The organism is Streptomyces prasinopilosus, from assembly GCF_001419695.1.
Classification (GTDB): Bacteria; Actinomycetota; Actinomycetes; order Streptomycetales; family Streptomycetaceae; genus Streptomyces; species Streptomyces prasinopilosus.
In genome coordinates, this window is sequence record NZ_LIRG01000043.1 from 1 (window position 1) to 45,640 (window position 45,640).

General features: G+C 72.4%; 40 protein-coding genes and 3 pseudogenes. 17 read left to right on the forward strand and 26 right to left on the reverse strand.

What is annotated here, in order from left to right; translation table 11 throughout:
• Positions 1-933, forward strand: a pseudogene (locus AOK18_RS02690) (hypothetical protein); the annotation flags it as partial.
• Between the two features lie 96 nt (positions 934-1,029).
• Here the strand turns inward: AOK18_RS02690 and AOK18_RS02695 are convergent.
• On the reverse strand, positions 1,030-1,647 hold the full coding sequence (locus AOK18_RS02695) for a TetR/AcrR family transcriptional regulator (protein WP_240503027.1): 618 nt from the start codon (positions 1,645-1,647) through the stop codon (positions 1,030-1,032).
• Between the two features lie 266 nt (positions 1,648-1,913).
• Here AOK18_RS02695 and AOK18_RS02700 point away from each other — a divergent pair, with 266 nt between their 5' ends.
• On the forward strand, positions 1,914-2,618 hold the full coding sequence (locus AOK18_RS02700; RefSeq protein ID WP_055693200.1) for a haloacid dehalogenase type II: 705 nt from the start codon (positions 1,914-1,916) through the stop codon (positions 2,616-2,618).
• Positions 2,619-3,032: 414 nt separating this feature from the next.
• On the opposite strand, the pseudogene AOK18_RS35285 reads toward AOK18_RS02700, so the two are convergent.
• Positions 3,033-3,245: pseudogene (locus AOK18_RS35285) on the reverse strand (rhomboid family intramembrane serine protease); the annotation flags it as partial.
• Between the two features lie 380 nt (positions 3,246-3,625).
• Here AOK18_RS35285 and AOK18_RS02710 point away from each other — a divergent pair.
• Positions 3,626-5,920: an ATP-binding cassette domain-containing protein gene (locus AOK18_RS02710; RefSeq protein ID WP_055693202.1), complete on the forward strand. Its 2,295-nt coding sequence runs from the start codon at positions 3,626-3,628 to the stop codon at positions 5,918-5,920.
• Between the two features lie 267 nt (positions 5,921-6,187).
• On the opposite strand, the gene AOK18_RS02715 is transcribed toward AOK18_RS02710, so the two are convergent.
• Genes AOK18_RS02715 through AOK18_RS02735 form a run of 5 tightly spaced genes read right to left on the reverse strand, consistent with a single transcriptional unit; the run spans position 6,188 to position 11,309 of the window.
• Positions 6,188-7,483 carry an activator-dependent family glycosyltransferase gene (locus tag AOK18_RS02715; protein ID WP_055693203.1) on the reverse strand — a complete coding sequence of 432 codons (1,296 nt, stop codon included), beginning with the start codon at positions 7,481-7,483 and terminating at the stop codon, positions 6,188-6,190.
• Positions 7,484-7,501: 18 nt separating this feature from the next.
• Complete coding sequence (locus AOK18_RS02720) at positions 7,502-8,818, reverse strand: cytochrome P450 family protein (protein ID WP_055693204.1); 1,317 nt, start codon at positions 8,816-8,818, stop codon at positions 7,502-7,504.
• Positions 8,819-8,829: 11 nt separating this feature from the next.
• The gene (locus AOK18_RS02725; protein WP_055693205.1) at positions 8,830-9,726 is read right to left on the reverse strand and encodes an alpha/beta fold hydrolase; all 897 of its coding nucleotides are present in this window, start codon (positions 9,724-9,726) and stop codon (positions 8,830-8,832) included.
• Between the two features lie 30 nt (positions 9,727-9,756).
• Complete coding sequence (locus AOK18_RS02730) at positions 9,757-10,827, reverse strand: methyltransferase (protein ID WP_055693206.1); 1,071 nt, start codon at positions 10,825-10,827, stop codon at positions 9,757-9,759.
• Between the two features lie 44 nt (positions 10,828-10,871).
• The gene (locus tag AOK18_RS02735; RefSeq protein WP_095533957.1) at positions 10,872-11,309 is read right to left on the reverse strand and encodes an ester cyclase; all 438 of its coding nucleotides are present in this window, start codon (positions 11,307-11,309) and stop codon (positions 10,872-10,874) included.
• Positions 11,310-11,494: 185 nt separating this feature from the next.
• Here AOK18_RS02735 and AOK18_RS02740 point away from each other — a divergent pair, with 185 nt between their 5' ends.
• Complete coding sequence (locus tag AOK18_RS02740; protein WP_055693207.1) at positions 11,495-12,355, forward strand: class I SAM-dependent methyltransferase; 861 nt, start codon at positions 11,495-11,497, stop codon at positions 12,353-12,355.
• On the opposite strand, the gene AOK18_RS02745 is transcribed toward AOK18_RS02740, so the two are convergent.
• From AOK18_RS02745 to AOK18_RS33880, 5 genes are read right to left on the reverse strand one after another with little or no spacing between them, the layout of a single operon-like run.
• A complete protein-coding gene (locus AOK18_RS02745) occupies positions 12,333-13,349 on the reverse strand; it encodes an acyltransferase domain-containing protein (protein WP_055693208.1) in 1,017 nt (338 codons plus the stop codon). The genes AOK18_RS02740 and AOK18_RS02745 overlap by 23 nt on opposite strands.
• Positions 13,350-13,359: 10 nt before the next feature.
• Positions 13,360-14,421 (reverse strand): ketoacyl-ACP synthase III family protein, encoded by a 1,062-nt coding sequence (locus tag AOK18_RS02750; RefSeq protein WP_240503028.1) that lies wholly within the window; start codon positions 14,419-14,421, stop codon positions 13,360-13,362.
• On the reverse strand, positions 14,418-15,686 hold the full coding sequence (locus AOK18_RS02755; protein ID WP_079104816.1) for a ketosynthase chain-length factor: 1,269 nt from the start codon (positions 15,684-15,686) through the stop codon (positions 14,418-14,420). The genes AOK18_RS02750 and AOK18_RS02755 overlap by 4 nt, the downstream gene beginning before the upstream one ends.
• A 5-nt stretch (positions 15,687-15,691) precedes the next feature.
• Positions 15,692-16,951, reverse strand: a complete 1,260-nt coding sequence (locus tag AOK18_RS02760; RefSeq protein ID WP_055693209.1) for a beta-ketoacyl-[acyl-carrier-protein] synthase family protein — start codon at positions 16,949-16,951, stop codon at positions 15,692-15,694.
• Entirely contained in the window at positions 16,948-17,337 is a 390-nt protein-coding gene (locus AOK18_RS33880) for an antibiotic biosynthesis monooxygenase family protein (protein ID WP_055693210.1), read from the reverse strand. The genes AOK18_RS02760 and AOK18_RS33880 overlap by 4 nt, the downstream gene beginning before the upstream one ends.
• 188 nt (positions 17,338-17,525) lie before the next feature.
• Between AOK18_RS33880 and AOK18_RS02770 the strand changes: the two genes are divergently transcribed.
• Positions 17,526-18,311, forward strand: coding sequence for an SDR family NAD(P)-dependent oxidoreductase (locus AOK18_RS02770; protein ID WP_055571854.1), 786 nt, complete (start codon positions 17,526-17,528; stop codon positions 18,309-18,311).
• Between the two features lie 29 nt (positions 18,312-18,340).
• Complete coding sequence (locus AOK18_RS02775) at positions 18,341-19,288, forward strand: aromatase/cyclase (protein ID WP_055693211.1); 948 nt, start codon at positions 18,341-18,343, stop codon at positions 19,286-19,288.
• 159 nt (positions 19,289-19,447) lie between these two features.
• Here AOK18_RS02775 and AOK18_RS02780 read toward each other — a convergent pair whose 3' ends face one another.
• Genes AOK18_RS02780 through AOK18_RS02795 form a run of 4 tightly spaced genes read right to left on the reverse strand, consistent with a single transcriptional unit; the run spans position 19,448 to position 23,575 of the window.
• Positions 19,448-20,203, reverse strand: coding sequence for an SDR family NAD(P)-dependent oxidoreductase (locus AOK18_RS02780; protein WP_206281492.1), 756 nt, complete (start codon positions 20,201-20,203; stop codon positions 19,448-19,450).
• A 9-nt stretch (positions 20,204-20,212) separates the two neighbouring features.
• Positions 20,213-21,544 (reverse strand): activator-dependent family glycosyltransferase, encoded by a 1,332-nt coding sequence (locus AOK18_RS02785; RefSeq protein WP_055693212.1) that lies wholly within the window; start codon positions 21,542-21,544, stop codon positions 20,213-20,215.
• Positions 21,545-21,551: 7 nt separating this feature from the next.
• Positions 21,552-23,117 (reverse strand): NDP-hexose 2,3-dehydratase family protein, encoded by a 1,566-nt coding sequence (locus AOK18_RS02790; protein ID WP_240503029.1) that lies wholly within the window; start codon positions 23,115-23,117, stop codon positions 21,552-21,554.
• A gap of 2 nt (positions 23,118-23,119) precedes the next feature.
• Positions 23,120-23,575, reverse strand: a complete 456-nt coding sequence (locus AOK18_RS02795; protein ID WP_055693229.1) for a nuclear transport factor 2 family protein — start codon at positions 23,573-23,575, stop codon at positions 23,120-23,122.
• 228 nt (positions 23,576-23,803) lie between these two features.
• On the opposite strand from AOK18_RS02795, the gene AOK18_RS02800 reads away from it, so the two are divergent.
• From AOK18_RS02800 to AOK18_RS02825, 6 genes are all read left to right on the forward strand, one after another.
• A complete protein-coding gene (locus tag AOK18_RS02800; RefSeq protein WP_055571850.1) occupies positions 23,804-24,058 on the forward strand; it encodes an acyl carrier protein in 255 nt (84 codons plus the stop codon).
• Positions 24,055-24,918, forward strand: coding sequence for an SDR family NAD(P)-dependent oxidoreductase (locus AOK18_RS02805; RefSeq protein WP_206281493.1), 864 nt, complete (start codon positions 24,055-24,057; stop codon positions 24,916-24,918). Before AOK18_RS02800 ends, AOK18_RS02805 begins: the two co-directional genes overlap by 4 nt.
• A gap of 73 nt (positions 24,919-24,991) precedes the next feature.
• Positions 24,992-25,819, forward strand: coding sequence for a VOC family protein (locus tag AOK18_RS02810; protein WP_055693213.1), 828 nt, complete (start codon positions 24,992-24,994; stop codon positions 25,817-25,819).
• Positions 25,820-25,872: 53 nt separating this feature from the next.
• Positions 25,873-27,084, forward strand: a complete 1,212-nt coding sequence (locus AOK18_RS02815) for a cytochrome P450 (RefSeq protein ID WP_157865005.1) — start codon at positions 25,873-25,875, stop codon at positions 27,082-27,084.
• A gap of 227 nt (positions 27,085-27,311) precedes the next feature.
• Entirely contained in the window at positions 27,312-28,130 is an 819-nt protein-coding gene (locus tag AOK18_RS02820; protein WP_055571847.1) for an AfsR/SARP family transcriptional regulator, read from the forward strand.
• Positions 28,131-28,152: 22 nt separating this feature from the next.
• Positions 28,153-29,265: a DegT/DnrJ/EryC1/StrS family aminotransferase gene (locus AOK18_RS02825; RefSeq protein ID WP_055693215.1), complete on the forward strand. Its 1,113-nt coding sequence runs from the start codon at positions 28,153-28,155 to the stop codon at positions 29,263-29,265.
• A 2-nt stretch (positions 29,266-29,267) separates the two neighbouring features.
• Here the strand turns inward: AOK18_RS02825 and AOK18_RS02830 are convergent, their stop codons facing one another.
• The 3 genes from AOK18_RS02830 to dnmZ all read right to left on the reverse strand — a co-directional run bounded on the left by AOK18_RS02830 (position 29,268) and on the right by dnmZ (position 32,107).
• Positions 29,268-30,191: an NAD-dependent epimerase/dehydratase family protein gene (locus AOK18_RS02830; protein ID WP_055693216.1), complete on the reverse strand. Its 924-nt coding sequence runs from the start codon at positions 30,189-30,191 to the stop codon at positions 29,268-29,270.
• A gap of 7 nt (positions 30,192-30,198) precedes the next feature.
• Entirely contained in the window at positions 30,199-30,825 is a 627-nt protein-coding gene (locus AOK18_RS02835) for a dTDP-4-dehydrorhamnose 3,5-epimerase family protein (RefSeq protein ID WP_055571844.1), read from the reverse strand.
• Positions 30,826-30,886: 61 nt separating this feature from the next.
• Positions 30,887-32,107: an amino sugar nitrososynthase DnmZ gene (gene dnmZ, locus AOK18_RS02840; RefSeq protein WP_055693217.1), complete on the reverse strand. Its 1,221-nt coding sequence runs from the start codon at positions 32,105-32,107 to the stop codon at positions 30,887-30,889.
• Positions 32,108-32,272: 165 nt separating this feature from the next.
• On the opposite strand from dnmZ, the gene AOK18_RS02845 reads away from it, so the two are divergent.
• Together AOK18_RS02845 and AOK18_RS02850 are read left to right on the forward strand one after the other, a co-directional pair.
• Positions 32,273-33,052: a cyclase family protein gene (locus AOK18_RS02845; protein WP_055571867.1), complete on the forward strand. Its 780-nt coding sequence runs from the start codon at positions 32,273-32,275 to the stop codon at positions 33,050-33,052.
• 62 nt (positions 33,053-33,114) lie between these two features.
• A complete protein-coding gene (locus tag AOK18_RS02850) occupies positions 33,115-34,344 on the forward strand; it encodes a class I SAM-dependent methyltransferase (protein WP_055693218.1) in 1,230 nt (409 codons plus the stop codon).
• On the opposite strand, the gene AOK18_RS02855 is transcribed toward AOK18_RS02850, so the two are convergent.
• From AOK18_RS02855 to drrA, 3 genes are all read right to left on the reverse strand, one after another.
• On the reverse strand, positions 34,289-35,908 hold the full coding sequence (locus tag AOK18_RS02855) for an FAD-binding oxidoreductase (protein WP_240503030.1): 1,620 nt from the start codon (positions 35,906-35,908) through the stop codon (positions 34,289-34,291). The genes AOK18_RS02850 and AOK18_RS02855 overlap by 56 nt on opposite strands.
• Positions 35,909-36,031: 123 nt before the next feature.
• Positions 36,032-36,883 carry a daunorubicin/doxorubicin ABC transporter permease DrrB gene (gene drrB, locus AOK18_RS02860; protein WP_055693219.1) on the reverse strand — a complete coding sequence of 284 codons (852 nt, stop codon included), beginning with the start codon at positions 36,881-36,883 and terminating at the stop codon, positions 36,032-36,034.
• Positions 36,880-37,872 carry a daunorubicin/doxorubicin transporter ATP-binding protein DrrA gene (gene drrA, locus AOK18_RS02865; protein WP_055571840.1) on the reverse strand — a complete coding sequence of 331 codons (993 nt, stop codon included), beginning with the start codon at positions 37,870-37,872 and terminating at the stop codon, positions 36,880-36,882. The genes drrB and drrA overlap by 4 nt, the downstream gene beginning before the upstream one ends.
• 231 nt (positions 37,873-38,103) lie before the next feature.
• On the opposite strand from drrA, the gene rdmE reads away from it, so the two are divergent.
• On the forward strand, positions 38,104-39,714 hold the full coding sequence (rdmE, locus tag AOK18_RS02870) for an aklavinone 12-hydroxylase RdmE (protein ID WP_240503031.1): 1,611 nt from the start codon (positions 38,104-38,106) through the stop codon (positions 39,712-39,714).
• Here the strand turns inward: rdmE and AOK18_RS02875 are convergent.
• A complete protein-coding gene (locus tag AOK18_RS02875; RefSeq protein WP_055571839.1) occupies positions 39,692-40,711 on the reverse strand; it encodes a helix-turn-helix transcriptional regulator in 1,020 nt (339 codons plus the stop codon). The genes rdmE and AOK18_RS02875 overlap by 23 nt on opposite strands.
• 322 nt (positions 40,712-41,033) lie before the next feature.
• Between AOK18_RS02875 and AOK18_RS02880 the strand changes: the two genes are divergently transcribed.
• Complete coding sequence (locus AOK18_RS02880) at positions 41,034-41,732, forward strand: response regulator transcription factor (protein ID WP_079104818.1); 699 nt, start codon at positions 41,034-41,036, stop codon at positions 41,730-41,732.
• Here AOK18_RS02880 and AOK18_RS32365 read toward each other — a convergent pair.
• Positions 41,648-42,361: pseudogene (locus tag AOK18_RS32365) on the reverse strand (NAD-dependent epimerase/dehydratase family protein); the annotation flags it as partial. The gene AOK18_RS02880 and the pseudogene AOK18_RS32365 sit on opposite strands and share 85 nt — an antisense overlap.
• Before the next feature lie 279 nt (positions 42,362-42,640).
• On the reverse strand, positions 42,641-43,465 hold the full coding sequence (locus AOK18_RS02895; RefSeq protein WP_055693222.1) for a rhomboid family intramembrane serine protease: 825 nt from the start codon (positions 43,463-43,465) through the stop codon (positions 42,641-42,643).
• A gap of 152 nt (positions 43,466-43,617) precedes the next feature.
• On the opposite strand from AOK18_RS02895, the gene AOK18_RS02900 reads away from it, so the two are divergent.
• On the forward strand, positions 43,618-44,028 hold the full coding sequence (locus AOK18_RS02900) for a hypothetical protein (protein ID WP_055693223.1): 411 nt from the start codon (positions 43,618-43,620) through the stop codon (positions 44,026-44,028).
• Positions 44,029-44,040: 12 nt separating this feature from the next.
• Here the strand turns inward: AOK18_RS02900 and AOK18_RS02905 are convergent, their stop codons facing one another.
• On the reverse strand, positions 44,041-45,486 hold the full coding sequence (locus AOK18_RS02905) for an FAD-dependent oxidoreductase (protein ID WP_055693224.1): 1,446 nt from the start codon (positions 45,484-45,486) through the stop codon (positions 44,041-44,043).
• Positions 45,487-45,640 lie beyond the last annotated feature (154 nt).

The window sequence follows — 45,640 nt, forward strand, 5'->3', positions numbered from 1 at the left end:
GCGCTCGCGGTGCAGTGGGCGCACCGAGCCGTCCAGGACGGCCACTTCCCCGACGGGCAGCTGTTCGTCAGCCTTCAGGGGCCCGAGCCGGACACCGCGGCCGCGCCCTTCGACGTGCTGGGGGATCTGCTGCGCGCCGTGGGCACGCCTCCCGAGCGCATTCCCGCGCAGCGGGATCAGCGGGCGGCCACCTTCCGGTCGTATCTGCACGGCCGGGAAATGCTCCTGGTGCTGGACAACGCCGCGGACGCCCGGCAGATCCGCCCCCTGCTGCCCGGATCTCCGGGATGCGCCGTCGTGGTGACCAGCCGGTCGCGATTACCGGGGCTGATGCCCTTGGTGGACGCCGTCTCGCTCCCCCTGCCCGAGCTGTGCCAGCCGGAAGCCGCCCAGCTGATCGGCGCGGTCATAGGCCAGGTGCGGGCCGACGCCGACCCGGGCGCGGTGGCCGTACTGGCGGAACGCTGCGGACGCCTTCCCCTGGCACTGGTCCTGGCCGCCGAGCGGATCGTGAGCCGTCAGCACCGCAGCGCCGAGGCCCTCGCCGCCGAACTCAAACCCCGTCAGGCCCGGCTGAACCTCGCCGAGGGGGACGTGGTGCTCCGCGACGCGTTCGAGACCTCCTACAAGGCGCTCGACGAGCAGAGTGCCCGTGTCTTCCGGGGGCTCGGCCTGCTCCCGGGGCACCTGATCGACGTGGCCAGCACGGCGTCGGTCACGGGTGTCCCCCCGGAGGAGGCCTCGCTGTCGCTGTGCAACCTGGCCGCCGCGCACCTGGTCCAGCGCCACGACGAGCGTCACTACCGCATGCACGACCTGTTGCGGGCGTACGCGGCCGATCTGGCGGGTCGGCCGAACGGCGACCCCGGGCGCGCGACGGCGAACGGCCGGGCGGCCGACCCGATGCCCGCGCTGAACTCCCTCGCCGCGTAGGACCCCGCCGGCTGCCGGGACCGGGAGGCCGGTCCCGGCAGCCGACGCGGACCCGGGCTCACCCCCCGCGCGGCACGGGACCGGGGGCCGGAGCGGTCACCCGGGGAGCGACCTCTCGATGAGGACCGCGGCCACCTGTTCGGCACGGTCGACGGCCCGGTCCATCGACCGCATGGAGTCGGCCACGCAGGCCCCCTCGTGCAGGATGAGCACCTGGGCGGCCAGTCCCGCGGGATCCTCGACACGCGCTTGCGCGGCCAGTCCTTCCAGGTAGGCGAGCAGCCATGCCTTCTGGTCGCGGGCGACCTCCCGGCCCGGGTGGTCCTCGGGGAGTTCCACGGACGCGTTGATGAAGGCGCAGCCCCGCAGGTTCCGCTCGCGCGTCCACTCGCGCAGGGCGCCGAACGTGGCCAGGATCTTCTCCGCCGGGGGGCCGTCGTGACCGTTGACGTACTTCACCAGCGTGGAACGCCACAAGCCGTCACGAGCGCGCAGATAGGCGACGATGAGGTCGTCCTTCGAACCGAAGCGGTCGTAGAGGGTCTTCTTGGTGACGCCCGCTTCCTCCGCGATCGCCTCCACGCCGACGGCGCGGATCCCCCGTTCGTAGAAGAGCCGCGAGGCTGTCTGGAGGACCTTCACGCCGGCCGGCGTGAGGTGCTGCATGCCGCGTCGTCTGCTGCTCCGGCCGACGCTCTCGCTGTTGACAGTCACAGCCCAACGCTACACCCAGCGGTATAGTTACAACAGCCGCCGCGCAGGGGGTGAACGCCCGGGGGCGACCCGCGGACGCCGGGGCGTTCCCCCCCACCGGAGAAGCGGACCGACCCGCGCGAGACCGCCGGCGCGCATGCCGGTCATCCGTTGCCGGTCATCCGTGGAGCCCGTGCGTGCGACATGCCGCTGACGGCGTAATGACGCGCCCGGTCGGCCGGCCCGGTCCACCGTGTTACGCCGGAACGCCGTGACGAGGAGGCCGGATGAGCGGGGCATGCGACATCGAGGTCGTCGTCTTCGACGTCCTCGGCACGATGGTCGACGAACCCGGTGGGCTGCGAGCGGCCGTGCGGGAGGCGGCCTCCGCATCGGGGGCGGAGTCCGGGGAGGCGTCCGTCGACCGGCTGCTCGACGTGTGGCGGGAGCACGTCGAGCGCGAGCAGCGCCGCATCGCGGAGAACGTGCGGCCCTACGCCAACTCGCAGGTCATCGCCCGGGAGGCGGCCGAGCGCGTGGCCGGCCGCATCGGCCTGACCGACGCCGCCGCCCTCGATCGACTGGCCACCGCGGCACAGCGCGTGAGGCCCTGGGACGACTCCCTCGCCGTCCTCGCGGGTCTGGCCGGGCGTTTCCCGGTGCTGGCCCTCAGCGACGCCAGCCGCACGTCACTGCTCCGGCTCAACGCTCACACGGGACTGCGCTGGCACCACACGCTGTCCGCCGAGGACGCCCGGGCGTACAAGCCCGCGCCGGAGGTCTACCGGCTCGCGCTCGACGCGGCGGGATCTCCACCGGAGCGCGTGCTCATGGTCGCCGCGCACGCCTGGGACCTCCGCGGGGCCCAGGCCGTGGGCATGCGCACCGCTTACGTGCGGCGGCCGGCCGGGGACCCGCCGCGCAGGGACGACTCGTTCACGTGGCGGTCGAGCGGCCTGGAGGAACTGGCCGCCGCACTGACGGGGGCGTAGTACCGGAACGCGACGGGCCCCGGCCGCCGGGACCCGCTCGTCGTGGGGGCGGGAGGCGGCAGCGGCCCGGCCCGGGACCGTTCGCCCGCGACGGCGGCCCCGGAACGCGCCGCCCCCCTCGACCGGCCGGCCGCCCTGCCGGTCGAGGGGGTCAGTAGCCATACAGGTGGGTATACTCCAAGGAGGGCGTTTCCGCGTCTTGTTCGGCAGTCGAGACTGCTTGGGGATCCCGCATGAGGATGTTGCTTCAGCACGTATGGAATCTCCTGCGGGACATCGCGTACGGGATCGACGCCGGACACGCCATCAGGCACGGAGCGCCGGTTCCCGCACGGAGACCTCCCCGCCCACCCGCCGGCCGGTAGGAGGGTCCCCCCGCTGCCCGGCCCCTGGCGGGTGGTCCTGCCAGGAGCGTCGGGTCTGCCGTCCGAAGAGGACGCCGCCCGGTTCGGGCGGTGGAGGAGGGCCGGGTTCGAGGGGCCGGGCGATCAGCGTGTCGGCCACGAAGCCGGCGGCGTGGGCCAGGTGGGCCACGGTCCCGGCGCCGGTGACGCCCGCGCCGGAGGAGTACACCGCCCGGAGCACGAACCACAGGCCCGGCACGATCCAGGCCGGTAGCCGCAGCGGCGATGGCCGGAGCCCCGGGCCAACGCCGGACGACAGCCCGTCCTCCGCGTCCTCCAGCAGGGTCGTCCCGTACTCCTGCGAGGCGTCCCCGGGCACAGGATCGTGCAACGATCCGGCGTCATGGGCCCGTTGGTGGCGCGGATGCTCCCCGGTGTCCCGTGAACCGGTGACCGGGACGCCGCTGCGGCCGGAGGTGGCGAGCGATGGCGTCACAGCGGTGGGCCGGCGGTGAAATCCCTGGTCCTGCCCGGCGGAAACACGCCGGCCGTCAGGCCGGGTCCGTCATCCGGCGACGGGCCTCGTCGATATTGCGGCCGGAACCTGTCCGCAATCGCCGGTAGCGTGAGAAGCCGCCCTCTTCCGTCGATGTGAGGATGCTCATGCAGCAGAAGGCTATCCAGATCACCGGTGCCCGTGAGAACAACCTCAAGAACATCTCCGTAGAGGTGCCGAAACACAAGGTCACCGTGTTCACAGGGGTATCGGGATCGGGAAAGTCGTCCCTGGTGTTCGACACGATCGCGGCGGAATCCCAACGGCAGCTCAATGAGACGTTCACCGCGTTCGTACGCAATCGCCTGCCCAAATACGGTCAGCCCGACGCCGATGACATCGCGAACCTCTCCGCCGCGGTGATCATCGATCAGAAGCGGATCGGGGGGAACGCGCGGTCCACCGTCGGGACGATCACCGACATCTACGCCTTGCTACGGCTGTTCTATTCCCGGGTGGGCAAGCCTTGGATCGGTTATTCGAACGCCTTCTCCTTCAACGACCCCTCGGGGATGTGCCCCGACTGCGAGGGTCTCGGCCACCGGGTGCAGCTCGACCTCGACAAGCTGCTCGACCGGTCCAAATCCCTCAATGAGGGCGCCATCCGGCATCCCGCCTTCAACGTCGGTGGCTGGTTCTGGAAGCTGTACGCCAATTCCGGCCTCTTCGACAACGACAAGAAGCTCCGCGACTACACCGAGAGCGAGTGGCAGGCGTTCCTGTACGGGACCCAGGGATCGATCGCTCTGGAGTGGCAGGGCGGAAAGATCAACTCCAAGTACGAAGGGCTGATGGACAAGTTCAACCGGCTCTACCTGCGCAAGGAGCCGGACGAGATGAGCGCCAAGAACCGGGTGGCGCTGGAACAGGTCGTCACCCGAGGTCCCTGCGACACCTGTGAGGGGCAACGGCTCAGCCAGCGGGCGCTCGGCTGCCGCATCAACGGCCGGAACATCGCCGAACTCGCCTCCCTGGAGATCGCCGACCTGATGGAGGCGGTCAAGAAGGTCGACGCGCCCTCCGTCTCCACCCTGACGGCCAGTCTGCTCGAGCGGCTCCAGCACCTCATCGAGCTGGGGCTGGGGTACCTCAGCCTCAACCGCGAGACCTCCACGCTCTCCGGCGGCGAGTCGCAGCGCATCAAGATGGTGCGTCACCTGAACAGTTCACTCGTCGACATGGTGTACATCTTCGACGAGCCCACGATCGGCCTGCACCCCAGCGACGTCCAGCGACTCAGCCGGCTCCTGATGGAACTGGCCGAGAAGGGCAACACCGTGCTGGTGGTCGAACACGACCGCGACATCATCGAGATGGCCGAGCACGTCATCGATCTCGGGCCCGGGGCCGGGCGGCACGGAGGCGAGATCGTCTACCAGGGCGACGTCCGGGGCCTCACCGAGGCGGACACGCCGACCGGGCGGTTCCTCCGCAGGATCATCCCGATCAAGGAGCGATTCCGCGAGCCCAGGGGTCACCTGGAGGTGACGGGAGCCCGGATCCACAACCTCAAGGACATCGGCGTACGGATTCCGCTCGGTGTACTGACCGCCGTCACCGGACCGGCCGGCTCCGGCAAGAGCACGCTCATCCACGACGTGCTCCTGCGGCAGCACCCCTCGGCAGTCGTCATCGACCAGTCCGCGGTCACCACCAACCGGCGTTCGAACCCGGCGACCTACACCGGCATCATGGACGAGATCCGCAGGCTGTTCGCCCGCGGGAACCAGGTCAGCCCCTCGCTGTTCAGCTTCAACTCCGAGGGTGCCTGCCCCGCCTGCCAGGGACACGGCATCATCTACACCGACCTCGCCTTCATGGATCCGATGATCACGACCTGCGAGGTCTGTGCGGGCATGCGGTTCACCGAGGGCGTCCTGCGCCTGACCCTGCGCGGGCAGAACATCCACGACGTGCTGTCGATGAGCGCCGCGGAGGCGGCCGACTTCTTCACCGAGCCCAAGATCACCACAACCCTCCGTTCCCTCAACCAGGTCGGCCTCGGCTATCTCCAGCTCGGGCAACCGCTCAACACCCTCTCCGGCGGCGAGTGCCAGCGCATCAAGCTCGCCACGGAGCTGGGGAAGAAGGGCAGCGTCTACGTCATGGACGAGCCCACCACCGGGCTCCACATGTCCGACGTCGACAGCCTCGTCCACCTGGTCGACGGCCTCGTGGAGAAGGGGAACTCGGTCATCGTCATCGAACACAACCTCGACGTCGTCAAGCACGCGGACTGGGTCGTCGACCTCGGCCCCGGAGGCGGCAGCGAGGGCGGCCGGGTGATCTTCGAGGGTACCCCCGCCGACCTGGCGGAGGCCGAGCACTCCGTCACGGGGCGGTTCCTCGCCGCGTCCCTGCCGGGCGCCGGTTCCGAGGCCGGCCACCGGGCCCGGCGCTGATCCTCGGCCCCGGAGGCCGAGCGGCGTCCCGCTCCGCGCGCGTCCGGCCAGGAACGCCGCGGCCCCGGCCGGACCGCGGGGGCGGCGCGCGGACCCCGTCGAAGCGGGCGCGCGCACCCGCCGTGGTGCGTGCCGGGACCCCGTGATCACCGGGGCGGGACCCGGAGACCGTCGTCCGGACCGTGGCGCAGGGCCTCGGCAGCACGTGTCGGTGCCGGTGAGCGCGTGCCGGGCCCCGTGTCCGCGGCGTGATCCGGGCGGCAGGCCCTACCCCCGGACGCCCTGCCCGGCCGGCGCACGGTGCCGGGCCGTCAGCCGTTCCAGCGTCGGCACCACCGCACCGGGTGCCGGGATCCGCAGCATCTCCGCGCGGATCCGCGCCGCGCCCTGCCGGAAGGACGGCTCGGCCAGTACCTGGGCCAGCCTGTCCCTGACCCGGGCGGCCGAGGCGCCCTCGCCGTGCGGCGGGAGGAAGATGCCCGCGCCCAGCTTCTCCAGCTGCCCGGCCCGGAAGACGTCGTCCCACTGCCAGGCGAGGGCGAGCTGAGGCACCCCGTGCAGCGCCGCCGTCGCCCAGGTGCCGGCGCCGCCGTGGTGCACGACGGCCGCACAGCTCGGCAGGACGACGTGCAGGGACAGGCTGTCCACCACCCGCACGTTCTCGGGCAGCGGCGGCAGGCCCGCGCGCTCCTCGGCCTTGACCGTGGCGACCACCTCGGCGTCCAGCTCCGCGATCGCGGCCAGCAGCTCACCGGCCCGGGGCAGCCCCGTGAAGCCCGTCGAGCGCTCCGTGATGCCCTGCGTGAGCAGGACCCTCGGGCGTCCCGGATCCGCCCGCAGCCACGGCGGCACCACCGCCGGGACCGGGCCGTTGTACGGGACGAACCGCATCGGCACCGTCGGGCGGGACGTGGCGAACCGCACGCTCGGCGGCATCTGGTCGATCGTCCAGTGGCCGCTGATCACCTCGGGGCCGAAGGCCGCACCGTGCCGCTCCAGCGTCCACGTCAGCCACTCCTCCAGGGCGTCGTCCCGGTGCTCGGCCGGCGCCTCGTCCAGCGCCTGCCGGAACCGGTCGTGCACCCGCAGGAAGAGGTCCGGGCCCCACAGCAGGCGGGCGTGCGCCGCGCCGGTCACCCGGGCCGTCACCGCGCCCGCGAAGGTGAAGGGCTCCCAGATCACCAGGTCGGGATGCCACCAGCGGGCGAAGTCCACCATCTCGTCGATCATGGAGTCGTTGTTGATCTGGGCGTAGAAGGCCGCCGTCAGCATCGACGCGGACGCTTCGAGGAACTGGAGGTCGAGCAGCTCCGGCCGGTTCTCCAGGTAGTCCGGGTTGCGGTGCAGCGCGAACACGCCGGGCGCCATGGCCCCCATCGCCGCCTGGACCTGGTGGTCCGCGCCCACCGGCACGGCCGTGAGTCCCGCCCGGGTGATGCTGTCGGTGAGGGCGGGCTGGCTCGCCACCCGGACGTCGTGCCCGGCCGCCCGCAGCGCCCAGGCGAGCGGCACCACACCGTTGAAGTGCGCGTCCATGGCGAACGCGGTCACCAGCACCTTCATGGGGTCACCCTCCCTGGGTCATTTCTGGGCCAGCCGCAGCGAGAGCGGGGCGCGGACCACGGGGGAGCGCCCGCGCCGCAGCGGCTCGCCCTCGGCCCGCAGCCCGGGCAGCCGCTCGGCCACCGCCCGCAGGACGGCGGTGCACTGCACGCGGACGAGCGGGGCGACCAGTCCCAGGTGGTCCCGGCCCGTCAGGGCCACGTGCGTGAAACCGGGGGTCCGGGGGCGGTCGAGACGGAAGCGGTCCGGGTCCTCGTACAGCTCCGGGTCCCGCTGGGCGGCGTCGACCAGTACCACCACGTGCTGGTCCGCCTCCAGCGTCTCGCCGCCGATCTCGACCTCTCCCTGGGTGATCAGGCTGCGCAGCGTCACGGGCGGGGCCCAGCGGAGGGTCTCCTCGACCGCCTCCGTCGCCCTGTCGGGGTCGGCCCGCAGCAGCGACCACTGCTCGCCGTGCTCCAGCAGGGACATGACGGCGTTCGCCACGGTGGTGATCGCCGCCTCGGCCCCGACCACCGCGCTCAGCACCGCGGCCGTGACGGTGTCCCCGGGATCGCGTCCGCCGTCGGGGTCCACGGCCAGCAGGGCGCTCAGCGCTCCGCCGGCCGGTGCGGTGAGGTGGCCGGCCACGGCCGTCGCCATCAGCTCCCGGACGCGGCGCAGCGCGCGCGTCATCGCCCGGGCCACCGGGAGGCGCGGCGGGCAGAGGGCGGAGTCGAGCACCGGGCCGCAGGCGGCCAGCAGGTCCGGCAGTTCCGCCCGTGCCGTGTCCGGGAGGCCCAGGAGGGTGGCGAGCGCGTCCGTGACCGCCGGCCGCGCCAGGTCCGACACCAGGTCGAAGTGCGGCGGCAGACCGTCCAGCACCCGGTGCGCCGCACGCTCCGCGTCGACCCGCCACGCCGTGCACGTACGGGGCCCGAGGACCGGACCGAGCAGGGCCGCGAGGCGGTCGTGGTCGGCGGCGGCCGGGGTCAGCAGGTCCTCGCCGAGCGGAGTGACGTGACAGGTCCGCCAGGTCTCCCAGACGTTCTCGCGCACATGCTCCTGCGGGCCCTCGAAGGCGGGGTGCCGGGGGCCCAGCAGCGGGTCGTCCAGCAGGCGGGCCGCCAGCCGGCCGTCCGCCGTCACCCATGTGCCCAGCGCACTGCGGTGGAGCGGGCCCCGGCCGCGGACCAGCTCACCGAGGGACAGGTGATCGGCTTCGCCGCGCAGGCGCCGGGCATAGGGGTCGCCCAGCGCGCCGAAGACGAAGTGGAAGCCGCGCACGGTCAGCAGATGGCGCCCCAGCTCACTGTCGGTCGGGGCGGTCGGCGGCGCGGACGTGGGTGTGGGCATCGTCGTGCTCCTCACACTGTCGCGGCCCGGGTGTGGGCGCAGATGGCGGCGGCCAGCGGCTCATGGACCGAGAGGGGCAGGGCGTGCCCCATGTTCTCGATCTCCACGACCCGGGCGCCGGGGATCCGGTCGGCGAGGTGCCGGGCGTGCGGCGGCGGGGCCGCGGGGTCGCACATCGCCTGGACCGCCAGCACCGGTGTGGTGACGCGGGACAACTCCGCCCCCCGTGACACCGGCGGCTGCGGGATCATGTGGTGCACGACCGGTTCGTCGAACGTTCCCGCGTGCCCGGCGGCCAGGAGTTCACGGCGTCGGAACTCGTCCGCGTCGAAGGGCACTCCCTCCCCGTTGAGCAGGCGCCACTTCTCCACCCGGCGCTCCAGTCGCTCCTCGTCCGTCCCGGCCGGCTGCTGGAGCAACGTCATCATGTCGAGGAACCGCCGGGTGGGCGCCGGCAGTCCGCTGACGGACGGCTCACCCTTGAGAGCCGCCTCCAGGTCGGCGTCGAAGTCGACGTCGAGCGCGCCCCCCAGCATCACGGTGAGGGTGAGGAGCCGCTCCGGAGCGTCCAGGGCGAGCAACTGGCCGATGGTGTGCCCCAGCGACATGCCCACCACATGGGCGGCGCGGACCTGCCAGCAGTCCAGTACGGCCAGCGCGTCGGCGGCCAGCTCGTCGAAGCCGTAGGGGCGGAGCGCGAAGTCGCACCGGGAGGAGCGCCCGGTGTCCCGGTGGTCGTAGCGGATCACGAAGTGTCCGGCCGCGACCAGGCGTTCGACGAACTCGTCCGGCCACGACCTGGCCGAGAGGTTGCCGCCGGCGATCAGGAGCATCGGGGCGTCGGCCGGATCGCCGAGCCCCTCGCTCCACAGCGTCACCCCGTCGTTGGTGCTCGTGCGTGTCGGCATCGCTGATGAACCCTTCCCGTTCCTCGTGCGTCAGGCGTCGGCGGGTGCGGGGGCGAGGACCAGGAGGGAGAGGTCGTACGGGATGGTCGGCGAGGGCAGTTGCCGCACCTCCTCGACCACGAGGCCCGCCGACGCGGCCAGGCCGTCCCACTTCTCACGGGTGCGCAGGGCACCGCCGAGGAAGACCAGCATCCGCAGGTCGAGCTCTGTGAACTGCTCGTTGAACGAGTTCTCGTGGAGGTCGTCGCGCTCGTGGATCAGGATGCGCCCGCCGGGCTCCAGCGCCTCGGCGCAGCGCGTGAGGATCCGGACGGCTTCGTGGTCCGGCCAGTTGAGGAGGACGAAGGAGAGGATGATCGCGTCCGCCCTGCGGGGCAGCGGCTCGAAGAAATCCCCCTCGACGACGTCGACGCGATCGGAAAGGCCCTCGCCCTTCAGGTAGGCGCGGGCGGTCTCCACGGTGCCCGCCATCTCCAGCACGGTGGCCGACACGTGCGGGGCCCGGCGCGCGATGGCCGCGGCGAACCCCCCCTTGCCGCCGCCCACGTCCAGCACGTGCCGGACGTCCGTCCAGTCGTACGCGGCGGCCGGAGCGTCGAAGGCGACGTCCTGGTCGCAGGCGAGCAGCGAGTCGAAGGACGCGCGCAGGTCGGGGCGGCCGGCCAGGTCCTCGTAGAACGGCTTGCCGTAGATCGACTCGTACGTGGGGCGGCCGGTCCGGACGGCGTCGGGAAGGCGGGTGAAGGAGATGTCGGCCCGCGCCACGGTCTGCGTCAGGTCGTGCCAGGCGCGCTGCGCGGCCGGGTGGTCGTCGGCGAGCAGCTCCCCGACCTCGGTCGGGACGAACTCGTCCGGTGCGTCCTCCTCGAGCAGCCCGATCGCCACCAGGTGGCGGATCAGCCGCAGGAGTGTCTCGGGCCGGGTGCCGGTCTTGGCCGCCAGGGCCTCCGCGGTGCGGGTCCCGGCCAGGATGTGGTCGACGAGCCGCAGGGTGGCGGCCGTCCGGACGACCATGGGGGTGTGCAGGCTTCCGAGGCGGATCAGGGTCCTGAGGGCGTCGATCTGCTGCGGTCGGGCCGCGACCGTCGGTTCGGCTGTCATGGGTGTGTCCGTGCTCCTGTCGTGGCGTCGGCGGATGAGGGGGTTCAGGGGCGCCAGCCCTCGGGAGCGGGCCAGGGCTCGCCGAGCTGGCGGTAGGTGCCGAGGTAGTCGGGCCAGTCGCGGTGGTCGCGGATCCTGCCGTCGACGATGCGGATGAGGTGGATCTGCTCACCGGAGAACCGGCGCCCGGTCGCCGGCATGCCGACGAGGTTGCCGACGTGCCGGCCGTAGAGGGCGAGCTTCGCCCGTACCCACGGGCCGTTCTCCTCGTACCCGATCTCCTCCAGGTGCGCCTCCTCGGAGAAGGCGTACTTGAGCCAGGTGACGGCGGCCGCGAACGCCTCCGGGCCGCGCAGCTCCGGGTTGTGCTCCAGCGCGCCGGGGTTCAGGTACTCGGGGTGAATGAATTCCGCGACGTCGTCGGTCTTTCCCGTGTTGTACGCCTCCACCATGCGGCGGACCAGATCGATCTGCGTGCTCATTATTCTTTCCCTTCCGTATCGGAAACGGCGACACCGGCGGTGACCGCGGCAACAAGTGTTGTTTCTTTCCGCGGTGGCGTACAAGGGTTTCGGAGGCGCCTCGAACGGCACTCCACCACCCTTCAAGTAGGGGTCGAACACTGGGAAGTCGGGAAGAGCCCGAATCGCAGAGGCAGGAGCCGACGGTGCAGGATTCGTCCTACAAAGAGCAGGTGGCACACGCCTTCGACCAGTCGTCGTCGACCTACGACCGGCTGGGAGTGGAATTCTTCACGCCCATGGGTTCCCGCCTGGTGGAAATCGCGGAGCCGGCCGCCGGTGAACGAGTGCTCGACATCGGCTGCGGGCGTGGCGCGTGCCTTTTTTCGGCTGCGCGGAAGGTCGGTCCCCGGGGGCGTGTCCACGGGATCGACATCGCTCCCGGAATGATCGAGGAGGCTCGCGGGGAAGCCGCCGAACGCGGTCTGCGGAATATCACCCTCGAGGTGATGGACGCGGAGGCGCCCGAACTCCCGGCGCGCTCCTTCGACCTGGTCATGGGGAGCTACAGCGTCATCTTCCTGCCGGACGCGGTGGGGGCGCTGGCGCGCTACGCCGGAATCCTCGACCACGGGGGCAGGGTCGCGTTCACCAGCCCGGTCTTCCGCGCCGGCACGTTCCCGTTCCTGCCGCCGGAGTTCACCCCGCTCATCCCGCGGACGCTGCTGGAGCACCTGCCCGAACAGTGGCGGCCCGAGGCGCTGGTCCGGCGGTTCAACAGCTGGCTGGAGCGGGCCGAAGACCTCGTCCGCGCCCTGGAGGGCTGCGGCTACACCTCGGTCGCCGTCACCGACGAGCCGGTGCGGATGACAGCCCTGTCCAGCGAGGCGTGGGTGGACTGGTCCCACACCCAGGGCATGCGTCTGCTGTGGCAGAACCTCCCGCAGGCACAGCGGACGGAACTGCGCGCACGGCTCGTCGAGGGACTCGACGAGCTGAGCGACGCCACCGGGGCCCTCGCCATCGACGTGCCGGTCCGCTTCGTCACCGCCCGGGTCGCCCACTGAGCACGGTGCCCCGCTCGCGCACCACGGCCAGCGCCGCCGCCACGGACGTCCGGTCCGCCTCGGCGGTGCCGGCCCGCGGCGGTAGCAGGGGCACCACCGCGTTCTGCCCGGACCGCACCGTCGGATGGCGGCGGGCGAGGGTGCTCAGCCCCTGCCCCGGCCCCGTCTCCAGGCAGATCACGCCCGTGCGGGAGCTGAGCACCGCGTCCAGGGCCGGCCAGAAGCGGACCGTCTCCACGGGGTGCCCGGCCCAGTACGACGGGTCGGCGGCCAGCTGTCCGGTCACCGGTCCCGGCCGGTAGCCGGAGCGGAGGGGGATGGACGGCGCCGCCACCGGCGTGGCGGCGAACCGCTCGGCCGCCCCCGCCGCGTACGGGGCCAGCATCGGACTGTGGAAGGCGGTCAGCGAGGGCACCTCACGGCACGTCAGCCCCGCTTCCCGCAGCGTCCGGGCGACCCGGGCGAGCGGTGCGAGGGGCCCTGCGAGGATGGTCTGGCGGGGCGAGTTGACCGCCGCGACCACCACCTCCCCGTCTCCGAGACACGGACCCAGCGCGTCCTCGCCCGCGGCGACCGCCAGCATCCCCCCGGCCGGTGCCCGGGCCAGCCGTCGCACCCGGTCCAGCAGGAGGTCCGCCGCGTCGCGCAGGGTGAACACCCCGGCGAGCGCGGCCGCCGCCATCTCCCCGACGCTGTGGCCCAGCAGCGCCCACGGCCGGCCGGTCGCGGCCGTCACCGCCCGGCCGAGGGCGTAGTCCACCGCGAACAGCAATGGCTGGGAACGGGTGACGTGGTCCAGCGGCACGGCGGGACGGTCGCTCAGCCAGTCGGCACGCAGCCGCCCACCCTCGCCGTGACCGACCTCGTCGTACGCGTCGAAGACCTCGTCCACGGCGGCCGTGAAGGCCGGTTCGGATCCGTACAGGCCGGCGGCCATCCGCGGGTGCTGGGACCCCTGTCCGGGGAACATCAGGAGAATCGCGGGCGCATCCATGACGGGCTCCTCACCGGGCGGCCGGGGCGGCCGCCCACGACGGGCGTTCCAGCAACTCCACGACGGCGCACGACCAGCTGAAGCCGGCGCCGACGCTGACCAGCAGACACAGCTCCCCGGGGGCGAGGCGGCCGGAGCCGACGAGGTGGTCGAACCCGGCGATGGGGTCACCGCCTCCCAGGTGACCGGTCCGCCGTCCGAACTCCCAGGTGGTGCGCTCGGGTTCGATGTCCCACTTGGTGAAGTAGGCGGCGCTCAGCCGGCGCCGCCCCATGTGCGGCAACACGACCCGGCTGATGTCGTCGAGGCCGACCCCGGCCGCCTCCAGCGCCCCGGTCAGTGCCTCCTCCTGGCCCGCCGAGACCCGTGCGACGCTGAACGGGCTCCCCGCCTCGGCCACGTATGCCCGCTTGTACGCGTCCAGGTCAACGGTCCGCTGCTCCTCGGGAGACGGCGGGCCGAACGGGTGCCCGCCCCGGTGCATGCCCTCCAGCACCGGTTCCGAGACCGTCACCAGGCTGCGCAACCGGGCGAAGCCGCCCCGCCGGGAGAGCACGAGGGCGGTACCGCCGTCGGCGTACACCGTGCCGGGGTCGCTGCGCCAGCGGTCGAAGCCCGGCGGATGCATCCGGTCGCCCGTCGTGATCAGCGCGGCCGCCCGGTCCGGGGCGGCCAGCAGGTAGGCGCGGGCCAGTTCCAGGGCGGCCATACCGCCGTTGGACACCTGCCGCACCTCCATGGCGGGACAGTGGTTCCCGACGGCCACCCGCTGGACGTAGGAGGCCGGCGCCCACAGATGGTGCCCCTGGAAGTACAGACTGGCGTGCAGGACGAGGTCGACGTGGGCCGGTTCGACGCCGGAGCGGTCCAGAGCGGTCCGGGCCGCCAGCGCCGCCATCTCCGCCGGGGTCTCCTTGTCGGCGACCGCCACCGACAGCACCCCCGTCGAGGAGGCGAGCCTGCGGTCGCAGTGGCCGGCGGCCAGGGCCTGCTCCGTGGTCACCGGCGGGGGCAGCCAGACGCCGCAGCCGGCCACGTGGATGTCCCCGGACGTCGCCTCCGGCACGCTCACGCCGCCCCCCGGACCACCAGGGCGCTGTTGAACCCTCCGTGGCCGCGGGCGACGACCAGGGCCGCCCCGCCGTCGGCCAGGGGCCGGGGCCGCCCGGTTACCACGTCGAGCGGCAGGTCCGGGTCGGGGTCGACGTGGGCGGTCGCCGGGACCACCCCGTCCCGCAGCGCCAGCAGCGCGGTCGCCACGTCCAGCGGCCCGGCGCCCGAGTACAGCCGGCCGGTGAGGGTCTTGGGGACCGTCACCGGGACCCGGCGCGGCCCGAAGACCGACGCCAGGGCCTCCGCCTCGGCCGCATCCAGTTCGGGCACGGCCGCGCCGTCGGCGAACACCACGGCCACGTCGGATGCGTCCAGCCCGGCGTCGGCCAGTGCCGTTTCGACGGCACGGGCGAGCGTGCGGGGGCGGCCGGAGCCGGGCGGGGGGTCGAAGCTCGCACCGTACCCCGCGATCTCCCCGTACACCGCGGCGTCCCGCGCGGCGGCCCGCTCCGCGTCCTCGACGGTGAGGATCGCCCCTCCTTCGCCGGGCACGTGTCCGGCCGCCCGCCGGTCGAACGGCAGGTACCCGGCCGCCGGGTCGTCCGAGCCGCTCAGCCGGCCCGACTTCACCTGGGCCGCCATGCCGTACGGGCACAGGGACGAGTCCACGGCGCCCGAGACGATCAGCTCGGCTCCGCCCCGGACCTTGCGGCGAGCGTGCGCGAGGGCGTCGATGCCGCCCGCCTGCTCGGTCACCACCACACCGACCGGGCCGCGCAGATCGTGCCGGATGGCGATCTGCCCGGTGTTGACGGCGTAGAACCAGGCGAACGACATGTACGCGCTGACGTGGGCCGGCCCCTTGCTCCAGAGGTTCTGCAACTCCCGCTGGCCGAAGTCGAAGCCGCCGGACGCGCTGGCCGTGATCACACCGGCGTCCAGGGGCGACGAGGGGGAGCAACGGGCCTCCCGCAACGCCCAGTCGGCGGCGGCCAGCGCGTACTGGGTCATCGGGTCGGTCTGCGCCAGCAGCCGCTTCGGCAGATGGTCCCCGGGGACGAAATCGTCCACCTCCCCGGCCAGCCGGCCCAGGCGGCCGTCGCCGGCGAACCGCCGCAGCGGCCCGATGCCGCTGCGGCCGTTCAGGACGGCGTCCCAGTACGCGCGCACCCCCAGTCCGTTGGGGGCGACGATGCCGAGGCCCGTCACCACCGTGCGGTCCCGCCGGGCCGAGGGCGACACGGGGAACTGCGAGGACGCGGTCCGCGCCGCGGTACTTGTCATGGGGCTCACCTCTCGAAACGGCTCAGCAGCATGGCGCTCTGGAAGCCGCCGAAGCCGCTGCCCACCGTCAGCGCGTGCCGCACCCGCCGTTCACGCGCCGTCAGGGGGACGTAGTCCAGGTCGAGTTCGGGATCCGGTTCGTGTAGGTTCGCGGTCGGCGGGATCGCCCCGTATTCCACGGCCAGGGCCGTCGCCGCCACTTCGAGCGAGCCGATCGCCCCCAGGGAGTGGCCGATCATCGACTTGATGGAGCTGATGGGCACCCGGTACGCGTGGTCCCCCAGGGAGCGCTTGAACGCGGAGGTCTCGTGCCGGTCGTTCTGCTTCGTCGCCGTTCCGTGGGCGTTGACGTAGTCCACGTCCGAGGGGACGCGGCGGGCCTCGTCGAGCGCCGCGGTGATCGCCGCCGCCATCTCGGCGCCGTCGGCGCGCAGCCCGGTCATGTGGTAGGCGTTGCTGCGTGAGGCGTATCCGCCGATCTCGGCGTAGATCCGCGCACCCCTGCGCAGGGCCGCCTCCGCCTCCTCCAGGACCACGATCGCACCGCCCTCGCCCAGCACGAAGCCGTTGCGGCTGCGACTGAAGGGACGCGAGGCGGTCCCGGGCGTGTCGTTGTGGTCGGAGGTCGCCCGGATGGCGTCGAAGCAGGCCACCGTGATCGGCGCGATGGGGGCGTCCACCCCGCCCGCGACCATGGCGTCCACCGCTCCCTCGCGGATGAGCTCGCAGGCGTACCCGATGGAGTCGATCCCCGAGGTGCACCCGGCCGAGACGATGTTCACGGGCCCCTCCGCCCCGGCGAGCCAGGCCACTTCGGCGGCGAGGGAGCTGGGCACGAAGTAGTCGTACAGCTCGGGCGATCCCCGGTCGGGGTCCACGACCCAGTGCGCTCCGCCCGCGCTGAGCGCGACGTACTCCGACTCCAGCTTCTGGGTGCAGCCGACGGCGGTGCCCACGCACACCCCGACCCGGTGCGCGACGTCCTCCTCGATCCTCAGCCCGCTGTCGGCGAGCGCCTCCTGGCCGGCGACCAGCGCGAACTGCCCGGCCCGGTCGAGGTGCCGGGCCTGCTCCTCGGACAACCCCGCCGCCACCGGATCGAAGTCGCACTCGGCGGCGACACGGGAGCGGAAGGACGTGGCGTCGAACGTGCTGATGGCGCGGGTGGCGGTGGTTCCGGACAGCAGGAGCTCCCAGAACGGCTTGGTCCCGGTGGCGCCGGGAGCCACCACGCCGATCCCGGTGATGACGACCCGCCGGCTCACCTCGTCCGCCCTCCGGGCCCGCTCGGGGCCGCGACGTCCGGCGCGACACGGACCTGGCGGTGCCGGTACAGAGTCGGTTCGCTGGTGCTCAGGGCCCGCAGGGCGGACGCGTGGGCCGGGAAATCCGGGTGTGCCACGGCGGCGCGGAAGGAGGCTTCGTCGTCCCAGACCGCGATGTTCACGTACTGCGGGCGGGCGTCCGCCGGGCCGCGACCGGTGTCCGCGGGCACCAGCAGGGTGTGCCAGCGGAAGCCGGGCCGGCGGCACAGGAACTCGGCCGTTCCGGCGAACGCCGCCTCGAAGTCCTCGGCGGATCCGCTCAGGGTGAATCGGTTGACGAACGTCACCGTTCCGGAGCCGGCGTCGTTCGGTTCTGGCAGAGGCATCGCTGCTCCACGGGTCCGTTGGTCCAGGTGTGGGGAACATCGGTGAGACGGTGCGGCCGGGCCCGCGCGGGGGCGGTCACGCCGGACTCCGAGGCTCTGCGGCGCCGCTCGACCCCCTCTGGAAGCCGGGTCGTCAAGCGCGGCTCGAGCGCGGGGTGTGAGGTTGATGCTCCGTCGAAGGGAGGACCATGTCCGAGGCAGCCGACCGGGTCGCACTCGTGACCGGGGGAACCAGCGGCATCGGTCTCGCGGTGGCGCGCAAGCTCGCCCGGGACGGGACCCGGGTGTTCCTGTGCGCTCGCAGCGAGAGCGCCGTCACCGGCACCGTGAAGGAACTTCAGGCATCGGGACTGGAGGTGGACGGCGCGCCGTGCGACGTGCGGAGCACCGACGACGTCGACCGGCTGGTCCGTACGGCCCGGGACCGCTTCGAGCGGATCGACATCCTCGTCAACAACGCGGGCCGCGGCGGTGGAGGTGTGACCGCCGAGATCACCGACGACCTCTGGCTGGACGTCGTCGACACCAACCTCAACGGGGCCTTCCGGGTCACCCGCGCCGTCCTCGCCGCCGGCGGCATGTCGGAGCGCGGATGGGGCCGGATCATCAACATCGCCTCCACGGGAGGCAAGCAGGGAGTGGCCCTCGGCGCCCCCTACTCCGCATCCAAGAGCGGCCTGATCGGGTTCACGAAGGCCGTCGCGCTGGAGCTGGCCAAGACGGGCGTCACCGTCAACGCCGTCTGCCCCGGGTATGTCGAGACACCCATGGCACAGGGCGTCCGGCAGCGCTATGCCGCCTTCTGGGGCGTCACCGAGGACGACGTCCTGGAGAAGTTCCAGGCGAAGATCCCCCTCGGACGCTACTCGACGCCCGAGGAGGTGGCCGGGACGGTGCACTACCTGGCCTCCGACAGCGCCGACCCGATCACGGCCCAGGCCATCAACGTCTGTGGTGGCCTCGGCAGTTACTGATCGTCCGAGACCCGAACCCAGGAGGGCAGATGTCCGCGTCGCCGCTTCAGCAGACCGAACACGAGATCCACACCTCCGCCGCGCCGGACGCCGTGTTCGCCGCACTCGCCGACGCCCGGGCGTGGCCCGCCGTGTTCCCGCCCAGCGTCCACGTCGAACAGATCGAGCGCACCCGCTCCACCGAGCGCATCCGCATCTGGGCCACCGCCAACGGCTCGCTGCGCACCTGGACGTCGCGGCGCGAACTCGACGAACGGGCCCGGCGCATCCGCTTCCGGCAGGAGGTGTCCGCCCGCCCCGTCGCCGCGATGGGCGGCGAATGGATCGTCGAGGAGGCCGGTGACGGCGGCGCCCGGGTGCGGCTCACGCACGACTTCCGGGCCGTGAACGACGACCCGGAGACGATCGACTGGATCCACCGGGCCGTGGACCGCAACAGCGAAGCGGAACTGGCGTCCCTGCGCACCGCGCTCGAACGGCCCGACGGCACCGCGCCGACGACCTTCGAGGACACCGTCACCGTCCACGGACGGGCCGAGGAAGTCTACGACTTCCTCCACCGCAGCGACCTCTGGGAGGAACGTCTCTCCCACGTCGCGCGGATCGCGGTCAAGGAGGAGGAACCGGGGCTCCAGCACATGGAGATGGACACCCTCACCGCGGACGGCTCGGTACACACCACCGCGTCGGTGCGGGTGTGCTTCCCCGAACGGCACGTCATCGTCTACAAGCAGCTGCGTACGCCGCCGCTGCTCTCGCTCCACCTCGGCCGCTGGTCGGTCCGGCCTGCCGACGACGGGGACGGGATCGCCGTCACCTCGGCCCACACCGTGTCCGTGGCCCGGTCGGCGATCCCCGGCGTCCTCGGTGCCGGGGCGAGTGAGGCGGACGCCGTGGACTTCGTCCGCCGGGCCCTGGGCCGCAACAGCCTCCTGACCCTGGAAGCGGCCAGGCGGTACGCCGAGTCCGGCGCCTGAGGCGTACGTCCCGAGCCCGTACGGGCCCTGTCCCGGTTCCCCCGGGGCGGGGCCCGCCGCGTCCCGGTCGGTGCCCGGGACGATCTCCCCCCGGCGAGCGCGGGCGGGGCGCCCTGCGGTGAGCGGAGGGCGCCCCGCGGGTGTCCGGACCGGGGGGCCTCACGTCACCGAGAGACCCCCGTCCACAGCCAGCACGGCGCCGCTGGCGTAGACGGCTTCGGGATCGGCGAGCCGCACCACCCACCACGCGACGTCCTCGGGCCGGCCCACGCGGCCGAGCGGGACGCGCCGGCCCATGGCTTCCAGGAAGCCGTCGTACGCCTCCCGGGACATCCCCGCCCGGACCCCCGCGCCGGTCTCGATCACCCCCGGGGCGACACCGACCACGCGGATGCCGCGGGGACCGAGTTCCACGGCCCAGGACCGCGTCAGCAGGTCCAGGCCCGCCTTGGCCGCCCCGTACACCGCGTTCCCCGGCCAGGCCCGCCGGCCGAGCGCGCCCGCCGAACCGATGTTCACCACCAGGCCGGAAGCGGTCTCCAGCGGGCCGAGCAGCGCCTGGGTGAGCAGCACCGGGGCCACGAGGTTCGTGGCCACTTGCGTCTCCACCGCGGCGCGGTCCAACTCGCCCAGGTGTCCGAAGGCGGCCGTGGCGGCATTGTTCACGAGCACGTCGACCACGCCGCCGAGCCGCTCGCGCGCCTCCCGGGCGACCGCCTCCGGCGCCGCGGGGTCGGTGATGTCCACGGCCAGCGTGTGCGCGTCCTTGTGCCCGTCCACCGTCTCCGCCAGCGGGCCCGGGGTCCTGCCCACGACGAGGACACGATCGCCCCGGGCGGCGAAGGCGCGGGCGACGGCTCGTCCGATGCCGGAGCCGCCGCCGGTCACGATCACGGATCGCTGTGTGTTCTCCATGCGGCGAGGCTAGGCACCGCCGGTGGAGGGTGGCTCGAGGGCCGGGCGTCGCTCTGCCCTGCCGGTCCGGTGCTCGGCAGTCAGCCGCTCCAGCACGGGCACGATGTCGTTCGGGCTCGGCGTCCCGACGATCTCGGCGCGCACCCGGTGCGCCCCGGCGGCGTAGGAAGGGTCGTCGAGCAGGGCGAGGACGCGCTCGCGCAGCAGTTCCGGCGAGACGTCCCGGGCGTCCACGTAGCCGCCCGCACCGCTGCGGGCCAGGCCGTGCGCCTTCTCCATGGCGTCCCACATCATGTCGGGCACGATCAGCTGCGGCACCGCATGCACCAGGGCGGTCATGAACGTGCCGGACCCGCCGTGATGGATGATGCCCGAGCAGGACGGCAGCAGGGCGTTCAGCGGGACGAAGTCCACAGCCCGCACGTTCGCCGGCAGGGTGCCGAGCTCCTCGCGCAGCTCCCGCGGCAGGGTGGCGACGACCTCCACGTCCAGGCCGTCCACGGCCGCCAGGACGTCGGAGGCGGCGACCGTGCCGGCGCCCGTGGCCTCGCCGAGGGACACACCGAGCGTCAGGCACAGGCGCCGCGGGCGGCGGGGCGGCTCGCGCAGCCAGTCCGGGAGCAGGGAGGGCCCGTTGTACGGCACGTAGCGCACCGGCACCCAGGGCAGGTCCAGGGGGATGCGCATCGACGGCGGCGTGGGGTCGATCGTCCACTGCCCGAGGACCAGTTCCTCGCTCATGTCCCCGGCGCTGCCGCCGCACCGCTCCAGCGTCCAGGTGAGCCACTCGGCCAGCGGGTCGTCGCGCAGCCCGGGCGGTTGCCGGTCGAGCAGGGCGCGGAACGCCGTCCTGTTCCGGCCCATCTGGTCCGGGCCGAACAGCAGCCGGGCGTGCGCCGCCCCGCTGAGCCGGGCGGCCACCGGACCGGCCAGGGTCAGCGGGTCCCAGACCACGAGGTCCGGCCGCCAGTCGCGGGCGAGGTCGACGAGGTCGTCGACCATGGGCTCGGGGTTCACGTTCTGGAAGACCATGGCGGTCATCGCGGTGAACATGCCGAGCGCGTGGTCCCACGGGAAGGGGTCGTGACGGGTGTTGCTCATGGCGAGACCGCCGAGGTTGCGGTCGTCCTGGAAGCCGGCGTTGGCCTCCCGGGTCTCCTCCTCGATGTTGAGGTCCTCCCCGATCCGCACGGCGGTGAGACCGGCCCGGACGATGTCGTCGAGGACGTCGGGCTGGCTGGCCACGAGCACTTCGTGCCCCGCGGTCCGCAGTGCCGACGCCAGGGTGACCTGGGCGTAGACATGGGACCGCGCGGCCATGGTGGCGAACAGGACGCGCACGGGGAACTCACCTCCGGGGCGGGGCGGACGGCACGGCCGAGCGGGTGGCGGGCGAGCCCGTGGACAGGCTGTGCAGACAGGCGACCAGGGTGCGGGCCTGGACGTTGACGTAGTGGGAGTGACGCAGCAGCCCGACCAGTTGGTGGAGCGTCAGCCAGCGGTAGTCGCCGCCGTCCGGGATGTCGCGGTCGGCCTCGACGATCATGTAGGTGTTCACCGCGTGGTGGAAGCGGCCCCCCTCCTCCGCGAGGGCGGTCGCGTAGCGCACGCGCTCGGGCGGAGCCTCCAGCACGGCGTCGAGGAAGCGGGGCCTGGCCTCGGCGGGCAGGGCGTGCAGACTGCCCGGGGTGCACTGCACGGTGGGCGCGATCTCCACGACGTCGACATAGCCGGGCTCCACGCGCGCGTGCGCCAGAACGTGGAGGACCCCGTCGATCCGCCGGACCAGGAAGGCCGCGACCCCCTGGTCCCTGGGCTCGATCATCGGCTGGCTCCAGCCGGGCACCTCCCGTGAGGCGGCCGTCACGTCGACGGCCATCACCTCCAGGAAGCGGCCGCTCTCATGGGCGATCGCGCCGTCCCGCTCGTACCAGTGCGGCAGGGCGTTCAACGCGGCCGGGCGGGTCACCACGTCGGTGCGGCTGCGCAGGTCGGAGATCCAGCTGACGATGTCCACGGTGCTGTGCAGGCTGCCCTCGGTCGCCGCGCACGACCGCACGAGGGAGTGGTGGAAACCGGCGTCCACCCGGCTCTCGCCGCCGTCGGGGCGGGCAGGGGCCACCGGGTGGCCGCCCCCGGGGCCGTCGGCTCCGGCCGGTTCCGCGTCGGCCAGCGGGTGCGCTCCCTCGCTCGCGAACGGCAGGCAGGCCAGCACCGTCCTCGCGTCCATGTTCACGAGGTTCTCGACCCCCAGCAGCCGGTGCAGCTGGCCCAGCGTCAGCCAGTGGAAGTCCTCGTGCAGCGGGACCTCGCCGAACACCTGGACGATCATGTTGCGGTTGCGCTTGCGGTAGAACCAGGAGCCCTGTTCGGACTGGAGCACGTCGGCAACCACCTGCCGTCCGGCGGTGTCGCGGAAGTGCTCCAGGTACGGGACGGCCTTGCCGCCGTGCACCCGCGTGTAGTTGCTGCGGGTGGCCTGGACCGTCGGGGAGAGCTGGAGCCCGCCCGGGTTGCCGGGCTCGAACTTGGCCTGGACGAGGCAGTGGAGGACCCCGTGGCGCTCCTTCACCAGGAAGCCGAGGATGCCCACCTCGGGCTGGTTCACGATCGGCTGGGACCAGCGCGGCACGGGGGCGCCCGGGATGTGCACGTCCAGTCCCTCGATGCTGAAGAACCTCCCGGTGTGGTGGGAGACGGCCCCGGTGACCGGGTGGCGGTCCCACCCCTTGAGGGCGTCCAGTGGAATCCGTTCGGTGCGGTGCACCACCCGCGCCGAACGGTCGGCGTACCACGCCCAGAAACGGTCCATGCCACCGCCCAGGCCGTCCCGGGCGAGGACGGACCGGGCGATCTGGGCGGTCATCGCGGCGCCGCTGTGCCGGCGCACCGAGAGGGCCGGGAGGGCACGCACGGTCAGTCCAGCCCGTCCCGGGTGACGGTGCGGTGCTTGACGCGCCACTCGCCCGCCTCCCGCACCAGGACGTCCGTGCACACCGTGCTGCGGCGCAGCACCGGGTCGCCGTCGCGCGGCGTCTCCAGCACCACCGCGTAACTGCGGGCCGTGGCCTCGTCGGGCTTTCCGCCGACGGTCAGCATGCCGATCCAGTGCCGTCGGGTGACCCCTTCGGCGGCGAACCGGTCCGTGGTCCGCCGCGCGGCCCGTGCGATGTCCGTGACCCCGCGGACCGCCTCGCCCCCCACCTCGAAGACGCCGTCGCGGGTGAACGTGCGCGCCCAGTCCTCGGCCCTGCCGTCGTCCAGGAGCTGCATCTGCCGGGCGTAGAACCGCTGTATCTGGAGGTAGGTGCCGGGGTCCGCCGAATCCGCCGACTCGGTCGTCGGCACGTCGTCCGCCGCAAGCGCGTCCATGGTCATCCCTCGAGTCGTGTGATGGCCTCAGGTGGCCCGGTCCCGGTCCGGCCGCGTGCGCCCGCAGGCCGGCGCCGTGCCCAACCTGTTCCGCGTGTCTCGAGGCGGGGCGGACAACCGCCGGTCCACCGCCGCTCCAGTACGACTGGACCCGCGGAACCGAGGGTGGTCGCCGCGGTCCCGGACGGGCCGTACACGTCGTGCAGCAACCGGTACGGAGGAGCAGGGATGGCTGAGCTCAGCCTGGCGGAACTGCGGGAGATCATGCGGCAGAGCCTGGGGGAGGACGAGGTCCCCGACCTCGCGGACGCGGACGCCGTGACCTTCGAGGACCTCGGGCTCGACTCCCTGGCCGTCCTGGAAACGGTCAACCACATCGAGCGGACCTATGGGGTGAAGCTGCCCGAGGAGGAACTGGCGGAGATCAGGACGCCGCACGGCATGCTGGCTTTCGTCAACGAGAGGCTGCGGGCGGCGGCATGACGGCCTCCACTGCGCACCACGGGACACCGCGCGGCGGCCTGCCGGGCCGGACGGTGCTCGTCACCGGGGCCACGTCCGGCATCGGCCGAGCGGCGGCCCTCGCGCTCGCCCGCCAGGGGGCTCACCTCGTGCTCGTCGGCCGGGATCCCGAGCGTCTGCGGGCCGTCACGAACGAGGTGTCCCGGACCGCGGGCCCGGCCCCGGACGCCTTCCGCGCGGACTTCACCGAGCTGCGCCAGGTGCGCGACCTGGGAGAGCGGCTGCGGGACCGGTACCCGCGCATCGACGTCATGGCCAGCAACGCCGGCGGCATGTTCTGGTCGCGCACCACGACCCCGGACGGGTTCGAGGCCACCCTCCAGGTCAACCACCTCGCGGGCTTCCTGCTGGCACGGCTGCTGCGGGAGCGGCTCGCGGGCGGGAGGCTGATCCTCACCTCGTCCGACGCGTACACCCAGGGCCGGATCGACCCGGACGACCTCAACGGCGACCGTCACCGCTACAGCGCGGGCCAGGCGTACGGCACGTCCAAACAGGCCAACATCATGACCGCGGCGGAGGCCGCCAGGCGCTGGCCGGAGGTGCTGGCGGTCAGCTACCACCCCGGCCAGGTCCGCACCCGCATCGGACGGGGCACGGTCGCCTCGTCCTACTTCCGGTTCAACCCCTTCCTGCGCTCCTCGGCGAAGGGCGCCGACACCCTCGTGTGGCTGGCGACCGCACCGGCCGGGGAGCTGACCACGGGCGGCTACTACAGCGACCGGCGGCTGTCCCCGGTGAGCGGCCCGACCGCCGACGCCGGCCTCGCGGCGAAGCTCTGGGAGGCCGGCGCGGCCGCCGTCGGCGACACCGCGCACTGACCGCCGCGCCCGCATGTCCGTCTCATCCGCGAGCGCAGACGCTCGTGTGCCGATCCATCGAAAGGAACGACTCGTGACCAGGTTCGCGCCCGGCGCCCCCGCATGGTTCGACCTCGGTTCGCCCGACGTCGCCGCCTCGGCCGACTTCTACACCGGCCTGTTCGGCTGGACCGCCACTGTGGTCAGTGACCCGGGCGCCGGGGGGTACACGACGTTCAGCTCCGACGGGAAGCTGGTCGCCGCGGTCGCCCGCCACCAGATCGACACCCCCTACCACCGGCCGTACGGGCCCGGGAACGACCAGCACGGCATGCCGGCCATCTGGACCGTGTACTTCGCCACCGACGACGCCGACGCGCTGACCAAGCGGGTCGAGACGGCGGGCGGCGAGGTCATCATGACCCCGATGGATGTCCTCGGCCTCGGCCGGATGGCGGTCTTCTCCGACCCCGCCGGGGCCGCGTTCGCGGTCTGGCGCAAGGGATTCATGGAGGGCGCGGAGGTGACCGGTGTGCCCGGCTCGGTCGGCTGGGTCGAGTTGGTGACCGACGGCCCCGGGGCCGCCCGGGACTTCTACCCGGCGACTCTCGGACTGGCTCCGGTCGACACCGGCCTGGAGGGCGTGACCGACCCGGTCTGGTACATCGCAGACACACCTGTCGCCGGTACCCGGACGCTGGGCGTCACCGGCGCGGTACGGCCGCACTGGGCCGTGCTGTTCGCCGTGCGCGACTGCGACGCGACGGCCCGGCGCGCCGTGGAACTCGGCGGCTCCGTCGAGAACGAGCCCGCCGACACGCCCAGGGGGCGGCGGGCGGACCTGCTCGACCCGCACGGGGCCGGCTTCTCGGTGGTCGAACTGCGGGAGGGGTACCCCGCGGCGGCGGGCGGTGCCGCGTGAGCGGCGGGGCGCCCCGGGTGGCCGTCGACCCGTTCGCGTGTCCCGTGATGACCATGCAGCGCAAGCCCGAGGTGCACGACGTCTTCCGGGAGGCGGGCCCGGTCGTCGAGGTGAACGCCCCCGCGGGCGGACCCGCCTGGGTCGTCACCGACGACGCCCTCGCCCGCGAGGTGCTGGCGGATCCCCGGTTCGTGAAGGACCCCGACCTCGCTCCCGCGGCCTGGCAGGGGGTGGACGACGGTCTTGACAGCCCCGTTCCGGAGCTGCGTCCGTTCACGCTCATCGCGGTGGACGGCGAGGCCCACCGGCGCCTGCGCCGCATCCACGCGCCCGCGTTCAACCCGCGCCGGCTGGCCGAGCGGACGGACCGCATCGCCGCCGTCGCCGACCGGCTGCTCACCGAACTCGCCGACGCCTCCGACCGGTCGGGCGAACCGGCCGAGCTGATCGGCGGCTTCGCGTACCACTTCCCGCTGCTGGTCATCTGCGAGCTGCTCGGCGTGCCGGTGACCGATCCGGCGATGGCACGTGAGGCCGTCAGCGTCCTCAAGGCACTCGGCCTCGGCAGCCCGCAGAGCGGCGAGGGGGGCGGCGCGGACCCCGCCGGGGGCGTGCCGGACACCTCGGCCCTGGAGAGCCTGCTCCTCGAAGCCGTGCGCTCGGCCCGGCGGAACGACACCCGGACCATGACCCGCGTGCTGTACGAGCGCGCGCAGGCCGAGTTCGGCTCGGTCTCCGACGACCAGCTCGTCTACATGATCACCGGGCTCATCTTCGCGGGGCACGACACCACCGGCTCCTTCCTCGGCTTCCTGCTCGCGGAGGTCCTGGCGGGCCGCCTCGCGGCGGACGCCGATGACGACGCCGTCTCCCGGTTCGTGGAGGAGGCGTTGCGCTACCACCCGCCGGTGCCCTACACGTTGTGGCGGTTCACGGCCACGGAGGTGGTCCTCGGCGGCGTCCGGCTGCCCCGCGGAGCGCCGGTGCTGGTGGACATCGAGGGCACCAACACCGACGGCCGCCATCACGACGACCCGCACGCCTTCCACCCCGACCGCCCCTCGTGGCGGCGGCTCACCTTCGGTGACGGGCCGCACTACTGCATCGGGGAGCAGCTGGCCCAGCTGGAGTCGCGCACGATGATCGGCGTACTGCGCAGCAAATTCCCCGAGGCCCGACTGGCCGTTCCGTACGACGAACTGCGGTGGAGCCGGAAGGGGGCCCAGACGGCGCGGCTCACCGAACTGCCCGCCCGGCTGCGCTGATCCGCGTGCCGTGCGCCCGGTGCGGACACCCCGGTCGGCGGACCCCTGTGACTTTCTCACATCAGGACGTGCTGAATTAACCCTGATAGGTGTCGAACACACTTTCACAGCGGGCGTTCACTTGCGAGGATGGACCGAACAAACGGGGCCGCCCAAGGACATCCTTCGGCCGCCGGAAACATGCCACCTGCTGACGCGATCCGAACGCCACAGAGGGAGCACCGGCAATGCAGATCAATATGTTGGGCCCGCTCGTCGCACACCACAACGGCACGTCGGTGACCCCGATAGCCAGAAAACCCCGGCAAGTGTTCTCCCTGCTCGCCCTCCAGACAGGAACCGTCGTGCCGGTGCCCGCGCTGATGGAGGAACTCTGGGGGACCCAGCCCCCGGCGAGCGCGCTGACCACCCTTCAGACCTACATCCTCCAGGTGCGCCGGGGCATCACCGTGGCCCTCGGCGCGAGCCACAACGGGCCCGCCAAGGATGTGCTGCGCACCTGCTACGGCGGCTACCTGTTCGACGTGGACCCCACCCACACCGATGTGCACGCCTTCGAGCGTCTCGCCGAGGAGGGCAAGCGGGCGTGCGAGCGCGGAGAGCTCGACCTGGCGTCCGCACGCTTCCGCCAGGCCCTCGACCTGTGGCGCGGGGACGCGCTTGTGGACGTGCACGCCGGCCTGCGGATCGGCATGGAGGTGGCACGCCTGGAGGAGAGCCGGCTCGGTGTCCTGGAGGCCCGCGTGGAGACCGACCTCAGGCTGGGCCGGCACGCGAGCCTGCTGCCCGAGTTGTCAGCGCTCACCGCCCGCCACCCCATGCACGAGAACCTGTGGGCCCAGTTCATGATCGCCCTCCACCGCTCGGGCCGCACGAGCCAGGCCCTCGAAACCTTCATCAAACTCCGCAAGACACTGGTGAACGAGCTGGGGGTGGAACCGTCCGCCCGTCTCCAGCACCTCCAGTACGCGATCCTGCGGGCCGATCCCGGCATCGACCGGAACGGTCCGGAAGTCCCGGCAGCCGCCTCCGTCGCGCTCGCCTGACCGCGCCCCGACAAGGAGTCCCGTGTCCACCCACGTCTGGCAATACCTCGATGAATACCGGGAAGAACGCGCCGACATTCTCGATGCGGTGGAAACCGTATTCGAGTCCGGCCGGCTCATTCTCGGAAGCAGCGTCCGCTCTTTCGAGGAGGAGTTCGCCGCCTATCACGGGCTGCCGCACTGCACCGGCGTCGACAACGGCACCAACGCGCTGGTCCTCGGCCTGCGGGCACTCGGCATCGGTCCGGGGGACGAGGTCGTGACGGTCTCCAACACCGCGGCCCCCACCGTGGTCGCCATCGACGCCGTAGGCGCCACCCCCGTCTTCGTCGACGTGCGGGAGGACGACCACCTCATGGACACCGACCGGCTCCGGTCGGTGATCGGCCCGCGCACCCGTTGCCTGCTGCCGGTCCACCTCTACGGACAGAGCGTGGACATGGCCCCGGTGCTCCGGCTCGCCGCCGAGCACGACCTGAAGGTACTGGAGGACTGCGCTCAGGCCCACGGCGCCCGCCGCCACGGACGGCTGGTGGGCACCCAGGGCCATGCGGCGGCCTTCTCCTTCTACCCGACCAAGGTCCTCGGCGCCTACGGCGACGGCGGCGCCGTCGTGACGCCGGACGCGGAGGTCGACCGGCGCCTGCGGCGGTTGCGCTACTACGGCATGGAGGAGCGCTACTACGTCGTGGAGACCCCCGGGCACAACAGCAGGCTCGACGAGGTGCAGGCCGAGATCCTGCGCCGGAAACTGCGCCGCCTCGACGCCTACGTCGAGGGCCGCCGGACCGTCGCCCGCCGCTACGAGGAGGGACTCGGCGACCTCGACGGCCTGGTGCTGCCCACGACCGCCGAGGGCAACGACCACGTCCACTACGTGTATGTGGCGCGCCACCCCGAACGGGACCGCATCCTGGAGGCGCTCACCGCCTACGACATTCATCTGAACATCAGCTACCCGTGGCCGGTCCACACCATGAGCGGATTCGCCCACCTCGGCTACGGCCCCGGCGACCTGCCGGTGACCGAGCGGCTGGCCGGCCAGATCTTCTCCCTGCCGATGTACCCCTCGCTGCGCGCCGACGTGCAGGAGAAGGTGATCGACGCGGTCCGGGAGGTCGTCACGGGCCTGTGACCTCAGCCCGGGGTGCCGTGCGCGGTCCGCCACATGCTGTGGACGGAGTCCCTCAGACCGATGCGCGGCGCCCAGGGCAGCAGCCGCCGGGCTCGCCCGATGTCCAGCCGGGTCCAGTCGCCGCCCTTGCTCCGGACCGGCGCGGCCCGGCGGTCGACCCGGTCCTCCGGAAAGGCGGCGGCCTCCAGCAGCCAGTCGACCAGGTCACCGATCGGCACGGCGTCGCCGCGCCCGATGTTGACGACCAGCCCGCCGACCTCCGGAGCCCGCCCGGCCCGCACCACCGCCTGCGCGACGTCCCGCACGTCGACGAAGTCCCGCCGGGCGTCGGCGACGCTCAACTCCAGCCGTCCGCCGTGCGCGAGGGCGGCCTTGACCCGCGCCATCAGGGCGGCCAGGAAACTCTCCTGCGGCGGGTGCGGGCCCGACATGTTCGCCGCGCGCAGCACCACCGCGTCCAGCACACCGGCCCGCGCGGCGGTCAGGACGGCCGACGAGGTCTCCAGTTTGATGCGCGCGTACGGCGTGACCGGCTCCGGCACCAGGTCCTCGCGCAGCAGCGTGCCGGCCGGGACGGGACCGTACTCGTGCACCGAACCCAGATGGACCAGCCGGGGCCGGTACGGGAGCAGTGCGAGGGCCTTCACCAGATGCCGCACCAGCCGCAGGTGCGAGTACGTCATCTCCTCCTCGGTGTCGCCCCAGCCGCCCGCCGCGTTGACCACGACGTCCGCCGGGGGATCGCCCAGCACCGCGGCGATCCGCCCGGGCGCGGCGGCCGCGAGATCCAGCCCGGTGAACCCGCACCCGTTCAGATGCGGTGCCGGGTGACGGGCCACGCCGTGCACGTCCCACCCCTGCGCCGCGTACGCCGCACAGACCTGCCGGCCGACGCTGCCCGTCGCCCCCAGCACCACGACCCGCATGCCCGCCTCACCCCTCCCCACGTGTCCCCGCCGGCGGCCACAGCTCCGACTCGACCGCCCGGCACGCGGCGTACTCCGGAAGGGTCCCGGCGGCCCGGGCCCGCCCCAGGGTCGGTGCCGCCCGGTCCCGGCCGGACAGCAGGGGCTCCAGGTCGCCCGGCACGGGCAGCCCGAGCGCCGGGTCCAGCACGGACACGGCGAGTTCGTTCGCCTGCACGTACTCCCCGGACAGCATGTACGACATGACGGTGTCGTCCTCCAGGGCCACGAAGGCGTGTCCCACTCCGACCGGGAAGTACACCGCCCGGAACTCCCGGGTGTCCAGCTCGACGGCGTCCCACTGGCCGTACGTCGGGGAGCCGACCCGCACGTCGACGACCATGTCCAGCGACCTGCCGCGGGCGCAGTACACGTACTTGGCCGAGCCCGGCGGTGTCACGGTGTAGTGCACGCCCCGCACCACCCCACGCCGCGACCGGCTGTGATTCGTCTGCCGCACCGGGAAGAGCCGGTGGCCGACCGCTGCCGTGAACGCATCCTCCCGGAACGGCGAGACGAACAGCCCCCGCTCGTCCGGGAACACCTCCGGCTCGAACGTGAACGCCCCTCGCACCGTCAGTTCCCGTACCTTCATCGACGTCCTCCGACTCCAGGGATCCCGGTCCCGTGCTGCCCGGTACTGATCGGCCCGGTGCTCACCGGCCGAGTGCCACTTCGCTCAGGTAGTCGACGCCGTCCGTGAAGTTGTAGGGGTGCATGAACCCGCCCGCCCGGACATCGCGGTACAGGCGTGCCAGGGGATGGGAGTTGCTGTAGCCGACCCCGCCCACGAGCGTCAGACAGTCGTCCACCACATCCACGGCGTGCCGGTTGACCAGCAGCTTGGCGTACTGGAAGGGCGTCATCATCGCGCGGCCCCGGGCGGCGAGGTCGCCGCTGAGGTCGTCGGCGAGCCGGTCGGCGGTGGTCAGCGCGCTCGCCACCGCGGTGTGCAGCGCGAACAGCCGGGCGTCGATCCCGGCCATCGTGGTCCGCACCCCGGCCGGCGGCGCGCCGCCGCGCCTGCGCAGTTCCGCGACGGCGATCCCACGGGCGGCCCCGGCGATGCCGACGTAGATACCCAGCATGGCGATCGAGCTGACCGTCTGCCCGGCGAGCGCCGCGTCGTCGCGGACGCCCGGCTCGCCGCGCGGCAGGACCCGGTCGCGGTCCACGGGACAGCCGTCGAAGACGATGTCCACGCTGCCCGAGGACCGCATCCCCATGCCGTCCCAGTTGTCCAGCACGGTCAGGCCCGGGCTCGTGCGCGCGACCACCGGCGCGGCCAGCCGGACGGGGGCGCCCGCCTCCTCCAGCCGGGCCGACACCACGTAGTGGGTGGCGATCCCGGCCATGCTGACCAGTGTCTTGCGGCCGTCCAGCCGGTAGGATCCGTCCGCGGCGCGGGTGAGCACGGTGGTGCCGCGCACGTCCTTCACCGCTCCGCAGATCACGGCCTCGCCCGCCCCCATCTGCCGGAGCAGGTCCTCGGCGAACGGCCGTGTCGACGGCGCCCCGTGCCGCCGCTCGAAGTCCAGGGTCAGGCCCCGGCTGAACTGCATGTGCAGGGCAAGTGCCACGCCCGCGTCCCGGCCGGCGATCCGGGCCAGGGCCAGCGCGACGTCGTGCAGCGAGTGGACGCCGAGCCCCCCGAGGTCCTCCGGGACGGTGGCGCCCAGCGCTCCCTCCTTGCGCATTCGGTCGAACAGGCTGACGGGCAGAGTGGCCTCGCGGTCGTTCTCCCGGCTCTCCGCCTCCAGGGTCGGCAGATACCGCTCCAAGAGGTCGAGCAGCCGTCGCCCGGCCGGAGTCTTGGGTTCGCACAGACCGTTGTCGGCCAGGACACCGGAGTGTTCGTGCACAGACGCCTCTGTCATGGCTCCTCGTAAGGATGGGAGACAACTCCTGAGGAGCAGGCTGCCGACCGCCGTTCGAGAGTCACTGGAGCGGAGGTTCCGGGAACGTGGTCCACCGGCGTTCCGCCGCCGCTCTAGGGCTCACCGGTGTGCTGGGGTGGCCCGAGAGGAGCGGAGGCGATGAGCATGCGGATCATCGACATCTCCAGCGCGGTGGACGCGTCGGGATGGGAACCGGACGAAGTGCGGCACGAGGTGCTCAGCCCTCGGGACGGCGCCGTCCACATGAGTGAGGAGATGCGGCGTCACTTCGGCGTGGAGTTCGACCCCGACGAATTGCCCGACGGTGAGTTCCTGTCGCTCGACAGGCTCACGCTCACGTCCCACACCGGCACGCACATAGACGCTCCCTCCCACTACGGCTCGCGGGCGCACTACGGCGACGGCAGGCCGCGGAACATCGACGAGCTGCCGCTCGACTGGTTCTACGGCCCGGGGCTGCTGCTCGACCTCACCGGTTGCGAGGGGCCGACGGCCGGCGCCGGGGACCTGGAGAAGGAACTGGCCCGCATCGGCCGGGTGCCGGAGCCGGGCACCATCGTGCTGCTCCGCACCGGTGCCTTCGAGAGGGTGGGGACGGAGCGGTACTTCACCGACTTCACCGGTCTGGACGGTCCCGCCGTGAACCTGCTGCTCGACCACGGTGTGCGGGTCATCGGCACCGACGCGTTCAGCCTGGACGCGCCGTTCGGCGCCGTCATCCGCCGGTACCGGGAGACGGGTGACCGGTCGGTGCTCTGGCCGGCGCACGTCACCGGCCGGCAGCGGGAGTACTGCCAGATCGAGCGACTGGGGAACCTGGCCGCGCTGCCGGGGTGCGACGGCTTCCACGTCGCCTGCTTCCCGGTGAAGATCGCCGGCGCGGGCGCCGGCTGGGCCCGCGCGGTCGCCTTCGTCGACGAATGAGTGTCCCGGAACGTTCCCGGCGGTGGCCCCGGCCCGGCGGCCACCCAGCATCGAGAGGGATCATGGAGCCGAACGAATCGACATGTCGTATCTGCGGTGGTCGAGTACGGGAGTTCTTCGACTTCGGCCGCCAGCCGCTGTCCGACCACTTCCCGTCGGAGGACGAGCTCGACGACGAGTTCTTCTTCCGGCTCGCGGTCGGGATGTGCGCCACGTGCACCATGGTCCAGCTGCTGGAGGAGGTGCCCCGGGACCGCATGTTCCGCTACGACTACCCGTACCACTCGTCGGGGTCCGAGCGGATGCGCGAGCACTTCGCGGCCACCGCCCGCCGGCTGATCGACACCGAGCTGACCGGGCAGGACCCGTTCTGCGTGGAGATCGGCAGCAACGACGGGGTGATGCTCCGCACGGTGCGCGACGCCGGTGTCCGGCACCTGGGCGTGGAGCCCTCCGGGGGTGTCGCGGACGTGTCCCGGGCCGAGGGCGTCCAGGTGCGGACCGCGTTCTTCGAGGAGTCCACGGCCCGGGAGATCGCCGAGCAGCACGGGCCCGCGAACGTCGTCTACGCGGCCAACACCATCTGTCACATCCCCTACCTGGACTCCGTCTTCCGCGGCGTCGACGCCCTGCTCACTCCGGACGGCGTCTTCGTCTTCGAGGATCCCTACCTCGGCGACATCATCGAGAAGAACACCTTCGACCAGATCTACGACGAGCACTTCTACCTGTTCACGGCCCGTTCGGTGAGCACCACCGCCCAACGCTTCGGGTTCGAACTGGTCGACGTCGAACGGCTCCCGGTACACGGCGGCGAGGTCCGCTACACCATCGCCCGCGCGGGCAGGCGGCAGCCGAGCCCCCGGGTCGGCGAGCTCATCGCCGAGGAGAACCGGCGCGGGCTCGCCGACCTGACGACGCTGGAGAAGTTCGGCGCCCAGGTCAAGCGGGTCTGCTGGGACCTGGTGGCCCGGCTGCGCGAGTTGCGTGACCTCGGCTTCTACATCGTCGGGTACGGGGCGACCGCCAAGAGCGCCACGGTGCTCAACTACGCGGGGATCGGCCCTGATCTGCTGCCGTGCGTCTACGACACCACGCCGGCCAAGATCGGCCGCCGGCTCCCCGGATCGCACATCCCCATCCGCTCCGCGGAGGAGTTCCGAGCCCCCTACCCCGACTACGCGCTGCTCTTCGCCTGGAACCATCTGGAAGAAGTCCAGGCGCGAGAGGCGGAGTTCACGAAGCAGGGCGGCCGCTGGATCCTCTACGTCCCGGAGTTCCGGATCGGCTGATCCCGGGGGCGTCGTCCCCGGGCAGCCGGACGGAGAGGGCGTGCCGGAAGACGTCGTCCGGATCCCAGCGTTCCTTGGCCCGCTGGAGCAGGGCGTAGTTCTCCCGGAAGTACAGACGGTGCCAGGGCACGCCGCTGCGGTTGAGGTCCGGCTCGGCCAGGTCGGCGTCGGCGTAGTTCACGAAGGCACCCCCGTAGCCGCGATCGGGGTCGGGCACTCCGCCGGCGTCGCCGAAGAACTCCTCGTAGGACGCCCGGACCCAGTCCAGGTGGAGGGCGTCCTCTGCCTCGTCGAACCAGAACACCGACCAGTAGGTCTTGAGCACCGCGTCCCGGTGGGCCATGGCCGTGTCCGCCGGGCCGGGCCGGTTCACCTCACCGCCGTGCGAGAGCAGGTAGACCGTCGCGGCGGGGTTGTGGTAGTCGGACGTGTCGGTGAGCCGCCGGTACACCAGCCGGGCCTGCCGTTCGTCCCACCCGGTGCGCAGGAAGGCCGCCTTGGACTTGAACCGGCCCTTGACCCCGGCGAACTCGTCCGGGACGAGTGTCGCCGCGAGCCACGGCAGCGTGGTCGCCGAGACCTCCGGGCGGGCGCCGACGTTCCTCGACACCTCCGCGATGAACCGGTCGGTGAGCTCCTGCGCGTCGGGCCGCATGGCGTCGACGGCCGTCTCCAGCGTCAGGGGCCCGCCGCCGGTCCGGGGCAGGGCGAGACTGTTGTCGAGCCGGGTGCCCGGGTCGTCGGGGGCCGCGTGCCGCTCGTGCCAGGTGCCGAAGTTCCCCACGAGCGTGAGGAAGGCGGCCTCGTCGATGCTCTGCCAGTCCCAGCGCACCGTCTTGCGTAACACCGAGGCCGGTGGCGCGGGCAGCAGCCGGCCCGGGTCCGCGGGCCGGGAGCCCGCGTCCGCGCCGGGGGAGCGGAACAGGTAGCGCGTGACCAGACCGAAGCCGCCCGCGCCCCCACCGGTGTGGGCCCACCACAGGTCACGGTGCGGATCCGACGGCTCCCGGGTGGCCCGCACCAGCCGTGCCCGCCCGCCTGAGTCCACCACCACGACCTCGACCCCGTGAAGATGGTCGACCGACAGCCCGTACCTGCGGGACAGAGCTCCGCCCCCGCCGCCCGCCACATGACCGCCGACCCCGACCTCGGGGCAGCGTCCGGCCGGGACGGTCACGCCCCACCCGAGGTACAGGCTCCGGTACATGGTTCCGAGGGTGGCCCCCGAGTCGACGGAGAACGCGTCCAGTTCCTCGTCGTAGTACACCGACCGCATCTCGGACACGTCGATCACCGTGGTGACGGCGGGGTCGTCCACGAGCGACTCGAAGCAGTGCCCTCCGCTGCGCACCGCCAGCCGGGTGCCGTCGCGCACGCTGTCCTGCACCGCCCGTACGGCCTGCTCCGCGGTGGCCACCACCCGGATGGTGTCGGGGTCGGGGGCGAAACGGGCGTTGATGCCGCGGCCGACCAGATCGGGGTAGCGGGGATCGTGCCGGCCGACGACGGAGGCCGGCCGTGTTCGTGTGTGCGCCGCTGAGGGAGTCTGCGGGAACCGGACCACGGGAGGCGCCCCTTCCAGGTGTCGGTGAAATCTCCGGGACATGTCTCCGGGGACAGTAGGTGTGCCGCTCACACTCCCTCAACAACGCTCCAGCGCGGTGCGAGCGGCACTCCGGCACCCGTGTCAGTGGGCGTTCTTGTTGCGGTACAGACGCATGGTCAGCGGTGCGAAGACGGCCACCAGACCGGCGGAGACGCACAGGACCAGGCCCACGTCCCAGAAGCCGGCGGTACCGTGCATGAGCTCGCGGGAGGCCGTCGCCGCGTGGCTCATCGGGTTGGCGTCGACGACGGCCTGCATCCAGCCCGGCATCGTCTCCGGCATGACGAAGATGTTGCTCATGAACAGCAGCGGATACAGCACGATCATGCTGGTCCCCGAGACCCGCTCGGGCTCGCTGGCCACCACGCCCAGGGCGGCGAAGATCCAGCTGACGCTGAACCCGAAGACGATGAGCACCAGGACCGCGGCCAGTACGCCGAGGAAGCCGCCGTCGGGCCGGAAGCCCAGCAGCAGGCCGAGGGACACCGTGGTCGCCAGGGCGACGACGTAGCGGAGCACGTCACCGAGGAGACTGCCCGCCAGCGTCGCCGGCTGCCAGAAGGGGAGCGTCCGGAAACGGTCGAAGATGCCCTTGTGGATGTCCGTGTTGAGCGAGGTGCCGGTGTAGACCGTCATCATGACGACCGCCTGCACCGTCACGCCCGGAAGGTAGAACTGCAGGTATTCCTCGGTGGAGTCCGCGAACGCCCCGCCGAACAGGTATGTGAACATCAGCAGGAAGATCAGCGGCATCAGGACGATGTCGATCAGTTGCACCGGGAAGTGCTTGAACGCCATCATCGCCCGCCACAGATGGGTCAGCGTGGCGGACACCGCCGTCGCGCGGGCCGGGCGTTCACCCGCGGACAGCACCGTCCGCAGCCGGCCGCCCGCAGCGGTCGTGGAATCCACGGTGTCGGGGGATGTGGTCATGCCGCCCTCTCCTCTTCCGCCGTTTCCTCGGCGTGCCGGTCCTCGGCCGGATGGCCGGTCAGGGCCAGGAACACCTCGTCGAGACTGGACTGGCCGAGGGAGAAGCTGCGTACCTCCAGCGGCGTACGCGACAACTCGGCCAGGGCCCGCATGGCCTGCCGGGGGTCGTCGATCCGTGCGGTCAGCGCCGCCGGGTCGGAGTCGCGGTGGACCGTGACGCCCAGTTCCGCGCTCAGCAGCCGTTCCGCCTCGGCGCGCGACCGGGCGTCGTGCAGGCGCAGCCGCAGGACGTTGGATCCGAGCGAGGACTTCAGCTCCCCGGTGGTGCCCTCCGCGATCATCCGGCCGTGGTCGATGACCGCGACGCGGTCGGCCAGTTGGTCCGCCTCGTCGAGGTACTGCGTGGTCAGCAGCACCGTCGTGCCGGCGTTCACCAGTGCTCGGACGATGTCCCAGACCTGGTTCCGGCTGCGCGGGTCGAGGCCGGTGGTCGGTTCGTCCAGGAAGAGCAGGTCGGGGGTGACGACGATGCTCGCGGCGATGTCGAGCCGCCGCCGCATACCACCGGAGTAGGTCTTCAGGAGCCGGTCGCGGGCGTCACCGAGGCCGAACCCGTCGATCAGTTCGGCGGCGCGCTCCCTGGCCCGGGCCCAGGAGTAGCCCTGGAGCCGGCCCATCATGACGAGATTCTCCGTGCCGGTCAGGCCCTCGTCCACGGAGGCGTACTGACCGGTGACGCTGATCCTGCGGCGGACCGTGTCGGGCTCGTCCGTCACGTCGTGACCGAAGACCCGGGCCGTGCCGCCGTCCGGACGCAGCAACGTCGCCAGCATGCGGATGGTGGTGGACTTGCCGGAGCCGTTCGGTCCCAGGATCCCGTAGACGAGACCGGTCGGGACGCTGAGGTCCAGGCCGTCCACCGCCCTCGTTCCGTTGTAGACCTTGACGAGCCCGGACGTTTCGATGGCCCATGTCGGCTGCGTGTTCACAGAACGCCCCCCGTAGTCACATGGAGCGGACAAAACGTGCACTGTAAATGATTTCGGTCACTCGGCTTCACGTTGAGTACCGTAGCTTCCAATGAGGACACTTCATGGCCGCGATGGCCCGGTTCGCCGAGCCATTTTCCGTGCGGCGCTCCACCGGTCCTCGTGACCCATTCGAGCAGGGCGCCCGACGCTGGGGTGCGGCCGCAGGCGCCGCGAACCCGGGAGGTTGAGGTGGCCTTGACGAAGCCGGATGTCGATGTCCTCGTGGTGGGCGGCGGTCTCGGAGGGCTGTCCACCGCCTTGTTCCTCGCCCGCCGGGGCGTGCGGGTCCTGCTGGTGGAGCGGCACGCCACCACCTCGGTCCTGCCCAAGGCGGCCGGCCAGAACCCGCGCACCATGGAGCTGTTCCGCTTCGGCGGCGTGGCCGACGAGATCCTGGCCACGGACGACATCCGCGGCGCCCAGGGCGACTTCACCATCAAGGTCGTGGAGCGGGTGGGCGGCCGCGTGCTGCACAGCTTCGCGGAGAGCTTCGAGGAGCTGGTCGGGGCGACCGAGCGGTGCACGCCCATGCCCTGGGCGCTCGCCCCCCAGGACAGGGTGGAGCCCGTCCTGGTGGCCCACGCCGCCAAGCACGGCGCGGACATCCGGTTCGCCACCGAACTGGTTTCCTTCCAGGCGGGAGACGACGGTGTCACCGCCCGTCTGCGCGACCTGAACACGGGAGCGGAGAGCACGGTGAGCGCCCGCTACCTGGTGGCCGCCGACGGACCCCGCAGCGCGATCCGGGAGAGCCTGGGCATCACCCGACACGGCCACGGCACCCTGGCCCACTTCATGGGCGTCATCTTCGAGGCCGACCTCACCGCCGTCGTACCGCCCGGCTCCACCGGCTGGTACTACCTGCAACACCCGCTCTTCACCGGTACGTTCGGCCCCACCGACCGGCCCAACCGGCACACCTTCTACGTCCGCTACGACCCCGAACGCGGCGAGACGCCGGACGACTACACACCGCAGCGCTGCACCGAGCTGATCCGGCTGGCCGTCGACGCGCCCGGGCTCGTCCCGGACATCCTCGACATCCAGGCGTGGGACATGGCGGCGTACATCGCCGACCGGTGGCGCGAAGGGCCGGTGCTGTTGGTCGGTGACGCCGCCAAGGTCACCCCGCCCACCGGGGGAATGGGCGGCAACACCGCCATCGGCGACGGGTTCGACGTGGCCTGGAAGCTGGCCGCCGTGCTGCGCGGCGAGGCGGGCGAGCGGCTCCTCGACAGTTACGGAGCGGAGCGGTCGCTGGTGGCCCACCTCGTCGTCGACGAGTCCCTCGCCGTCTACGCCCAGCGCATGGCCCCCCACCTGCTCGGCAGCGTTCCCGAGGAACGCGGTACGGCGCAGGTCGTCCTCGGCTTCCGCTACCGCTCCGACGCCGTGGCCGCCGAGGACGACGACCCCGAGCCGGCCGAGGACCCGCGACGTCCGTCCGGCCGGCCCGGCTTCCGCGCCCCCCACGTCTGGATCGAACAGGACGGGACGCGGCGTTCCACCGTCGAGTTGTTCGGCGACCGATGGGTGCTCCTGGCGGCGCCGGAGGGCGGCCCGTGGGCACGGGCCGCCCTCCGCGCCGCAGGAGAGCTGGACGTGCGCCTCGACGCCCATCTCGTCGGCCGCGATGTCGCCGACCCTTCCGGCGAACTGACGCGGGCCTACGGGATCGGCCGGGCGGGGGCCGTCCTGGTGCGCCCGGACGGCGTGGTCGCCTGGCGCACGGCGGCGGCGCCCGGGCCCGAGGCCCAGGACCTGCTGAGCGCCCTGTTCACCCGGCTGCTGGCCCGCTGACCGGAACCTCCCGTGGCGGCGCCGCCACGGAGGGGCCCGGCCCCGGCGACGCGGCTCGGGCCAGCCGTTCCGACAACTCCCGGATGTAGTCGATCAGTTCAGGCGGCTCGTGCACCTCGAACTCGATGCCGAACATCCCGATGGTGAGCGCCAGCCACTCCAGCGAGTCGGCGGCCGAACGCAGTCGGCACGTCCGGTCGTCGACCGCGGTGAGGATCCCGTCGCGCGGGCGGATCCGCTCCGCCACCACCTCGACCGGCGCGTGCAGGGTGACCAGCGCCCGGTAGCTGGCCAACGAGGACGTGATCGACTGCGCCACGTAGGCCGCCGCGTCCTCGGCCGGCAACTCGCGCTGCTGGAAACGCACCCCCGTCGACAGCAACGATTCCATGCGGTCCACGCGGAAGGTGCGCCAGTCCTGCCGCCCCATGTCCCAGGACAGCACGTACCACTTGCGGTTCACGTGGACCAGACGGTACGGCTCCACCAGGCGGTTGCTCGTCTCCCCGTCGCGCTTGCGGTAGGTGAACCCCAGCCGCTGCCGGTCGCGGCACGCCTGGGCCACCGACACGAGGTGCTCGGGGCTCACGGTCGGGGACACCGTGAACATGGGAACGGTGTACATCTGCAGGGCGTTGACCCGGCTGCGCAGCCGCTTGGGCAGCACCTGCTCCAGCTTGGCCAGCGCGCGGATCGAGGTGTCCTCGATGTCCGCCACGCTTCCCCCCGCGGCCGTCCGCAACCCGACCGCGATGGCGACCGCCTCGTCGTCGTCGAGGAGCAGCGGCGGAAGACTGGCACCGGCCTCCAGCCGGTAGCCCCCGCCGACGCCCGGTATGGCGTGAACCGGGTAGCCCAGATCCCGCAACCGCTCCACGTCCCGGCGCAGCGTCCGCGGACTGATCCCGAGCCGCTCCGCCAGCTTGTGCCCCGGCCAGTCCCGGCTGTTCTGCAGGAGGGACAGCAGACGGAGCATGCGGGACGGCGTCTCAGTCATGTTCCCAGAGTGGCACGAAATGCGGTCACTCCATGGCCGCGATATCGCCATCTTTTCCCTCCGCCCCCACAGTGACCCCGTAGCCACTGCCCGAATCGCCTCTTATAGTCGTACGTGGGCTCGGTTGGTGAGACCGTGCCAGTTTTGCCGGGAGAGGACGGGGGAGTCGATGAGTGGCGCTCGGGCGTGGTCCTCAGGTGCGTACTCGCCTGCACCGTTCATTCCCTGCGGGGTCCGCGGGCGCCCTCGTGAAATCACCCGGTCGGCAGAGCGGGCCGGTCCTTGAGGTCTGGGCGCTGCGTCATTCCCTTTCCGGCTCTGCATGGACTCGGTTAATCGTGGCAGAGCCGTTTTAGTTGAAACTCGCATTACCAAGGATGGGGTTCTGTCGGTAACAATACTGAGGAGATGTGTGACCATACGAGTTGTGGTTGCCGAAGGGCTGGAAATGGTTCGTGCGGGGCTGGTCCTCTTACTGGAACGTGAATCGGACATCAAAGTCGTCGCTTCCACCGGCGTCGGCAGCGAGTTGATCCGGACGGTTCTGGAATACAGCCCCGACGTGGCGGTCATCGATGTCGACCTGCACGAGCAGGAGGGCCTCCTCGCCGCCATGGCGATCCAGGAGCACCTGCCGGACTGCCGCACACTGCTCACCGCGCGATTCGCCCGGCTGGCCACCGTGCGGCAGTCGCTGGCGTCCGGTCTCGGCGGCCTGGTGCTGAAGAGCTCCCGCCCGACCAACCTCGTCGACGCCATACGCAGCGTGCACGAGGGCCGCCGCGTCTTCGACACCGAACTGACGCTCGCGGCCTGGGGCAACACCGGGTGCCCGCTCACGGAACGGGAGATGGAGATTCTCCAACTCGCCGCCGCGGGGGATGACATCAACGAGATCGCCGTCAAGCTGTCGCTCTCCCCCGGGACGGTCCGCAACTACTTGACGACGACCGTCCGGAAGATGGACGCGCGCAACCGGCTCGACGCGGTACGCATCGCCAGCATGTCCGGCTGGATATGAGCTCCGGTCACCGGCGGCGGAGGGCCCGTCGACCCAGGATCCCGTGAGCGGCGCTCACCAGGAGCGGTGATCGCGGCACCAGGCCACGGTCTCGGCGAGCAAGTCCCAGAAAGTCCCGGCGCGGCCGGCACCCGGGCAGCGCGGTGATCTTCCCGTGGTCGACGGCGCAGCGCCGGTCGTGCCCCTTGCGGTCGGCGACGAACTCCACGGAGTCCCGGCCGGCGTCCACCGCGTCCGGCAGCAGAGCCGTCGGCTCCTTGCCGGGAAGCCCGGCGCCATCGCCGATGTCGTAGATCTTCCCCGGGGGAGCCCGCCTCCCCGACCGGTTCCACCGCGTCGACGTGGTCCTCGACGTGCAGTCGGTTCCGCAGGTTGCCGCCGTCACCGTGGAGCGGTACCCGGCCACCGCTCGGCAGGGTCGTCACGAAACGCGGAATGACCTTCTCCGGATGCTGAGGGGTGCCCTCCGCCGCACCGGAGCCGGACGGGTCGGAGGCACGCGTGAGCAGGATCCGGGCGTCGGGGCGCTCCGTGCGGAACTTGTCGACGAGGTCCGCGATGCCGCCGACCACGAAGCCGTCCCCGAGGTACATGACGAAATCCCCCTCACCGAGCCAGTCACGGGCGATCCGGCCTCCCCCCAAGGCCCTCGTGAGTGATCACCTGCCCGGGAACCTCCCGGCGCCCCGGGACGCTCCGTACAGGCCGTCCTTGAGCACCAGGGGCGGCCTGCTCCCGACGGAGTCCGGCCTCGGCGAGCCGGCGGTCAGGACGGCCGGCTCGGCGGGGGTCCGGGACGTCAGCGCCTGCCCCGGACGCGCATCCGGCTCGTCGAGGCCGATGCGGCCCTCGGCCGCCGCGTCGCGCGGGCCGCTCCACCACCACTGCCCGGCCCCTGGCGGGTGGCCCTACCAGGAGCGTCGGGTCTGCCGTCCGAAGAGGACGCCGCCCGGTTCGGGCGGTGGGGGAGTGCCGGGTTTGAGGGGCCAGGCGATCAGCATGCCGGCCACGAAGCCGGCGACGTGGGCCAGGTAGGCCACGGTCCCGGCGCCGGTGACGCCCGCGCCGGAGGAGTACACCGCCTGGAGCACGAACCACAGGCCCAGCACGATCCAGGCCGGCAGCCGCAGCGGCAGGAAGATCAGGAAGGGGACGAGGACCCAGACCCGGGCCCTCGGGTAGAGGACCAGGTAGGCGCCGAGGACGCCGGCGATCGCCCCGGAGGCGCCGATCAGCGGCTCGCCCGAACCGGAGTCCGCGAGGGCGAAGACGTACGCCGCCGCGTACCCGCACACCAGGTAGAACAGCAGGTACCGCACGTGCCCCATCCGGTCCTCGATGTTGTTGCCGAAGATCCACAGGAAGAGCATGTTGCCCAGCAGGTGCAGCCAGCCGCCGTGCAGGAACATCGCCGTGAGCACACTCAGCTCGGGGGACTTGTCGTACGCCGGCGGCGCCACCACGCATCCCGGCCCCTGCGGGCCCACGCCCGTCTCGCCCGTGGGCACCAGACGCGGCATGTGGTGGTGGATCAGCTCCTGCGGCACGGCCGCGTACCGGTCCAGGAACGCCTGGAGGCCGCACAGCTCCGCGAGACCGCCCCCGCCGCCCGTCAGCGAGCCGACGACACCGGGCGTGAGGAACACGAAGACGGCGAAGTTCGCGGCGATCAGCGCATAGGTGACCCAGGGGGTGCGCCGTGCCGGATTCACGTCGTGAACGGGGATGACCACGTTCCCCGTGTGCCCTGGGGGCCGTCCGGTGAACCACCCCGCCCCGCCGGTGGATCCCCGCCCCGCTGAACACCGCCGTCCGGTCCCGCGTATCCCTTCCCGACCGCCCGCGGCGCGGGGAAGGGGCCGCGGGGCCGACGTGAGGACGGGCCATGGACGACCGAGTGACCACTGCGATACAGGCGCTGCCCGACGGAGAGGCGGAACTCACGCTCGTGGTGCGCCTCCCCTGGGAGGACGTCGCCCGGCTCGGCCAGGAGGCGGGACGGCTCGCCTCCCGGATGCGGCGGCCGGTGACGCTGGACGAGGCGGTGGCCCACCGCCTGCGCTCGGCGCGGCCCACCGCCGCGCACGCGAAGCCGGCCGGGGAGCAGCCGCCGGCGGCCGCGGGCACGGCAGGCACCGGTGCGGCCGGTTTCGCCGCCGCCGGCGGCACCGGTGCCTCCGTGTCGCCGCTGCCGCCCCGCCCCGCTACGGAGTACGCACGGCCCCCGGTGGAGCAGGCGCGGCCTCCTGCGGAGCAGGCGCGGCAGGCGATCGAACGGATCAACGGGACCGCGTAGGCGGGGCGGCGGTCAGGACGGGCGCGGCGACGGCCGTCCCGCCGTGGCGCGGATCTTCGTGGTGGCCTTGCGGGCCGCCACCAGGACCGGGTCCCAGACGGGGGAGAACGGCGGGGCGTAGCCCAGGTCCAGCATCGTCATCTGCTCCACCGTCATCCCGGCGGTGAGGGCGACCGCCGCGGTGTCGACGCGTTTGCCCGCGCCCTCCCGGCCGACGATCTGGACCCCGAGCAGGCGGCCCGTGCGGCGTTCGGCGAGCATCTTCACCGTCATGGGGGAGGCGTTCGGGTAGTAGCCCGCGCGGCTGGTCGACTCGATGGTGACCGTCTCGAACCGCAGCCCCGCCCGGTGGGCGTCCTTCTCCCGCAGGCCGGTGCGCGCGATCTCCAGGTCGCAGACCTTGCTGACCGCGGTGCCGACCACGCCCGGGAAGGTGGCGTAGTCGCCGCCGACGTTCGAGCCGATGACCTGGCCGTGCTTGTTGGCGTGCGTGCCGAGCGCGATGTGCCGCTCCTGGCCGGAGACCAGGTCGAGCACCTCCACGCAGTCGCCGCCGGCCCAGATGTTCTCGTAGCCGCGGACCCGCATCGACCGGTCGGTGAGCAGGCCGCCGTGCCGGCCCAGGGGCAGCCCCGCGGCCCGTGCCAGACCCGTCTCCGGTCGCACCCCGATGCCGAGCACCACCACGTCCGCCGGATACTCGGCGTCCGCGGTGGTCACGGCCCGCACCCTGCCGTCGTCCCCGGTGAGCAGCCCGGTGACCTCGGCGTCGTTCACCATGGTGATGCCCAGGCCCTCCATCGCCTCGTGCACCAGGCGCCCCATGTCGGGGTCGAGGGTCGCCATGGGCTCCCGGCCGCGGTTGACGACGGTCACCTCGTAACCGCGTCTGATCAGCGCCTCGGCCATCTCCACACCGATGTACCCCGCGCCCACGACCACCGCGCGGCGGCCGGCCGTGCGCTCCAGCGTGTCGAGCAGGGCCTGGCCGTCGTCCAGGGTCTGCACCCCGTGCACCCCGGGGGCGTCCATGCCGGGCAGCTCCGGGTGGACCGGCCGGGCACCGGTCGCGATCACGAGCTTGTCGTACGACGTCCAGGACTCGGCGCCGGAATCGAGGTCCCGCGCGCGCACCCGCCCCCGGCCGGCGTCGATCTCCGTCACCTCGGTGCGCATCCGCAGGTCGATGCGGCGCGCGCGGTGCTCCTCGGGCGCGCGGGCGATCAGCTCGTCGCGCTCGGTGACGTCCCCGGCCACCCAGTAGGGGATGCCGCAGGCCGAGAAGGACGTGAAGCGCCCGCGTTCGAACGCCACGATCTCCAGCTCGTCCGGCCTCTTCAGCCGGCGCGCCTGCGACGCCGCGGACATCCCCGCGGCGTCGCCGCCGATCACCACCAGGCGTTCCGGCCCCTTCGGGGCGGGACCCGCGCCGCCGCCCGCGTCCGTACCCGTGCTCATCCCTGTCCTCGTGCTCGTGGTCATACGCCCACGCTACGGGGACGGGTCACTTCGTATCCGGCCCCGGGGCCTCCTCGGGGGCTCCGTCCGGAGTGCGGGCCGTCGTCCCCGCGGACGCGGGCCGCGCCGCGGGGACGGACGGGGAGGCGGGAAC

Excerpts from the sequence above, each read along its gene's own strand:
- AOK18_RS02700 (WP_055693200.1), top strand. The coding sequence starts at position 1,914 with ATGAGCGGGGCATGCGACATCGAGGTCGTCGTCTTCGACGTCCTCGGC.
- AOK18_RS02710 (WP_055693202.1), top strand. The coding sequence starts at position 3,626 with ATGCAGCAGAAGGCTATCCAGATCACCGGTGCCCGTGAGAACAACCTC.
- AOK18_RS02715 (WP_055693203.1), bottom strand. The coding sequence starts at position 7,483 with ATGAAGGTGCTGGTGACCGCGTTCGCCATGGACGCGCACTTCAACGGT.
- AOK18_RS02720 (WP_055693204.1), bottom strand. The coding sequence starts at position 8,818 with ATGCCCACACCCACGTCCGCGCCGCCGACCGCCCCGACCGACAGTGAG.
- AOK18_RS02725 (WP_055693205.1), bottom strand. The coding sequence starts at position 9,726 with ATGCCGACACGCACGAGCACCAACGACGGGGTGACGCTGTGGAGCGAG.
- AOK18_RS02730 (WP_055693206.1), bottom strand. The coding sequence starts at position 10,827 with ATGACAGCCGAACCGACGGTCGCGGCCCGACCGCAGCAGATCGACGCC.
- AOK18_RS02735 (WP_095533957.1), bottom strand. The coding sequence starts at position 11,309 with ATGAGCACGCAGATCGATCTGGTCCGCCGCATGGTGGAGGCGTACAAC.
- AOK18_RS02745 (WP_055693208.1), bottom strand. The coding sequence starts at position 13,349 with ATGGATGCGCCCGCGATTCTCCTGATGTTCCCCGGACAGGGGTCCCAG.
- AOK18_RS02755 (WP_079104816.1), bottom strand. The coding sequence starts at position 15,686 with ATGACAAGTACCGCGGCGCGGACCGCGTCCTCGCAGTTCCCCGTGTCG.
- AOK18_RS33880 (WP_055693210.1), bottom strand. The coding sequence starts at position 17,337 with ATGCCTCTGCCAGAACCGAACGACGCCGGCTCCGGAACGGTGACGTTC.
- AOK18_RS02770 (WP_055571854.1), top strand. The coding sequence starts at position 17,526 with ATGTCCGAGGCAGCCGACCGGGTCGCACTCGTGACCGGGGGAACCAGC.
- AOK18_RS02775 (WP_055693211.1), top strand. The coding sequence starts at position 18,341 with ATGTCCGCGTCGCCGCTTCAGCAGACCGAACACGAGATCCACACCTCC.
- AOK18_RS02780 (WP_206281492.1), bottom strand. The coding sequence starts at position 20,203 with ATGGAGAACACACAGCGATCCGTGATCGTGACCGGCGGCGGCTCCGGC.
- AOK18_RS02795 (WP_055693229.1), bottom strand. The coding sequence starts at position 23,575 with ATGGACGCGCTTGCGGCGGACGACGTGCCGACGACCGAGTCGGCGGAT.
- AOK18_RS02800 (WP_055571850.1), top strand. The coding sequence starts at position 23,804 with ATGGCTGAGCTCAGCCTGGCGGAACTGCGGGAGATCATGCGGCAGAGC.
- AOK18_RS02805 (WP_206281493.1), top strand. The coding sequence starts at position 24,055 with ATGACGGCCTCCACTGCGCACCACGGGACACCGCGCGGCGGCCTGCCG.
- AOK18_RS02815 (WP_157865005.1), top strand. The coding sequence starts at position 25,873 with ATGCAGCGCAAGCCCGAGGTGCACGACGTCTTCCGGGAGGCGGGCCCG.
- AOK18_RS02820 (WP_055571847.1), top strand. The coding sequence starts at position 27,312 with ATGCAGATCAATATGTTGGGCCCGCTCGTCGCACACCACAACGGCACG.
- AOK18_RS02830 (WP_055693216.1), bottom strand. The coding sequence starts at position 30,191 with ATGCGGGTCGTGGTGCTGGGGGCGACGGGCAGCGTCGGCCGGCAGGTC.
- AOK18_RS02835 (WP_055571844.1), bottom strand. The coding sequence starts at position 30,825 with ATGAAGGTACGGGAACTGACGGTGCGAGGGGCGTTCACGTTCGAGCCG.
- dnmZ (WP_055693217.1), bottom strand. The coding sequence starts at position 32,107 with ATGACAGAGGCGTCTGTGCACGAACACTCCGGTGTCCTGGCCGACAAC.
- AOK18_RS02845 (WP_055571867.1), top strand. The coding sequence starts at position 32,273 with ATGCGGATCATCGACATCTCCAGCGCGGTGGACGCGTCGGGATGGGAA.
- AOK18_RS02850 (WP_055693218.1), top strand. The coding sequence starts at position 33,115 with ATGGAGCCGAACGAATCGACATGTCGTATCTGCGGTGGTCGAGTACGG.
- drrB (WP_055693219.1), bottom strand. The coding sequence starts at position 36,883 with ATGACCACATCCCCCGACACCGTGGATTCCACGACCGCTGCGGGCGGC.
- AOK18_RS02875 (WP_055571839.1), bottom strand. The coding sequence starts at position 40,711 with ATGACTGAGACGCCGTCCCGCATGCTCCGTCTGCTGTCCCTCCTGCAG.
- AOK18_RS02880 (WP_079104818.1), top strand. The coding sequence starts at position 41,034 with ATGGACTCGGTTAATCGTGGCAGAGCCGTTTTAGTTGAAACTCGCATT.
- AOK18_RS02900 (WP_055693223.1), top strand. The coding sequence starts at position 43,618 with ATGGACGACCGAGTGACCACTGCGATACAGGCGCTGCCCGACGGAGAG.
- AOK18_RS02905 (WP_055693224.1), bottom strand. The coding sequence starts at position 45,486 with ATGAGCACGGGTACGGACGCGGGCGGCGGCGCGGGTCCCGCCCCGAAG.